The sequence below is a fragment of the Roseateles aquae genome (assembly GCF_032337115.1).
Taxonomy (GTDB): domain Bacteria; phylum Pseudomonadota; class Gammaproteobacteria; order Burkholderiales; family Burkholderiaceae_C; genus Roseateles_C; species Roseateles_C aquae.
This window is the reverse complement of the sequence record NZ_JAVXZY010000009.1, coordinates 56,119-112,661: the sequence shown is the minus strand read 5'-3', so window position 1 is coordinate 112,661 and position 56,543 is coordinate 56,119. Positions and strand designations below refer to the sequence as shown.

At 66.7% G+C, this 56,543-nt stretch carries 49 protein-coding genes, 1 tRNA gene and 2 pseudogenes (2 of these 52 only partly in view); 28 read left to right on the top strand and 24 right to left on the bottom strand.

What is annotated here, in order from left to right:
• The 9 genes from urtB to RQP53_RS19460 all read right to left on the bottom strand — a co-directional run.
• Nucleotides 1-1,411: the 5' portion of an urea ABC transporter permease subunit UrtB gene (gene urtB / locus RQP53_RS19500; RefSeq protein WP_315652358.1), read on the bottom strand. The gene continues 203 nt to the left of window position 1, outside the view; the window shows 1,411 of its 1,614 coding nt (coding positions 1-1,411); the start codon lies at nt 1,409-1,411; its stop codon lies beyond the left edge, outside the window.
• A 182-nt stretch (nt 1,412-1,593) separates the two neighbouring features.
• Nucleotides 1,594-2,877 carry an urea ABC transporter substrate-binding protein gene (gene urtA, locus RQP53_RS19495; RefSeq protein WP_315652357.1) on the bottom strand — a complete coding sequence of 428 codons (1,284 nt, stop codon included), beginning with the start codon at nt 2,875-2,877 and terminating at the stop codon, nt 1,594-1,596.
• A 177-nt stretch (nt 2,878-3,054) separates the two neighbouring features.
• The gene (locus tag RQP53_RS19490) at nt 3,055-4,170 is read right to left on the bottom strand and encodes a serine hydrolase domain-containing protein (protein ID WP_315652356.1); all 1,116 of its coding nucleotides are present in this window, start codon (nt 4,168-4,170) and stop codon (nt 3,055-3,057) included.
• 129 nt (nt 4,171-4,299) lie between these two features.
• Nucleotides 4,300-4,950, bottom strand: coding sequence for a hypothetical protein (locus tag RQP53_RS19485; RefSeq protein WP_315652355.1), 651 nt, complete (start codon nt 4,948-4,950; stop codon nt 4,300-4,302).
• Nucleotides 4,951-5,064: 114 nt separating this feature from the next.
• Nucleotides 5,065-5,211: a DUF3149 domain-containing protein gene (locus RQP53_RS19480; RefSeq protein WP_315652354.1), complete on the bottom strand. Its 147-nt coding sequence runs from the start codon at nt 5,209-5,211 to the stop codon at nt 5,065-5,067.
• 148 nt (nt 5,212-5,359) lie between these two features.
• Nucleotides 5,360-5,722, bottom strand: a complete 363-nt coding sequence (locus RQP53_RS19475) for a hypothetical protein (protein WP_315652353.1) — start codon at nt 5,720-5,722, stop codon at nt 5,360-5,362.
• Between the two features lie 71 nt (nt 5,723-5,793).
• Entirely contained in the window at nt 5,794-6,579 is a 786-nt protein-coding gene (locus RQP53_RS19470; protein WP_315652352.1) for an SDR family NAD(P)-dependent oxidoreductase, read from the bottom strand.
• A 192-nt stretch (nt 6,580-6,771) separates the two neighbouring features.
• Nucleotides 6,772-7,362 (bottom strand): TetR/AcrR family transcriptional regulator, encoded by a 591-nt coding sequence (locus RQP53_RS19465; protein ID WP_315652351.1) that lies wholly within the window; start codon nt 7,360-7,362, stop codon nt 6,772-6,774.
• A gap of 922 nt (nt 7,363-8,284) precedes the next feature.
• Nucleotides 8,285-9,997 carry a tetratricopeptide repeat protein gene (locus RQP53_RS19460; protein WP_315652350.1) on the bottom strand — a complete coding sequence of 571 codons (1,713 nt, stop codon included), beginning with the start codon at nt 9,995-9,997 and terminating at the stop codon, nt 8,285-8,287.
• Nucleotides 9,998-10,149: 152 nt separating this feature from the next.
• On the opposite strand from RQP53_RS19460, the gene RQP53_RS19455 reads away from it, so the two are divergent.
• Genes RQP53_RS19455 through RQP53_RS19445 form a run of 3 tightly spaced genes read left to right on the top strand, consistent with a single transcriptional unit; the run spans nt 10,150 to nt 11,388 of the window.
• Nucleotides 10,150-10,581 (top strand): GNAT family N-acetyltransferase, encoded by a 432-nt coding sequence (locus RQP53_RS19455; protein WP_315652349.1) that lies wholly within the window; start codon nt 10,150-10,152, stop codon nt 10,579-10,581.
• Complete coding sequence (locus RQP53_RS19450) at nt 10,578-10,847, top strand: DUF2798 domain-containing protein (protein ID WP_315652348.1); 270 nt, start codon at nt 10,578-10,580, stop codon at nt 10,845-10,847. Before RQP53_RS19455 ends, RQP53_RS19450 begins: the two co-directional genes overlap by 4 nt.
• Nucleotides 10,848-10,884: 37 nt before the next feature.
• Nucleotides 10,885-11,388: a DinB family protein gene (locus RQP53_RS19445; protein ID WP_315652347.1), complete on the top strand. Its 504-nt coding sequence runs from the start codon at nt 10,885-10,887 to the stop codon at nt 11,386-11,388.
• A gap of 22 nt (nt 11,389-11,410) precedes the next feature.
• Here the strand turns inward: RQP53_RS19445 and RQP53_RS19440 are convergent, their stop codons facing one another.
• Nucleotides 11,411-12,940: a serine hydrolase domain-containing protein gene (locus RQP53_RS19440; RefSeq protein ID WP_315652346.1), complete on the bottom strand. Its 1,530-nt coding sequence runs from the start codon at nt 12,938-12,940 to the stop codon at nt 11,411-11,413.
• A 272-nt stretch (nt 12,941-13,212) separates the two neighbouring features.
• Here RQP53_RS19440 and RQP53_RS19435 point away from each other — a divergent pair, with 272 nt between their 5' ends.
• On the top strand, nt 13,213-13,470 hold the full coding sequence (locus RQP53_RS19435) for a DUF3297 family protein (protein ID WP_315652345.1): 258 nt from the start codon (nt 13,213-13,215) through the stop codon (nt 13,468-13,470).
• A 242-nt stretch (nt 13,471-13,712) separates the two neighbouring features.
• On the opposite strand, the gene RQP53_RS19430 is transcribed toward RQP53_RS19435, so the two are convergent.
• Complete coding sequence (locus RQP53_RS19430; protein ID WP_315652344.1) at nt 13,713-14,684, bottom strand: chromate resistance protein ChrB domain-containing protein; 972 nt, start codon at nt 14,682-14,684, stop codon at nt 13,713-13,715.
• Between the two features lie 138 nt (nt 14,685-14,822).
• Here RQP53_RS19430 and RQP53_RS19425 point away from each other — a divergent pair, with 138 nt between their 5' ends.
• A complete protein-coding gene (locus tag RQP53_RS19425) occupies nt 14,823-15,356 on the top strand; it encodes a hypothetical protein (RefSeq protein WP_315652343.1) in 534 nt (177 codons plus the stop codon).
• Nucleotides 15,357-15,366: 10 nt separating this feature from the next.
• On the opposite strand, the gene RQP53_RS19420 is transcribed toward RQP53_RS19425, so the two are convergent.
• The gene (locus RQP53_RS19420; RefSeq protein ID WP_315652342.1) at nt 15,367-16,176 is read right to left on the bottom strand and encodes an MBL fold metallo-hydrolase; all 810 of its coding nucleotides are present in this window, start codon (nt 16,174-16,176) and stop codon (nt 15,367-15,369) included.
• A 150-nt stretch (nt 16,177-16,326) separates the two neighbouring features.
• Between RQP53_RS19420 and RQP53_RS19415 the strand changes: the two genes are divergently transcribed.
• Complete coding sequence (locus RQP53_RS19415; protein WP_315652341.1) at nt 16,327-17,316, top strand: helix-turn-helix domain-containing protein; 990 nt, start codon at nt 16,327-16,329, stop codon at nt 17,314-17,316.
• A 399-nt stretch (nt 17,317-17,715) separates the two neighbouring features.
• Nucleotides 17,716-18,393: pseudogene (locus RQP53_RS19405) on the top strand (class II aldolase/adducin family protein); the annotation flags it as partial.
• Between the two features lie 16 nt (nt 18,394-18,409).
• Here the strand turns inward: RQP53_RS19405 and RQP53_RS19400 are convergent.
• Both RQP53_RS19400 and RQP53_RS19395 read right to left on the bottom strand, forming a co-directional pair.
• Entirely contained in the window at nt 18,410-19,414 is a 1,005-nt protein-coding gene (locus tag RQP53_RS19400; protein ID WP_315652340.1) for a response regulator, read from the bottom strand.
• Between the two features lie 7 nt (nt 19,415-19,421).
• Nucleotides 19,422-22,973, bottom strand: a complete 3,552-nt coding sequence (locus RQP53_RS19395; protein WP_315652339.1) for a hybrid sensor histidine kinase/response regulator — start codon at nt 22,971-22,973, stop codon at nt 19,422-19,424.
• A 106-nt stretch (nt 22,974-23,079) separates the two neighbouring features.
• Between RQP53_RS19395 and RQP53_RS19390 the strand changes: the two genes are divergently transcribed.
• From RQP53_RS19390 to ureG, 7 genes are all read left to right on the top strand, one after another.
• Complete coding sequence (locus RQP53_RS19390; RefSeq protein ID WP_315652338.1) at nt 23,080-23,382, top strand: urease subunit gamma; 303 nt, start codon at nt 23,080-23,082, stop codon at nt 23,380-23,382.
• Nucleotides 23,383-23,529: 147 nt separating this feature from the next.
• Nucleotides 23,530-24,108, top strand: coding sequence for a HupE/UreJ family protein (locus tag RQP53_RS19385; RefSeq protein ID WP_315652337.1), 579 nt, complete (start codon nt 23,530-23,532; stop codon nt 24,106-24,108).
• Nucleotides 24,105-24,410, top strand: a complete 306-nt coding sequence (locus RQP53_RS19380) for an urease subunit beta (protein WP_315652336.1) — start codon at nt 24,105-24,107, stop codon at nt 24,408-24,410. The genes RQP53_RS19385 and RQP53_RS19380 overlap by 4 nt, the downstream gene beginning before the upstream one ends.
• Complete coding sequence (gene ureC / locus RQP53_RS19375) at nt 24,407-26,128, top strand: urease subunit alpha (RefSeq protein ID WP_315652335.1); 1,722 nt, start codon at nt 24,407-24,409, stop codon at nt 26,126-26,128. The genes RQP53_RS19380 and ureC overlap by 4 nt, the downstream gene beginning before the upstream one ends.
• A 4-nt stretch (nt 26,129-26,132) precedes the next feature.
• The gene (gene ureE, locus RQP53_RS19370; RefSeq protein ID WP_315652334.1) at nt 26,133-26,864 is read left to right on the top strand and encodes an urease accessory protein UreE; all 732 of its coding nucleotides are present in this window, start codon (nt 26,133-26,135) and stop codon (nt 26,862-26,864) included.
• On the top strand, nt 26,865-27,578 hold the full coding sequence (locus RQP53_RS19365; RefSeq protein ID WP_315652333.1) for an urease accessory protein UreF: 714 nt from the start codon (nt 26,865-26,867) through the stop codon (nt 27,576-27,578).
• Nucleotides 27,579-27,796: 218 nt separating this feature from the next.
• Nucleotides 27,797-28,450: an urease accessory protein UreG gene (gene ureG / locus RQP53_RS19360; RefSeq protein WP_315652332.1), complete on the top strand. Its 654-nt coding sequence runs from the start codon at nt 27,797-27,799 to the stop codon at nt 28,448-28,450.
• 27 nt (nt 28,451-28,477) lie between these two features.
• Here the strand turns inward: ureG and RQP53_RS19355 are convergent, their stop codons facing one another.
• The 3 genes from RQP53_RS19355 to RQP53_RS19345 all read right to left on the bottom strand — a co-directional run bounded on the left by RQP53_RS19355 (nt 28,478) and on the right by RQP53_RS19345 (nt 30,862).
• On the bottom strand, nt 28,478-29,287 hold the full coding sequence (locus RQP53_RS19355; protein ID WP_315652331.1) for a hypothetical protein: 810 nt from the start codon (nt 29,285-29,287) through the stop codon (nt 28,478-28,480).
• 243 nt (nt 29,288-29,530) lie between these two features.
• Nucleotides 29,531-30,139 carry a DinB family protein gene (locus tag RQP53_RS19350; protein ID WP_315652330.1) on the bottom strand — a complete coding sequence of 203 codons (609 nt, stop codon included), beginning with the start codon at nt 30,137-30,139 and terminating at the stop codon, nt 29,531-29,533.
• 78 nt (nt 30,140-30,217) lie between these two features.
• Nucleotides 30,218-30,862, bottom strand: a complete 645-nt coding sequence (locus RQP53_RS19345) for a LysE/ArgO family amino acid transporter (RefSeq protein WP_315652329.1) — start codon at nt 30,860-30,862, stop codon at nt 30,218-30,220.
• 79 nt (nt 30,863-30,941) lie between these two features.
• On the opposite strand from RQP53_RS19345, the gene RQP53_RS19340 reads away from it, so the two are divergent.
• Nucleotides 30,942-31,835, top strand: a complete 894-nt coding sequence (locus RQP53_RS19340; RefSeq protein ID WP_315652328.1) for a LysR family transcriptional regulator ArgP — start codon at nt 30,942-30,944, stop codon at nt 31,833-31,835.
• Nucleotides 31,836-31,957: 122 nt separating this feature from the next.
• Here RQP53_RS19340 and RQP53_RS19335 read toward each other — a convergent pair.
• The 4 genes and pseudogenes from RQP53_RS19335 to RQP53_RS19320 form a co-directional block, all read right to left on the bottom strand.
• Nucleotides 31,958-32,251, bottom strand: a pseudogene (locus RQP53_RS19335) (aspartate/glutamate racemase family protein); the annotation flags it as partial.
• A gap of 455 nt (nt 32,252-32,706) precedes the next feature.
• Nucleotides 32,707-33,648, bottom strand: coding sequence for an APH(3') family aminoglycoside O-phosphotransferase (locus RQP53_RS19330; RefSeq protein ID WP_315652327.1), 942 nt, complete (start codon nt 33,646-33,648; stop codon nt 32,707-32,709).
• Between the two features lie 221 nt (nt 33,649-33,869).
• Nucleotides 33,870-33,960, bottom strand: a tRNA-Ser gene (locus RQP53_RS19325).
• Between the two features lie 153 nt (nt 33,961-34,113).
• On the bottom strand, nt 34,114-34,941 hold the full coding sequence (locus RQP53_RS19320) for a symmetrical bis(5'-nucleosyl)-tetraphosphatase (RefSeq protein WP_315652326.1): 828 nt from the start codon (nt 34,939-34,941) through the stop codon (nt 34,114-34,116).
• Between the two features lie 121 nt (nt 34,942-35,062).
• Here RQP53_RS19320 and RQP53_RS19315 point away from each other — a divergent pair, with 121 nt between their 5' ends.
• The 5 genes from RQP53_RS19315 (at nt 35,063) to RQP53_RS19295 (ending at nt 41,305) form a co-directional block, all read left to right on the top strand.
• Nucleotides 35,063-36,364, top strand: coding sequence for a hemolysin family protein (locus RQP53_RS19315; RefSeq protein WP_315652325.1), 1,302 nt, complete (start codon nt 35,063-35,065; stop codon nt 36,362-36,364).
• Complete coding sequence (locus RQP53_RS19310) at nt 36,361-37,098, top strand: SapC family protein (RefSeq protein ID WP_315652324.1); 738 nt, start codon at nt 36,361-36,363, stop codon at nt 37,096-37,098. The genes RQP53_RS19315 and RQP53_RS19310 overlap by 4 nt, the downstream gene beginning before the upstream one ends.
• A gap of 138 nt (nt 37,099-37,236) precedes the next feature.
• The gene (locus RQP53_RS19305) at nt 37,237-38,625 is read left to right on the top strand and encodes a lyase family protein (protein ID WP_315652323.1); all 1,389 of its coding nucleotides are present in this window, start codon (nt 37,237-37,239) and stop codon (nt 38,623-38,625) included.
• A gap of 37 nt (nt 38,626-38,662) precedes the next feature.
• Nucleotides 38,663-40,297 carry an amidase gene (locus RQP53_RS19300; RefSeq protein WP_315652322.1) on the top strand — a complete coding sequence of 545 codons (1,635 nt, stop codon included), beginning with the start codon at nt 38,663-38,665 and terminating at the stop codon, nt 40,295-40,297.
• Nucleotides 40,298-40,549: 252 nt separating this feature from the next.
• Complete coding sequence (locus tag RQP53_RS19295; RefSeq protein ID WP_315652321.1) at nt 40,550-41,305, top strand: N-acyl amino acid synthase FeeM domain-containing protein; 756 nt, start codon at nt 40,550-40,552, stop codon at nt 41,303-41,305.
• A gap of 19 nt (nt 41,306-41,324) precedes the next feature.
• On the opposite strand, the gene RQP53_RS19290 is transcribed toward RQP53_RS19295, so the two are convergent.
• Nucleotides 41,325-42,146, bottom strand: a complete 822-nt coding sequence (locus RQP53_RS19290; protein WP_315652320.1) for an IclR family transcriptional regulator — start codon at nt 42,144-42,146, stop codon at nt 41,325-41,327.
• 177 nt (nt 42,147-42,323) lie between these two features.
• Between RQP53_RS19290 and RQP53_RS19285 the strand changes: the two genes are divergently transcribed.
• The 6 genes from RQP53_RS19285 to fahA all read left to right on the top strand — a co-directional run bounded on the left by RQP53_RS19285 (nt 42,324) and on the right by fahA (nt 48,609).
• Nucleotides 42,324-43,289 carry an MBL fold metallo-hydrolase gene (locus tag RQP53_RS19285; protein ID WP_315652319.1) on the top strand — a complete coding sequence of 322 codons (966 nt, stop codon included), beginning with the start codon at nt 42,324-42,326 and terminating at the stop codon, nt 43,287-43,289.
• Nucleotides 43,290-43,353: 64 nt separating this feature from the next.
• A complete protein-coding gene (locus tag RQP53_RS19280) occupies nt 43,354-43,896 on the top strand; it encodes a VOC family protein (RefSeq protein ID WP_315652318.1) in 543 nt (180 codons plus the stop codon).
• A 76-nt stretch (nt 43,897-43,972) separates the two neighbouring features.
• Nucleotides 43,973-45,652, top strand: coding sequence for an FAD-dependent oxidoreductase (locus RQP53_RS19275; RefSeq protein WP_315652317.1), 1,680 nt, complete (start codon nt 43,973-43,975; stop codon nt 45,650-45,652).
• A complete protein-coding gene (locus RQP53_RS19270) occupies nt 45,649-45,879 on the top strand; it encodes a DUF2783 domain-containing protein (protein ID WP_434064125.1) in 231 nt (76 codons plus the stop codon). The genes RQP53_RS19275 and RQP53_RS19270 overlap by 4 nt, the downstream gene beginning before the upstream one ends.
• 87 nt (nt 45,880-45,966) lie before the next feature.
• A complete protein-coding gene (gene hmgA, locus RQP53_RS19265) occupies nt 45,967-47,259 on the top strand; it encodes a homogentisate 1,2-dioxygenase (RefSeq protein WP_315652316.1) in 1,293 nt (430 codons plus the stop codon).
• 36 nt (nt 47,260-47,295) lie between these two features.
• On the top strand, nt 47,296-48,609 hold the full coding sequence (fahA, locus tag RQP53_RS19260) for a fumarylacetoacetase (protein WP_315652315.1): 1,314 nt from the start codon (nt 47,296-47,298) through the stop codon (nt 48,607-48,609).
• A 306-nt stretch (nt 48,610-48,915) separates the two neighbouring features.
• On the opposite strand, the gene gbpA is transcribed toward fahA, so the two are convergent.
• Nucleotides 48,916-50,343, bottom strand: a complete 1,428-nt coding sequence (gbpA, locus tag RQP53_RS19255; protein ID WP_315652314.1) for an N-acetylglucosamine-binding protein GbpA — start codon at nt 50,341-50,343, stop codon at nt 48,916-48,918.
• 492 nt (nt 50,344-50,835) lie between these two features.
• On the opposite strand from gbpA, the gene RQP53_RS19250 reads away from it, so the two are divergent.
• A complete protein-coding gene (locus tag RQP53_RS19250) occupies nt 50,836-53,478 on the top strand; it encodes a TonB-dependent receptor (protein WP_315652313.1) in 2,643 nt (880 codons plus the stop codon).
• Nucleotides 53,479-53,716: 238 nt separating this feature from the next.
• The gene (locus tag RQP53_RS19245; protein ID WP_315652312.1) at nt 53,717-55,042 is read left to right on the top strand and encodes a sugar MFS transporter; all 1,326 of its coding nucleotides are present in this window, start codon (nt 53,717-53,719) and stop codon (nt 55,040-55,042) included.
• Nucleotides 55,043-55,173: 131 nt separating this feature from the next.
• Here RQP53_RS19245 and RQP53_RS19240 read toward each other — a convergent pair whose 3' ends face one another.
• Nucleotides 55,174-56,543, bottom strand: the 3' portion of a protein-coding gene (locus RQP53_RS19240; RefSeq protein ID WP_315652311.1) for a tryptophan halogenase family protein. It continues 151 nt past the right edge of the window; only the last 1,370 of its 1,521 coding nucleotides appear in the window; its start codon lies off the right edge, out of view — the gene reads right to left on this strand; its stop codon occupies nt 55,174-55,176.

Below are 56,543 nucleotides of genomic sequence, written 5' to 3'. Positions count from 1 at the left end.
CGATATAGCTCTGGCCCAGATCGGGGCCGACGTTGCCGATCTGGCTCAGTGCGCAGCCGGCCAGCCCGGCGATGCCCGAGCCCAGCGCGAAGGCATAGCAGTCGATGCGCGCGGTGTTCACGCCCATGCAGGCCGCCATCGCGCGGTTCTGCGTCACGCCGCGAACAAAGAGGCCGAGCCGGGTGCGCTGGATCAGCAGCGTCATGCCGGCCAGCACCGCAGCGGCAAAGCCGGTGATCAGCAAGCGGTTGATCGGCAGGCTCAGGTTGGGCAGCAGCGCCGGCAGCGGCACCAGCGAGCCGCTCATCCAGCCGGGATTCTCGACGCCGAGGTTCTGCGCGCCGAACAGGCTGCGCACCGTCTGCATCAGCACCAGGCTGATGCCCCAGGTGGCCAACAGCGTTTCCAGCGGGCGGCCGTAGAGCCAGCGCAGCACCAGGCGCTCCATCAACGCGCCGACGAGCGCCGCGGCGCCAAAGGCACAGGGCAGGGCCAGCAGCAGGTAGTAATCGAACAGCGCGGGCGGCAGCCAGTGGCGAAGGCCGGCCTGCACCGCCCAGGTGGCGTAGGCGCCGATCATCATCAGCTCACCATGGGCCATATTGATGACGCCCATCAGCCCGTAAGTGATGGCCAGCCCCAGTGCCACCAGCAAGAGGATGCTGCCCAGGCTCAGCCCGGTGAACAGCGCACCCAGCCGCTCGCCCCAGGCCAGCGTCTCGCGCAGCTTTTGCAAGGCGGTTTGCAAGGCGGTCTTGACCCGCGCATCGCCTTCCTCGGCCAGCCGCTCGTTGAGCAGCAACTCGGTCGCCGCGCTGGGCGCCTGGGCCAGATCGCGCGCCGCCTGCAGCCGCCGCACCGGCTCGGCACTGCCCAGCAGCGCGGCCGCGCGGGCCAGGTCCAGTGCGGCACGCACCGGCGCCTCGCTCTCGGCCGCCAGCGCACGTTCGATCAGCGGCAGATGGGCCTCGCTCGGCGCCTTCTGCAGCGCCTGCGCGGCAGCCAGCCGCCGCTTCGCCTCAGGCGTGAACAGCTGCAAGACCGCCAGCGCCTGGTCCAATTCGCCGCGCAGCCGGTTGTTGACGCTGACGTCCTCCAGCGCCGCCTCAGGCGACAGGGCCACAGGCAGGCCACTCAGCGCATCCAGCAACGCGCCATCGCCGCGCTGAATCAACAGCCGCTCGCCATCGAGCTTGAGCTGTTCATCGGCCAGCGCCTGCAAGAAGGGCTGCAGCCTGGCGTCCGGCTGCTGCGCATGGGCCTGCAGCGCCTCATGCAGCGCCGCCACCCGCACATCCCCATCCTCGCCTCGCGCCAGCGTCTGCGCCTGCTGCGCCGTCAGCGCCCAGCAGGGCGACAGCAGCAACAGTGCCGTTAGCGAAGCAGCCCATGTTCTCCAGCAAGCCTTCATCAAAGTTCTTTCAAGCCAGCTAACGCAGAGGAGATAGAAATGCGCTATTTCTTAGGTCTGGTCGACGCAGTCGACCTTGCGCGCCGCAGGCCGCGCCTCATCCAGCGGAGCCCGAGGATCCGGCTTCGCCGGTCCTACGGGCTCGCCCCCTTGAGGGGGCCGGCGAAGCCGGTAGGGGGTGGTCACTTTTTCAGGGGTTCATCGGCCTTCTTGTCATTCCCCTCAATGAACGGACTCCAGGGCTTGGCCTTGACCGGTGCCGGTGTCTTCCACACCACATTGAACTGCCCGTCGGCCTTGATCTCGCCGATGAAGACGGACTTGTGCAGATGGTGGTTCTTCTCGTCCATCTTGGACGTGATGCCCGAGGGGGCGGTGAAGGTCTGGCCGGCCATGGCGGCGATCACCTTGTCGACTTCGGTGCTCTTGGCCTTCTCGACCGCCTGCTTCCACATATTGATGCCGATGTAGGTCGCCTCCATCGGGTCATTGGTCAGCGGCTTGTCCTTGTGGCCGGCCAGGCCCTTGGCCTTCGCATAGTCGCTCCACTTCTTGATGAACTCGGTATTGGCCGGGTTCTTGATCGACATGAAGTAGTTCCAGGCTGCCAGATGGCCGACCAGCGGCTTGGTATCGACGCCGCGCAGCTCTTCCTCGCCGACCGAGAAGGCCACCACCGGCACGTCCTTGGCCTTCAGCCCGGCATTGCCCAGCTCTTTGTAGAAGGGCACGTTGGAGTCGCCGTTGATGGTCGACACCACGGCGGTCTTGCCGCCGGCCGAGAACTTCTTGATGTCGGCGACGATGGTCTGGTAGTCGCTGTGGCCAAAGGGCGTGTACTTCTCGTCGATGTCGGCGTCCTTGACGCCCTTGCTGTGCAGGTAGGCACGCAGGATCTTGTTGGTGGTGCGCGGATAGACGTAATCGGTGCCCAGCAGCACCCAGCGCTTGGCGGCGCCGCCGTCCTTGCTCATCAGGTAGTCGACCGCCGGAATCGCCTGCTGGTTGGGCGCCGCGCCGGTGTAGAACACGTTCTTGGACAGCTCCTCGCCCTCGTACTGCACCGGGTAGAACAGGAGGCCATTGAGCTCCTCGACGACCGGCAGCACCGACTTGCGTGACACCGAGGTCCAGCAGCCGAAGATCACGGCGACCTTGTCCTGGGTCAGCAGCTGCTTGGTCTTCTCGGCAAACAGCGGCCAGTTCGAGGCCGGGTCCACCACCACCGGTTCGAGCTTCTTGCCCAGCACGCCGCCCTTGGCATTGATCTCGTCGATGGCCATCAGCACGGTGTCCTTGAGCACCGTCTCCGAAATCGCCATCGTGCCCGATAGGCTGTGCAGCACGCCCACCTTGATGGTGTCGGCCGCCTGGGCCGACAAACTGCCCAGGCTCAGGCCGGTGAGGGCGCTGGCGGCCGTCAGGGCGCGCAGGGAAAAAGTTCGGCGCTTGATCGTCGTGTGCATATCAGTTCGCTCCTGTTTGACCGCGGCGGTCATGGGGTTGGACGCGTCGCCGCTGCGGCACCGGCGGGGGGGGCACGGTGCAGCGGGGCGGACGGGTTCAATGTAGGGAGCGAAGCCGCGCGGGGCTATACGGCGGATGGCGTATGCCCGGCCTCAGAGGGCGCGGTTGACTGATGTTCAGCCGCACCAGCCCAGGTTCTTGCACAGCCAGTGTGCAGCACCACTGCGCAGCATGTAGAAGCGAAACAGCGGCTGTGATCCGGGCAGCACCGGGAGGGTGAGCGGCTCGGCCAGCGCCAGACCGTTCTCGCTATTGCTGAGCATCACCAGGCCGTCGCCGGTCTGCGCCGAGGCGGCGACGAAGGCGCGGTAGCCCCAGTTGCTGCCCCAGTGCCAGATCAGCTGATCGGGGGCGGCGCCGGCTTCAGCGCGGCGCTCGGCAATGCCCCAGCCCAGGCCCCAGCTGAGGCCCAGTTGCGGATCGACCGGCAGCGGCGCGGCGAGCACGGTCTTGAGCAGGGCCTTGTCGGCCAGCACGGCGGCGAGGAAGCGGGCGTAGTCTGGCGCCGAGGTGTACAGCGAGAAGGCGGCGCGCGGGTGTTGGATGGGCTTGATGCCCAGAGGCTTGCCGCTGGCACCATGGCCATCCACCAGGCCGGGCTGCGTGCGTTCGGCGTTCCAGCGGAAGTCGGAGTGCGTCATGCCCAGCGGTTCGAACACGGCCTGGCGGGCCCAGACATCGAGCGGCTGGCCGCTGATGGCTTCGATGGCGGCTTGCAGCAGCAGATAGCCCTCGCCAGAGTAATTCCAGCGGCCAGCGGGCTGCTCGGGCACCAGCGCCTCGCTGCTCCAGTTGGGCAGGCCGGTGCCATGCTGAAGAATCATCCGCGCGGTGATTTTTTCCAGCGCCGCCGCCGGCAGCAGATCGGCCCGGCCGGGCTCGGGGCGGGCATGGTTGTGCTGGTGCAGATAACCCTGGGGCAGATAGCGCGACAGCGGCGCGTCGAGGTCAAAGCCTGACTTGCCCAGCCGCTCGGCCAGCTTCAGCACGCCATAGGCAAAGACCGGCTTGCCCAGCGAGGCGGCCTGGAACACCGCCTCGGGCGAGGCACTGGGCTGTTCGCAGGCACTGGCGCTGTCGACGGCGCTGAGTTGGCCGTGCTGCAGCCGCGCGACGACGATCAGGCAGACCTTGTTCTGCTCGGCCAGGCGCTGAAGCTGCTGGTGGGAGAGGCCGATCGACTCAGCCTGGGCACTGCTCGCGAAAGCCAGGCAGATGGCTGCCAGTCGCAACCCGTGACGGTGGCCAGCGCCGCCCCTCGTCGCCTTGCAATTGATCGCCATCGTGCGCCTCCACCAAGATCATGATGCGGCGCAGCATAGCGGGTGACAATGCCCGTGAAACAGGTCATGCCATCGTTTTCAATCGTTAAAACTGATGTGCCCTGCGGCCTCGCATCGCGCGACGGCCTGCGGGCGTGAAGCGCGGGAATGGATCTCCCAGCATTCGTCGAGCACCGAGCAGTAGCAGGCTCGCGTTTCCAAGCGTGGCTTGAGCTGTTTGATCTGCTGATTGATCTGCTCCAGCTCGGCGGCGCTGCGCTTGCTGACGCCCCACTGGAACAGCTGCGTTTGCTCCTTGGCGGCGATCACCGTGTCGGTGATCGAGGCGCGCGAATAGTTGCCACCCACGATGGCCTGCCCGCCCTCGGAGGGAGCGGCACGCAAGAGCTGCACCAGGGTGTCGCCGCTGGAGACCGGCTTGCCATCGAGCAAGAGTTCGAACCAGGCGACCTGCGCGAGGCCGGTGCCCACATTGTTCAACTCCAGCGTGAAGCTGACGTCTGTGTCGCTGTGCTGACGTCGGGTGTTGAACTGCAGGATGGGGGTTGACGAGGCGCGCACCATGCGCGCGTTCTGGTTGACCAGCTCCTTCATCGTCTCGCTGGTGCGCAAGGCGCCGACGAGCGAGGCTGCCGCGCTCAACACCATGCTCAGCGCCACGGCGATATGAAACCAGGGCGGGGCCTTCTCGCCGCCCACGGGTTTGATGAATTTCGGGACTTCAAGCACGTGCAGACTCCACAGCGCCACTTTGGCGCTGCGGCAGTCTAATCACATCGAGCTCCTGCGCCGAAAGGCACGCGACGCGCTTCAAATGGCTTCAGCGCATGGGCCAGGCCGTGCTCAGCGCCGTGCCTGGGCGGCACTGTCTTCGGCGATATGGCGCAGGAAGTAGCGGATGTAGAAGGCGCCCATGCCCAGCACCACGGCGAGCACGGCGGCGCTCATCAGGCCGACATCGGAAGTGAACAGATCCTTGAAGACACTCATCGCAGACTCCTCATGGCTTGCGTTGCAGAGGTCTTCATTGCACGCCCGGGCTGACGGGGGCGGTTTGCGCTGGCTCAATCAGACGCTTGCCTTGGCACGCAGACGCGGCCCGCTTTTGACGCGGATCAGCCAGTTTGGTGATGGCGGCTCAGCTGCCCGCCCAGGGCACGGCGCCGGCCTTGCGCGGCGTGCTGCGCCGGGTGCGCATTACCGCGTCAAAGCCCTGGCGGCCGCCGTTCACCGTGGCGGTGAGCAGGCCTACCAGGTCTTCGTTGCTGAGCGCCTGGGCGTCGGGCCGAAACTGCTTGATGGCGGCGGCCAGGATCTCGCGCGGCAGTGAGCCATGGGTGGCCATCAGCGCAAACAGCGCGCCGAACAGCTCCTCGTGCATCGCGCAGATCTGCCGGATGCGTTCCAACGCCTCGGCCGGCGTGGCCAGGTAGCCGGGTGCCATCCAGCCGAGGTCGTCCGGGCCGCTGTTGTCGTCCAGCTCTGTGGGGTACTGCGCCATCGCTGTCTCCTTGCTCTGGCCGGGGCTGTGCACAAGGAGTCTAAGCTGGCATGACAAAAAAATGCAGCCGCTCAGCCCTTGTTGCGCCCGGCCATCACGCCGCCGTCAACATCCCAGATCGCGCCGGTCACCCAGCTGGCCCGTTCCGATAGCAGAAAGGCAATCGCTTCGGCCACGTCCTCAGGACGGCCGACGCGGCCGATCGGGTGGAAGCTGTTGAAGCCTTGCAGTGCGCCATGCACCTCGGCCCTGGGGATGAAGCCCTCGTAGATCGGCGTCTCGACGACGGCAGGCGAGACCGCGTTGACGCGGATGCGATGGCTGGCCAGTTCCATGGCCAGATGCTGGGTCAGCGCATGCAGGCCTGCCTTGGCCATCGAGTAGGCGGAGGACGGCGTCAGCTCGACCGCCTGCTTGGCCCACATGCTGCCGATATTGACGATGGCGCCCGGTTTGCCCAGCGCGACCCAGCGCGCCGCCACCGTCTGGCTGATGAAGAACAGCGCCTTGTTCAGCTGCATGTACGGCTCGTAATCGGCCGGCTGGTGCTCGAGAAAAGGCTTGGGCGCGAACACGCCGGCGGCATTGAGCAGCAGATCGATATCGCCGTGCTCGTCGCGCAATTGTTGTTGCAGGCGGGCCAGTGACTGCTCGTCGCGCAAATCGGCCTGCAGGCTGTAGACCGGGCCGAGCGGGCTGAGTTGCTCGACGGCCTGGGCCAGCTTGTCGGCGCGCTGGCCGACCAGGACGGCCGAACCGCCACGCTGCAGCAGCAGCCGTGCCGTGGCCAGGCCCATGCCGCTGCTGCCGCCGATGACGAGCAGCTTCTTGCCGGTGAATTCGCGATCTGTGTTCATGGTGAGTCCTTTTGTAGCTACCGACTAATTGGTAGGTAGTTGGTGGAAAGAAAAGGCCGGCAGTCCGGCCATGGGGGAAATGAAACGGTCGAACTTGATGCCTGCTCAGCACCGACGCCTGCACTGCAGATGTAGGAGCGCAGTGTCTGGCTGCGTGGATTCTTCTGTGAGCGACATCAGCCCGCCAGCGGCTCAGGCCAGCAGGGTGGCGAGCAGCGACTTGGCCACCTGGGCCGGCCCGCGGTCGGATTGCAGGCCGCGGCCCAGCACCATGGCGCCCTGCATGGCGCTGTGCCAGGCCTCGGCCAAGGCGGCCGGCTTGACGCTGCTGCGCAGCAGACCCTGCTGCTGGCCCTCCTTGATCACCGCGGCGAGCCAGTCCAGATTGCTGCGAAAGAACAGTTGCACCTCGGCGGCCACGGGTTCTGCCAGGCTGGCCGCCTCGGCGCCCAGCATGCCGCAGACGCAGAGGCCGCGATCCTGGGTGTAGCGCTGCTCGAACAGCGCCGCATAGGCGAGCAGCCTGTCGGTCGCCTTGGCATGGCGGCCCTCGATGATCAGCAGCTCGCTGCGAAAGCGATGGGTGTAGCGCTGCGCCACGACAGCGGCCAACTCGGCCTTGGTGGCGAAGTGGTGGTGGATGCTGGGCTTCTTGATGCCAACCAGGCGCGCCACGTCATCGTAGGAAAAGCCGTTGTAGCCCTGCTGCTGGATCAGGCCTTCGGCCGCATCCAGCACACGGCTGGCGCTGTCGCCGAGTTCGGAAAAATGCTTGCTGCTCATGGTGCTGCTGCTGCGCGCCTTGTCTGTCGTGCTGGGTGGCATTGTGTGCCGACTAGTTGGTAGGCTGTGGCGCGGCATCGAAAGCCTGAGCATTTCTCGGGGTCTTTCAGAGAGTCTGTTTGCTCGACAGTGCTTGATCGGCCTGAACCAACCACAGAGTCACAGAGCCACAGAGGAATACACAGAGCAATCAGGCTTTAAAGCTGTCTTCTCTGTGTCTCCGTGGCTCTGTGGTGTGCTTCTCTTTGCAAACAAAGCACTGAGCCGCAGAGTCACAGAGCCACAGAGGAATACACAGAGCAATCAGGCTTTAAAGCTTTCTCTGTGTCTCCGTGGCTCTGTGGTGTGCTTCTCTTTGCAAACAAAGCACTGAGCCGCAGAGTCACAGAGCCACAGAGGAATGCACAGAGCTATCAGGCTTTGAAGCTGTCTTCTCTGTGTCTCCGCGGCTCTGTGGTGTGCTTCTCTTTGCAAACAAAGCACTGAGCCGCAGAGTCACAGAGCCACAGAGGAATGCACAGAGCAATCAGGCTTTGAAGCTGTCTTCTCTGTGTCTCCGTGGTTCTGTGGTGTGCTTCTCTGTGCAAACAAAGCACTGAGCCGCAGAGTCACCGAGCCACAGAGGAATGCACAGAGCAATCTGGCTTTAAAGCTTTCTCTGTGTCTCCGTGGCTCTGTGGTGTGCTTCTTTTTGCAAACAAAGCACAGAGCCGCAGAGTCACAGAGGAATGCACAGAGCTATCAGGCTTTGAAGCTGTCTTCTCTGTGTCTCCGCGGCTCTGTGGTGTGCTTCTCTTTGCAAACAAAGCACTGAGCCGCAGAGTCAAAGAGCCACAGAGGAATACACAGAGCAATCAGGCTTTGAAGCTTTCTTCTCTGTGTCTCCGTGGCTCTGTGGTGTGCTCGTGTTGGATTTTGACCCTCAGCGCTGCTCGCCGCGCAGCGTCGCGTCAGCCAGCTTCCAGCTGCGCGCCAACTCAGGCTGCAGGGCGGCGGCCTCGCGGGGTTTGCCCTGCGCCGCCAGGCTGCGGCTCAGGCCCTGCAGGGCCCAGCCGCTGTGCGGGAACTCCTTCAGGCTTTGCCGGTAGCTGGCCTCGGCCTCGCTCAAGCGACCGTTTTGCAACTGCATGGCGGCCAGGGTCAGCCGGGCGCTGCCGGCCAGCATCGGCGGCTCGTTGCGATCGGCTTCCAGGGCGGCTGTGGCGGCCTCGGCCTGTAGGCGCAGCGCTTCGTCGGTCTTGTGCTCGGCCAGCGCCACTTCGGCGCGCAGCTGCAGCTGTGCGCTCAGCGCCAGGCTGCTGAGCCGCTTGGCGAAGAGGCTGCTGCCCTTGTTCTTGTCCAGCAGGGCCGCGGCTGCTGGCTCGAGCTTGGCCAGCGAGGCGCGGGCTTCGTCCAGGCGGTCGGTGCGCGCCAGCGCGGTGCCGCGGGCCAGCTCGCCCAGCACCGTGGCCAGGCCATGGTTGCCGCTGGGCAGCGGCTCTTGCAGCACGGCATCCCAACGTTGCAGGCGCATCAGGGTCATGATGGGCAGGCTGCGCTGGTACTCGGCATAGCTGTAGTCGCCGGTGCCCAGCGCGGCGGCGGCGCGCGCCGAGGCCAGGGCCAGCTCGCCGCGGCCTTCCATCACCGCGCCGAACCATTGGAAGTGGGTGTTGTGGTGGCGCCAGTCCTTGCTGACGCTGAAGTTCTGCGTCTTCAGCAGGGCCATCATCCGCTCGTCGGCCGCGTTGGCCTCTTGGTTGACGCGGGTGGCGTCGGCATAGCGGCCCAGCTGGGCATAGGTATGCGAGGGCATGTGCAGCAGATGCGGCGACAGCGGTGCCAGCGCACCCAGCCGGTCGGCGGCGGCCTCGGCGCGGGCGGCGACGCCGGGGGCGTCGACGGCATGGATCATGAAGTGGTTCAGCCCGGTGTGTTCGGGATGCAAGGCCAGGCCGGCCTCCAACTGGCTGGCCAGCTCGCCGATGCGGCCGGCCGGCTTGCCGCTGACCGGGTCCCACCAGTCATCGCGGGTGGCCACCATCTCGGCCTCGGCATAGAAGCTCAGCACGTCGGCATCGCCAGGGAAACGCTTGACCAGCTCGCGCATGCGCTCGGCATAGGCGATGTCCAGCGGGTCGGCGCGGTCTTCCTGCTTCTCGGCACCCAGGGCGCCGCAGACGGCGGCTTGCAGCGGCGCGGTATTGCGGGCCTCGCTGGCATGGCCATAGCGCAGCGCCAGCGATTCGATCAGCGCGCGCTCCAGCGGTGTGGCTGTGGCCGCATGCTTGAGCGCGTAATCGACATGGCGCAGCGCCTCGCTCAGGTCGCCACGATCGGTGTTGTTGATATTGGGGCCTTGCGCATAGGCCACGCCCCAGGCGCACAGCGCGCAATCGGGGTCTTGCGCCAGCGCCGCCTTGAAGGCGCGCACGGCCTCTTGTTCGTTGAAGGCATAGGCCTGGGTCAGGCCCTGGGCGAACAGGCGCCGCGCCGCGTCGTTGGCCTGGCTGGGCGCGAGGCTGACCTTGCCAAAGCCACTGAGCTGGGGTGCCGTGGCGCTGCGGTCGGGGCTGAAGGGCAGCACGGCGCAGGCGCCGAGGATGGCCAGGGTGGACGCGGCCAAGGGCAGGCGCATGCGATTGGAATGAGTCACGGCGGGGGCTTTCGGCTAAGGCCAGGGGCAGGGGTGGGCGCAGTATCACGCCGCGCCCGTGCCCTGTCCAAGGCCATGTGGAAATGGCGCTGCGCCTGCTCATCAGGGCTGCCAGAATGCGGGGCTTGCCGTCTCGCACTCAAGCCTTTTCCATGCACGACACCGACTACCAACTGCTGCTGCAAACCCCGTCCATCGCCACCTATCTGGCCTTGCGCAAGGGGGCCGGCCTCAGCGCCAAGAGCGAGGCTGGCGCGGCCCGCGGCCTGCCCAACAGCCTGTTCTCGGTGCAGGTGATCCACCAAGGCGAGCCGGTGGGCATGGGGCGGGTGATCGGCGATGGCGGTTGCCACTATCAGGTGGTGGATATCGCGGTGCTGCCGGCCCACCAGGGCCGCGGCCTGGGCAAGCGCATCATGGCCGAGATCAAGGCCTTTCTTGATGCCGAGCTGCCCGAAGGCGGCTACGTCAGCCTGATCGCCGACGGCCAGGCCGACCAGCTCTATGCGCAGTTCGGCTTCAAGCACACGGCGCCGCGCTCGGTGGGCATGGCCATGCACAAGCCGGTTCAGGCGGGACGGTGAGCCTGCCCCCTGAGCGTGCCGCGCGCTGGCGCCTGCACAAGCTGCCGCCGCACTACGCCGGCATCGTGATGCCGCTGCTGCTGTCGCTGCTGATGACCTGCATCGTCTCCTTCATCGCTACGCTGCGCGGCCTCGGCTGGGTGCCCGACCTGCTGCAGCGCTGGCTCGGTGCCTGGGGCATTTCCTGGCTGGTGGCCTTCCCGGTGTTGCTGGCGGTGCTGCCGCTGGTAAAGCGATTGACGGCGCTGCTGGTGCGCCAGGACTGAACCTGGCCTCGGGCCAAATTTACAAAGGAAGCAAGAGATGAGCGCATCTGCACTGCTGCTGTCGCTGTTCAAGTACAAGGCCTGGGCCGATGAGGCCTTGTTCGCCGAGGTGGCCAAGATCGATGGCGAGGCCCATGCCAGCGAGCGGCACCTGGCCATCCGCCTGCTGAATCACATCCATGTGGTCGACCGCATCTTTGCGGCCCATCTGCAGGCGCAGCCGCATGGCTACACGGCGACGAACACGGTGGAAACGCCAACGCTGCCGGATCTGCTCAGCGAGGTAGGGCAGACCAATGTCTGGTTCATCGACTGGCTGACCTCCGCGGCTGAGACCGAGCTGGACCAGCCCGTGCGTTTTGCCTTCACCGACGCCAGCCCGGCGACGATGACGCGCGCGGAAATGCTAAGCCATCTGATCACGCACGGCACCTACCACCGAGGCGCCATCGGCCGCATCCTGAGCCAGGTGGGCCTGACCGCGCCGCGCGACGTCTTCACCGGTTTTCTGCACGAGAGCGAGCCACAGCGGCGCGGTTGAGCCGGGCCGTCGAGGGTAAGGCTCAGGGCGAGACCTCGCGCCTCAGCTGTGCCGGGAAGGGCAGCAGGTGCTCCAGCCGGTCCTCGGCCGCATAGGCGGTGGCGCTGCCCTTGAGCGTTTCGCCCTCGCGCCAAAGGCGCAGGAGCAGGTAGCCGGTTTGGCCCCGCTGTGACACCCCCGAAGCAGGCAGGCGGACCGGCAGCGTCGCCAGCAATAGCGGGCCGCTTTGTAGCGCGTTGAAGCGCAGCTGTTGCGGCAAGCCACTGTCAGCCGGGCGATCGGGAAACTCGGCGCTGATGTCACCGTGTTCGTCAAAGCGCAGCGCCCAGCGCAGCGGCCGGCCGTCGACCAGGATCTCACCGCTCCAACGGCCCCGCAACGCGGCATCACCGGCGTAAGCCTGCAAGCCGTCGCTGGCGTCCAGGCTCACCGCGGTGTACCCGGGCAGGACGCTGCGCAGCAAGGTGTTGGCAATCGATTGAGCTCGGGCATTGCCGTCATTGCTATTCATCAGCACGACCACGGCCAGATGGCGCTCGGGCAGCATCAGCAGCAGGCTGCTGGCACCGGGCATGCCGCCCTCGTGCCAGACCAGGGGCTCGCCCTGCGCACTGCGGCGGTGGTACCAGCCCAGGCCATAGCGGGCGCTGCCATAGTAGGCGTAATGCGCGTTCGGCTCGGCTGCTTGCTGCATCAGCTGTCGGTTCTGGGGCGTCAGCAACGCCTGTGCTGCGGCGTCGGCATCGCCGAGCTGAAAGGCGGCAAAGCGAGCCAGGTCATGGGCGCTGGCGTAAAGATTGCCGGCTCCGGGGGTGTCGTTCCAGGTATCGGGCAGCTGCTGGCCGCGGCTGTCGTACTTGTGCGCGGCCCCCTCGGGCGGCGCATAGCTCTCGGGCAAACTGCTGTCCTGCATGCCGAGCGGCGCGAACAACTGCTGCTGCAGATGGCGGTCGAGCGGCTGGCCGCTTTGCGCGCTAACGATCTGGCCGAGCAGGCCATAGCCGAGGTTCGAGTATTCAAACAGGCGGCCAGGCGGTTGGGCGGCAAAGGCATGCGGGCGGGCGGAGGCGGGATCGGGGCGCGACTCATGGCCCTGGTCGCGCCAGCAGATCCGCGCATAGCCGGGCAGACCCGAGCTGTGCATCAGCAACTGGCGCACGCTGGCCGTGAAATCGCTCGGCAGCTCGGGCAGGTAGCGGCGTGCCGGCGCGTCAAGATCGAGCCGGCCCTGCTCGCTGAGTCGCACCACCGCCGTGGCCAGCAGCGGCTTGGACAGTGAGGCGAGCGGATAGGGCGTGTGCGGCGTGGCCGCCCGTTGTTGCGCCTGGTCGGCCCAGCCGACGGCGGCCTCGTGGACGATACGGCCGCGCTGCACCAGCGCATATGACACCGACACCAGCTTGCCGGCCCGCACATCGTCGCTGAGCTGGGTCTGCAACAGCTCAAGCGCGCTGGGCGGAAGCAGATCCGGCAGGGGCAGCGGCAGCTCGGGCTTGATGCTGGCACAGGCCGTCAGGCCGGCGCAGATGGCCAGCAGGGTCAGGGTTCTCATAGCCGGGGCCTCCTCGCAGCGGGGCCTGCGGCCCTCAAACCGGCGACTGTAGCCAAGCCTCGCCGCCCTTGGCTGGGCTCGTTCGACCAACTGCGATTTCGGGGGGACTAGCTGCGTTTTGTGAGCCTGCAGGCCTGTGGTGGCTGAGGGCTGACAAGGCCTCGAGCGGCGCGGCGCGCCACGGCGCGGCGAGAATGAAGCTCAAATCCGGGAAAATCTGTTCCTCACGCCGGCCGTCGGGCCGGCACCCAGCCTTCAGAAAGCCAGACACCATGTCCGACACCACGCCGAACACCACGACCGAAGCCATGCCCGACCGCCTGTCGGTCGACCCGGCCAGCCCCTTCCACATTGCCGCCGTGTTCGAGCGCGACATTGGCATCCGCCTCAATGGCAAGGAACGCTTTGACGTCGAGGAATACTGCATCAGTGAGGGCTGGGTCAAGGTACCGGCCGGCCGCACGGTGGACCGCAAGGGCCGCCCCTTGCTGATCAAGATCAAGGGCACGGTCGAGGCGTTCTACCGCTGAGCTGCCGCGCAGGCCCAGGGAAGGCAAGACCTGGCACGGAAGCTGCTGTAGCTAATCCAAGTCCAGTTGTCTCCTCCACCGCCCCTGGGTGGATTCAAGCCCCAGTCCCTACGCTGCTGCGCATGGCCTGGGGCTTTTTTTGCGCCGAGCCGTGTTGGCGCAATGTCTTGGTCCATCCAGGTGCATGGCGGCATCTTGGCACTGGGGCATAAAGCACCAGGCTGGGGCAAGGTGGCAGGCATTCATGGCTGGGGCTTGGTCGCGGCGCCGCCGCTGGCCTCGACCTCGAAGGAGCGCCAGAGGCCTTCGAAGATGCCGGCCGCGGCGACGAGCAATTGGTCGTCGTCGGTGATGGCCGTGAACATGCCGCCCAGAATCTGTTCCACGCCTGCCGCTTCGGGGGCTTGCACGCCGCCCGCGTCAAGCCCGTGCACCAAGCGCCCGAGCCGCAGCAGCGCCGGCGTTTCCAGCCCGAAGGCCGCCAGCAGGGTTTCGAAGCTGACGCGTTCGCCGACATGGCCAAACATCGCGCCGTCGAAGTCAAAGCCCAAGGCCCGTTTGGGGCAGTCCTTGGGATGCTTGAGCCAGAGCAGCTGCGCGCGGGTGTCGATGAAGCGTCGAATCAACCAGGCACAGGCCAGCCGGTCGACCCAGGGCCGGGCACGGGTGGCCCATAGGCGGCCTTGATAGTCTTCGACGCGCAGGCGCAGGATGGCGGTGGCCGGCCGCGCCCGCGGCTCGCTGGGCGACAGGGCTGCGTGAGCGTCTTGCTCCAGGCTGCTGAAAGTGCTGAGCGCCTGCTGCTGCGCGGGGCCGGGAAAGTAGTCGATCGCCTGCAGCTGACTCAATGCCTTGGCCAGCTTGCGCAATTGCTTGAGCGTCTCCAGCGCGCTGCCGGGCTGCAGCTGCGCGCGCAGACCGTGCAGCTCGGCCAGCAGCGCGGCCCAGTCACCGCTGCGATCAAAGAGCGCCGGCCAGTCGGCATGCGCCGCACCGTCGACCTGAATCAGGTGGGCGCTGCCCGCATGGGCCCTGACATCGGCTGCAATCGCCTCCAACCGCTCGCGCTGCGCCTCGGTCTCGGGCAGCAGATAGGCGCCATCACGCAAGACGCCAGCGCCGCAGGCCTTCAGCGCCCGCCATGCGCGCATGCGCGCGGTGGCGTTGTCGTTGGGCAGGCTCAGGATCAGCAGCAGATAGGCCTTGGTGTTCATGTAGTGATTAGAACATGTTGTTGACATCGCTACAAATTGCGACTCCAATGAAACCTGTAGGTAGCGCCAGCCGCGCAGCGACAACTGCTGCGGCGAGCCGCGGCCAGCAAGACCAGCAGCCCAGCCAGGAGAGCAATGATGATCAAGCAGTGGGGAACACAAGTTCTGTGCCGTGCGGCCCTGTTCGCAACGCTTGCGCTTGCCGTGGGCAGTAGCATGGCGCAAGGCGCTACGTCGGCCGAAGCGCTGGCCGCCACAGCTGAAAGCGGCAAGGAGCTGGTGTTCGTCTGTGAGCATGGCTCGGCCAAAAGCGTGATCGCGGCCGCCTACTTCAATCAGATGGCGGCAGCGCGTGGCCTGGCGTGGCGCGCCGTGTCGCGCGGCCTGAGTCCCGATGCCGCGCTGCAGGGCGCCACGGCCCAGGGATTGCTGGCCGATGGTATCGATCTTCAGCCGTTCGCACGGCCTCAGGCGCTGACGGCGGAGCAGTCCGGCCGCGCGCCCAAGGTGGTGAGCATCGGTGTGGAGCGTTTGCCCGCGTATCTGGACCCCGCTCGGCTCGAGCAATGGAATGACATCCCAGCGGTCAGCAAGAGCTATGTGCAGGCCAGGGACACGATGAAGCGCCGTATCGATCAGCTGCTGGATGGGCTGAGCCGGACCGCCCCCTGATCGTTGCCATTCAGGCCAAGGCGGGCACAGCAGCTTTGAATTGGCGCGCTTCGCCGTCTTCGGGCAGCCACAGCCGCTGCTGCCAGCCTTGGCGGACGGCGTGCTGACGCAGCGCGGCGCGCGTGCCGGGGCAATGATCCAGCGCCTCAAGATGATTGGCGACGATGAACAGCTCCGGGTAGTCGCCTGCCAGCCGCGCCACGTCGTCGACGCCCAGCAGGATGTCGCCGCCCAGATCGAAGCGCGCGCCGCCGGCCGGCAGCACGGCAATATCGGGCCTGAGCGTGCCCAGGCAGTGGCGCAGGGCCGCGCAGTCCACGGTGTCGCCGGCCAGGTAGACGCTGGGTTCACCGGGCAGCTCGACAAGAAAGCCGTGGCCGTGCTCCATCAGCCGGCCGACCCAGCCCTCGCCATGCACGCAGGGCACCGGTGTGATGAAGCCATTGAAAAAGGGCTGGCGTCCGCTGGCTGACAGCGGCTGCGTCCTGAGGCCGCGCTCGCGCAGATAGGCCTCGTCGCGTGGCATGCACAGCAGCGGCACATCGTGCTCGCGCAGCCAGCGCTTGCCGGCGCGATCGAGGTGGTCGAAATGGCCGCGCTGGCAGTGCGTGATCAGCGCGTGGCTGGCCCGCGCCAGCAGCGCCTCGCTGCCGATGGGCAGTTCGACCAGCGGGTTGCGACGGCGCTGCCCACCGAAGTATTTGAGGCTGGGCAGGGCAGCTTTGGGGGCGAGCATGGGATCGACCAGCAGACCGATGGCCTGGCCCTCGCTGTGGAATTCGAGCATCAGCGTGGCATTGCGGATTTGGGTGATCAACATGTGTAGGCCATTGGGCGTTGGTGATGGCTGGATTGTTCGAGCGCCGGCCTGAGCGCAAAATGGCAAAAACGGAAGAGTTCTGATCAAAACATGCCAAACCCTGCGCAAGCTGCACGCACGCCAGTCAAGAGGCCGGCAAGCCCCGCGCCCGTGGCGCTGGGCCTGCTGCTCTTCGAGGGCTGCATGCCCGCCGGGCTGTATGCGGTGGCCGATCTGGTGTCTGCGGCCAATCTGCGCGCCGGGCATGAGCTGATCCGGCTACGCTGGCTCAGCTTGACCGGGCCAGAGGGCGCGGCGCTGAAGCCGGCTCATGGGCCGGCCTTGCAGGCCGAGGCGGCGTTGGATGCGCGCGGCTGCGCCGATCTGGATGCGCTGCTGCTGCCCGGGCTCTGGGTGGCCAGCGAGGCCGAGTTGCAGCAGCTGCTGCAGGCCCAGGCGCCTTTGATTGCGAGGCTGGCAACACTGTCCTGCGAACTCTGGAGCTACTGCGCCGGCGTGCCGCTGCTGGCCGCCAGCGGCCGGCTCAATGGCCGGGAGGCGACCGCCACCTGGTGGATGGAAGCCCTGCTGCGGCGGCGCTTTCCCAAGGTGCGCTGGCGCTTTGATCAGCCGCTGGTGCAGGACCGTGGCCTGCTCACTGCCGCCGGTGCCAGCGGCTATCTGCCCCTGCTGCTGGCGCAGCTGCAGGCGCTGCTGCCGCCGGCGGCGCTGCAGGAGGTGCAGGAGGTGCTGATGCTGCCGCAGCCGCGACTGCGCGATCCGGTGTTTGCCTCGGTCGAGCTGATGAAGGCCGAGCCGGCCTGGCTGCGCCAGCTGCTGCTGTTCGCGCAGGGCACACCGGCGCAGTCACTCGATCTGCAGCAGGCCGCGGCGGCATTGGCACTGTCGCGGCGCACGCTGTGCCGCCGAGTGCAGGACGAAACCGGCATGCCGGCGGCGCGCTGGCTGCGCCTGGTCAAGCTGCGCCAGGTGGCCGAGCGGCTGACGCAGGGGGAGGAGCCACTGAAGACGATGGCCGATGGCTTTGGTTTCAGCAGCGAGGCGGCGCTGCACCGGATGTTCCGCCAGGCCACCGGCATGACGCCGGGTGAGTACCGGCAGGCCTATGCGCGGCGGGCGCCCACGCTGTCGCGGGCATGACGGCGCGGCGCCCGATACGCCTGCATGATGGGCTGCACATCTAGAGACAAAGCCATGGACATCCCCTCGCTGAAAGACAAGGTATCGCCCGAGGAGTGGCAGCTGCGCGTCGATCTCGCGGCCTGCTACCGGATAGGGCCTGTTAGCCCTAGCTTTGCCTGTGCGAGAGGGGCACCAAGGGCCTCAATCTAGGCGGACGACGATGCCCAGGCTGGCCGCCTGGGCGAGGAGTTCAACAACGAGTGGGGCCCTTGGAGCCCCTCTCCCGGAGGGTTGCCCCAGAAATGGCCGTGCACGTCGTTGCAAAGCCTCACCGGGGGTGCGCCCCGGTTTCGTTTTGCGCCTTGTTCACGGCCATTTCTGGGGCAACGCATCAGGCAAAGCTAGGGCTAGCAGGCCCTTGTAGCGCTATACGGCTGGAGCGATCTGATCTTCACCCACATCAGCCGCCGGCTGCCCGGGCCGGAGCATCACTTTCTGATCAATCCCTATGGGCTGATGTTCAACGAGATCACCGCGTCCAGCCTGGTCAAGATTGACTTGCAGGGCAACAAGCTTGATGACTCGCCGTTTCCAGTGAACCAGGCCGGCTTCGTGATTCACTCGGCCATCCATGCGGCGCGTGAGGACGTGGGCTGCGTGCTGCACACCCATACCCGTGCCGGCGTGGCGGTGTCGGCACAGCGCTGCGGTGTGCTGCCGATCTCGCAGCAAAGCACTTTTGTGCTGGCCTCGCTGGCCTATCACGACTACGAAGGCGTGGCCATCCGCGAGGATGAGCAGCCGCGGCTGCAGGCCGATCTGGGCGACAAGACCTTTCTGTGCCTGCGCAATCACGGCCTGCTGACGGTGGGCAAGGGCACGGCGGACGCCTTCCTGGCCATGTATGTGTTCGAGAGCGCCTGCCAGATCCAGATCAGCGCCCAGGCTGGCGGCCCGCTGGTCGAGGTCGACCCACGCATCATCGCCGGCACGGCCGAATCGCACCGGGTGCAGACCGGCGGCATGGGCGCCAAGTTTGTCTGGCCCAGCCTCTTGCGCGAGCTGGATCGGCGCAATCCCGGCTACGACGTTTGAGGCTTGGCGACAGGCCTCAGAGCTCCCACTGCGGATGCAGCTGGTGCATCCGGCTGATCGTCAGCGCGGCGGCGGCGGTGCGGGTTTCGACGCCGAGCTTGGCGTGGATGCGTTCCAGGTGTTTTTTCACCGTGGCCGGGCTGGCGCCGACGATGTCGGCAATGTCGCGATTGATCTTGCCCTTGACCACCCAGTACAGCACCTCGGCCTCGCGCGCGGTCAGGCGCAGCGCCAGGCCGAGCTGTTCGATCAGCGCCAGATCCGAGCTCTCACGCATCACCAGCAGCCATTCGCCGCCGCTGCCGTCTTCATCGGCGGCCTCGATCTGCTGGTGCAGGGCGATGCTGAGCCGCTGCGCACCCAGTTCGGCGCTGAGCCGCGGCGGCTCCAGCCCTTCACGCTCGGCGGCCGACAGATGCTGCTGTAGCCAGGCCAGCACGGCGGCCGGCAGCAGCGGGCCGCTGCTGCCGTAGTAGCGCAACAGCAGCTCGCGGGCCAGCGGCGTCTGCCAGAGCAGCCGGCCATCGCTGGCGCGCACGCTCAGGCTGGCGTAGCCGAAGGCGTCGAGCGCGCGCCGGGTCTGCGTGGCCTGGTGGGCCTGATGGGCCTGCTGAGCGCCGCGCAGATGGACCTGCATGCGTGCCAGCACTTCCTTGGGCTTGATCGGCTTGGTGACGTAGTCGCTGCCGCCGGCCTCCAGCGCGGCGACCAGGTGTTCGGTCTCGGTCAGCCCGGTCATGAAGACGATGGGAATGGCGGCGGTGCCCGGGCTGGCCTTGAGCCGGCGGGCGACCTCGAAGCCATCGATGCCGCCGGGCATCACCGCGTCCAGCAGCACGATGTCGGGTAGGGCCTGGGCGGCACGCTGCAAGGCGCTCTCGCCGCTGGTGGCAACCAGCACGGTGTAGCCGGATTCGTCGAGCGCATCGTGCAGCAGGGCGAGGTTGTCCGGCACATCGTCGACGATCAGCACCAGCGCACCGCTGCGATCGAGCGTGGCCGGGCGGGCGCTGGTGTTCATGGTGGGCTCAAGGGTGGTGTTCACGCGGCTGTACTCCGGGCAGAGGGGGCGAGGCCAAAGGCGGGGTCAGGTCTTGCTGGGCCAAGCGTTCGGCGAGCTGCTGGCCAATCAAGTCAAACTGAAAGCCCTGGGCCAGCCCGCGCCAGCGGGTCCATAGCGCGGCCTCTGCCGGCAAGGCCTGGGCCAAGGCATCGAGCTGCTGCAGCACGCCGCGGTAGTAGCCCAGCTGCAAGCCTTTAGCCAGCGCCGCCAGCTCGGGGAGGGCGGGCAGGGAAGGCTGCGCTGAGCCTGGGTTGTGGCTCGCCACAGCGTCGGGTGGGGGCTCGGGCGCCGCGCTGGGCTCGCGCGAGGGCAGTTGCAGCGCCGTGGCCAGCCAGTCCAGCAGCTGGGTGTGGCGCACCGGCTTGGTGATGAAGTCGGTGGCAGCAATGCCCACCTCGTTGTCCTGCCCCTTCTCGAAGGCATTGGCGGAGACGATGGCATAGGCGGTGCGCGCCTCGGGGCCGAGCAGGCGGCGCAGCCGGGCGATGGTGGTCCAGCCGTCGATGCCGGGCATGGCCAGGTCCATCAGCACCGCATCGGGGCGGTAGCCGGTGGCGACCAGGTCCAGCGCATCGTGGCCGTTGGCGGCGCAGCGCAGGGCAAAGCCCAGCGGCGTCAGCAGCTCGACGAGCAGCTGCCGGTCGGCCTCTTCGTTGTCGACGATCAGCAGCTGGCGATCGCTGCCATCAAGCACGGTGCGTCGCCGCACACCCGGCGCGGGCAAGGCCGGTGGCGCGAGCACCGGCAGGAAGAGGCGCAGCGCAAACACCGAACCGCGGCCGGGCTCGCTGCGCGCGCTCAACTCACCGCCCATCAGCTCGCACAGCATGCGGGCAATGGTCAGGCCGAGGCCGGCGCCCGGGGCGCTGCTGCCGGCCCGCTCGAAGGGCTCGAAGATGCGCGCCAGCGCCTCCGGCGTCATGCCGGGGCCGCTGTCCTCGACCTCGAACAGCGCCAGCTCGCGCGCATGCTGGACGCGCAGCACGACCTGACCCCGCTGGGTGAACTTCAGCGCATTGCCCAGCAGATTGATCAGGATCTGGCGCAGCCGCTGCTCGTCGGCCCGCACCAGCGCCGGCAGCGTGCCCTGCGGCTCGAAACGAAATTGCAGGCCGCGCGCCGCCGCCTGCGGCTCGAACAGCTCGGCCAGCTCGTGCATCGCGTCTTCGAAGTGCATCGGCGCGGGCTGCAGCGAGAGCTTGCCGGCTTCGATGCGGGCCAGGTCCAGCGTGGCGTCGATCAACGTCAGCAGATGGTCGCCGCTGCGCTTGATCACCTGCACCGCCTGGCGGCGTCGTGGCGGCATGTCGGCATCCTCGGCCATCAGCTGCGCGTAGCCGAGCATGCTGTTCAGCGGCGTGCGCAGCTCATGGCTGATGGCGCTGACGTAGCGGCTCTTGGCCTGGTTGGCCGCCTCGGCCGCCGCCTGCGCCTGGCGGGCCTGGTCGCGCGCGGCCTGCAGCGCCTGGTCGGTGCGCTGGTGCGAGGCGATCTCCAGCATCAGCGCCTCGGTCTGGCGGTTCGATTCCTGCTGAGCCACCTCGCGGCTCTGCCGCGCCAGCACCAGCCACCAGGCCGCCACGCCCAGCACCAGGCCCAGCAGCACATAGGCCTTGAGCAGGCCGGCACGCAGGCTGGCACCCTGGCTGACAATGGCGGCGGCATCCTGCAGGTGCTTCAGCTCCTGGTGGTAGAGCAGGCCAAACAGCGCGGCCAGCAGCGGCATCAGAATCGCCATCAGCAGCAGGAAGTGGCCGAGGCCGGTGTCCAGATAGGGCCAGGTCTTGCGTGGCAGCAGCGCATGCAAGAGCGCCGCCCATTGCGCGGACAGCCGCGCCTGCGGCTTGCACAGATCGCCGCAGCGCGCGTCCAGCGTGCAGCACAAGGAGCAGATGGCGCCGCGGTAGGCCGGGCAGTAGGCCATGTCCGGCGCCTCGTAGTCGCGTTCGCAGATCACGCAGCGCTGCGGCCGCAGGGGCCGGCCGGCATCGTCCGGCTCAGGTTCAGGGCTGCGGGCGAGGTAGTAGCGGCCTTTCGTCAGCCAGGCGATCAGCGGCGCGGCCAGCAGCGCCACGCCCATGGCGATCAGCGCCGAGAACGGTTGCAGCGCTTCGCCCAGCAGGCCCAGGTGGGCGGCGATGGCCAGGCCGGAGGCCAGGGCCATGGCGCCGACGCCGACCGGGTTGATGTCGTAGAGATGGGCGCGCTTGAACTCGATGCCGGCGGGCGAAAGGCCCAGCGGCTTGTTGATCAGCAGATCGGCCACCACCGCCATGATCCAGGCGATGGCGATATTGCCGTACAGGCCCAGCACGGCGGCCAGCGCCTCGAAAACATCCATCTCCATCAGCAGGAAGGCGATCAGCGTGTTGAATACCACCCAGACGACGCGGCCGGGGTGGCTGTGCGTCAGCCGCGAGAAGAAGTTGCTCCAGGCCAGCGAGCCGGCATAGGCATTGGTGACGTTGATCTTCAGCTGCGAGATGACGACGAACAGCGCCGTGGCCGCCACCGCCCAGCCGTAGCGCGGAAACAGCGTCTCATAGGCGGCCAGGTACATCTGGTTGGGATCGACGGCGCGTTCGGCCGGCACGCTGTGCGACAGCGCCAGCCAGGCCAGCAGTGCGCCGCCCAGCATCTTCAGCACGCCCAGGATCACCCAGCCCGGCCCGCCCACCAGCACGGCCGCCCACCAGCGGCGCCGTTGCGCCGGCGGCGCGTCGGCGGGCAGGGCCGGCATGAAGCGCAGATAGTCGGCCTGCTCGCCCATCTGGGTGATCAGGGCAATGCCCACGGTGAGCGCCGCACCAAAGTAGCGCAGCTCGAAGCCGGCGCTGTGCGATTGGGCGCCGGCCTGGTGCATGGCGCCCGCAAAGGCGGCCGGGTCCTGCCAGAGCACGGCGGCAAAGGGGGCGATCAACATCGCCAGCCAGAGCGGCTGGGTCAACAGCTGCAGCCGGCTGATGGCCGACACGCCATGGGTCACCAGCGGAATCACCACCAGCGCACAGAGCAGATAGCCCCAGCGCGGCGGAATGTCCAGCGCCAGGTCCAGCGCATAGGCCATCACCGCGGCTTCGAGCGCAAAGAAGATGAAGGTGAAGCTGGCGTAGACCAGCGAGCTCAGCGTCGAGCCGATGTAGCCAAAGCCGGCGCCGCGGGTCAGCAGGTCCATGTCGACGCCATAGCGCGCCGCATAGATGCTGATGGGCAGGCCGGCGAGAAAGATGATGGCCCCGGTGGCCACAATGGCCCAGCAGGCATTGGCCCAGCCGTACTGCAGCAGCAGCGTCGCCCCGACGGCCTCCAGGATCAGGAAGGAGGCCGCACCAAAAGCGGTATGGGCCACGCGCAGCGGCGACCAGCGCCTGAAGCGCTGCGGCGTGTAGCGCAGCGCATAGTCCTCCAGCGTTTCGCGGGCCACCCAGGCGTTGTAGTCGCGGCGCACCTTGATGACGCGCTGCGGCGCCTCGGCCGGTAACGGCCGGGTGCTGTTGAGTTCTGGGGCGGCGTCCATCAAGGCGATGCAGCGTGCAGCTTCCGTGCCCGCCGTATTTCTGCACGGCAGCGGCCGAGGCGGCACGGCGCTTGCTTTGTCACTCGACAGAGAGGATTCATCTGCGATGGAACTGACGCCGCGTGAGCGCGACAAGCTGCTGATCTTCACCGCCGCCCTGCTGGCCGAGCGCCGCCGGGCGCGCGGGCTCAAGCTCAACTACCCGGAAGCGGTGGCCTTCATCAGCGCCGCCGTGATGGAGGGCGCCCGCGATGGCAAGACCGTGGCCCAGCTGATGAGCGAAGGCCGCAGCCTGCTCAGCCGCGCCGATGTGATGGAGGGCGTGGCCGAGATGATCCCCGACATCCAGGTCGAGGCCACCTTTCCCGACGGCACCAAGCTCGTCACCGTCCACCAACCGATTGTGTGATGGCCCACCCCCTACGCGCTGCGCGCGCCCCCTCGAAGGGGGCGAGCCCCGAGGCCCGGCAAAGCCGGATCCTGGGGCTCTGCTGGGTCCGGGATGGGCTCATGCACTTCGAATTTCAAGCTCCTTTTCAATGTCGAGGCTAGTCTGATGAAACGTCCGCTGATCACCGTTCTGGCCGGCCTGCTGCCGCTGGTGGCCGCCTCGCATACCGGCGAGCTGGCCCATGGCCATGATTTCCTGAGCGGCTTTGTTCATCCGCTCAGCGGGCTGGACCATCTCGCCGCCATGCTGGCCGTTGGCCTGTGGAGCGGGCTGGCGCTGCGCCGCGCCTGGCAGGCTCCGCTGGCCTTTGTGCTCTTGATGCTGATTGGCGCGGTGGCCGCCCGTGCCGGCCTGGACTCGCCGCTGCAGGAGCCGATGATCGCCGCCTCGGTGCTCTGTCTGGGCCTGCTGGCGGCGCTGCGCCTGCGCCTGGCGCCGCTGCTGGCCGCCGCGCTGGTCGGCGGCTTTGCGTTTTTCCACGGCCTGGCCCATGGCGCCGAGCTGGATGGCGATCTGGCCCTCTTGGGCCTCTTGCTGGCCACCGCCTTGCTGCATGTGGCCGGGCTCCTGCTCGGCCTGCTGCTGCGCCGGCACTTGAAGCTGGCGGCCGTGGGCGCACCGGTGCTGGGCGGCGGCATTGCGCTGCTGGGCTGTGCGCTCCTGCTGCAGGCGGTGGGCGCATGATTCCCGGCGAGCTGTTCACGCCCGCGGGCGAGCTGGCGCTGAACCCCGGGCGGCGCACGCTGCGCCTGGTGGTGCAGAACATCGGCGATCGGCCGATACAGGTCGGCTCGCACTACCACTTCGCCGAGACCAATGCCGCCTTGTCCTTCGATCGCGGTGCAGCGCGCGGCATGCGCCTGAACATCGCCTCCGGCCTGGCGGTGCGCTTCGAGCCGGGGCAGCAGCGCACGGTCGAGCTGGTCGAGCTGGCCGGCGAACGCATCGTCTACGGCTTTCGCGGCCTGATCCAGGGGAAGCTATGAGTGCCAGCATCGGACGCCGCGCCTATGCCGAGATGTACGGCCCCACCGTGGGCGACCGGCTGCGCCTGGCCGACACCGCGCTGGTGATCGAGGTCGAGCAAGACCTGACCCTGCGGGCCGGCGGCTATGGCGAAGAGGTCAAGTTCGGCGGTGGCAAGACCATACGCGACGGCATGGCGCAGTCGCAGCGCAGTCGGGCTGAGGGTGCCGTCGACACCGTGCTGACCAATGCCCTGATCCTCGATCACTGGGGCATCGTCAAGGCCGATATCGGCCTGAAGGCCAGCCGCATCGTGGCCATCGGCAAGGCCGGCAATCCCGATACCCAGCCGGGCGTGGACATCATCATCGGCCCGGGCACCGAGGTGATTGCCTGCGAAGGCATGATCGTCACCGCCGGCGCGGTCGATACCCACATCCACTTTATCTGCCCGCAGCAGATCGAGGAAGCGCTGGCCAGCGGCGTGACGACGATGCTGGGCGGCGGCACCGGCCCGGCCACCGGCACCTTCGCCACCACCTGCACGCCGGGGCCCTGGCACATCGAACGGATGCTGCAGGCGGCCGAGGCCTTCCCGATGAATTTGGGCTTTCTCGGCAAGGGCAATGCCAGCCTGCCCGGCGCGCTGCATGAGCAGATCCAGGCCGGCGCGATTGGCCTGAAGCTGCACGAAGACTGGGGCACGACGCCGGCGGCGATCGACAACTGCCTGAACGTGGCCGAGGCCACCGATACCCAGGTGGCCATCCATACCGACACGTTGAACGAGAGCGGCTTTGTCGAAGACACGGTGGCCGCCTTCAAGGGCCGCACCATACACACCTTCCACACCGAGGGCGCCGGCGGCGGCCACGCGCCGGACATCCTGAAGGTGGTTGGCGAGGCGAATGTGCTGCCGTCGTCAACCAATCCAACCCGGCCCTACACGATCAACACGCTGGACGAGCATGTGGACATGCTGATGGTCTGCCACCATCTCGATCCCGCCATTGCCGAGGACCTGGCCTTCGCCGAAAGCCGCATCCGCCGCGAGACGATTGCCGCCGAGGACATCCTGCACGACCTCGGCGCCATCAGCATGTTCAGCTCCGACTCGCAGGCCATGGGCCGGGTGGGCGAGGTCATCATCCGCTGCTGGCAGACGGCGCACAAGATGAAGCTGCAGCGCGGTGCCTTGCCTGGCGACGGCGCCGAGAACGACAACGCCCGCGTCAAGCGCTATGTGGCCAAGCTGGCCATCAATCCGGCGATCGCCCACGGCATCAGCCATGAGGTCGGCAGCATCGAGCTCGGCAAATGGGCGGATCTGGTGCTGTGGAAGCCGGCCTTCTTCGGCGTCAAACCCAGCATCGTGATCAAGGGCGGCTGCATCGCGCTGGCCGCCATGGGCGACCCCAATGCCTCGATCCCGACGCCGCAGCCGGTGCACTACCGGCCGATGTTCGGCAGCTTTGGTGGGTCGCTGGCGCGCGGCAGCCTGAGCTTCGTCTCGCAGGCGGCGCTGGCGGCCGGCGTGGGCGAGGCCTACGGGCTCCAGAAGACGCTGGCGGCGGTGCGCGGCATCCGTGGCATCGGCAAGCGGCATATGGTCCACAATGACTACGCACCGCGGATGGAGGTCGACGCGCAGACCTACGCGGTGCGTGCCGATGGCCTGCTGCTGCACTGCGAGCCGGCCACGGTGCTGCCCATGGCCCAGCGCTATTTCCTGTTCTGAACCGATGCTCACCGTTTCCAAACTGATTCCCCAGGGGCAAGGACTGGCCCCCGTGCTGCTCAAGCGTGCCGCCAGCATCGAGCTGGACTGGGACACCCGGCAGAAAAGCCGATTCCAGGCCCAGGATTCCAGCGGCCGTGAACTCGGCGTCTTCCTCGCACCCGGCACGCTGGTGCGTGGCGGCGATGTGCTGGTGGCCGAAGACGGCTCACTGCTGCGCGTGATCGCCGCGCCGCAGCCGCTGCTGCGCATCACGGCCTGCGCCAGCCATGGCTCGCCCTTTGATTTGATGCGCGCCGCCTACCACCTGGGCAACCGCCATGTGCCGGTGGCCTTGCAGCCCGATCATCTGAAGATCGAACCCGACCATGTGCTGGCCGAGATGTTGCGCGCCATGCATCTGGATGTGGCCGAGGTCAGCGAAGGCTTCGACCCCGAGGGTGGCGCCTATGCGGCGACGCCTGCCGCCACGCCTCATGTCCACGGGCCGGGCTGCGTGCATGATCATGGGCCTGCGCACGATCATGCACACGGCCATGCACACGGCCATGCACATGAGCACGCGCATGACCACGCGCCTGACCACGTCCATGCACCGGCCAAGCCCGCCGGCAAGCCGCTGGGTATTGCCGTCGTCGCCGCGGCACCGGCCGCCCATGTTCACGGCCCTGATTGTTCGCACGATCACGGGCACGATCATGGCCACCACGGCCATGGCGGACACAAGCACGACTGAATGAGCCGGGCCGCGCTGCTGCAGCTGATCTGGCTGGCCTCGCCGGCCCTGCCGATTGGCGGCTTTTCCTACTCGGAGGGGCTGGAAGCCGCAGTCGATCACGGCCTGGTGCACGATGCCGACAGCGCCGCCGATTGGCTCTCGCAGCAGTTGCTGCTGAGCCAGGCGCGCGGTGATCTGGCGGTGGCCGCGCAGGCCTTGCCGGCCTGGCGCGCCTTGGCCAGCAATGCCGACGATGCTGACGACGCCAATGCCGCAGCCCGCCTGCAGGCCTTGAACGACTGGGTGCTGCAGACCCGCGAGACGGCCGAGCTGCGCCTGCAATGCGAGCAGATGGGCCGCTCGCTGCTGGACTGGCTCGGCAAGCACGACACGCCATCGGCCCGGCAACTGGCGCTGGCGCGCAGCTGGCCCACACCCAGCTATCCGCTGCTGATGGCGCTCGGCCTGGCCGCCAGCGCTGCCGCCCGCGAAGACGCCTTGCTGGCCTACGCTTTTGGCTGGGCCGAGAACATGGTGCAGGCCGCCATCAAGGCGGTGCCGCTGGGCCAGAGCGCCGGCCAGCGCGTGCTGGCCCGGCTGGCGGCCGAAATTCCTGCGGCGGTGACTCATGCGCTGAGCCTGCTGGACGACGAGCGCCAGGCCTTCGCGCCGATGCTGGCCATCTTGTCTGCCCGCCACGAGCAGCAGTATTCGCGCCTGTTCCGCTCCTGAGCTTTTGTTTTGGCGCTTTGCTCCTTAAGTGTTGGTCATCCAGAACAAACCACAGAGTCACTGAGTCACAGAGGACAACACAGAGGTAGCGAGGAGTTGACGCTCTTCCCTCCGTGTCTCTGTGACTCTGTGGTGTATTCGGGGGTGTTTTTGGGGTACACCACGTCACGACAAGAGAGCCTTTGTTTTTGTAGTTCCTGTTTTGAAAGCCATCCATCATGTCCAGCCCACTGCACCACATCCCTCGTCGCAGCAAAAAGCTGCCACCGCTGCGCGTCGGCATCGGCGGGCCGGTTGGCTCGGGCAAGACGACGCTGCTGGAGATGTTGTGCAAGGCCATGCGTGAGCGCTGGGACCTGGTGGCCATCACCAACGACATCTACACCAAGGAAGACCAGCGCCTGCTGACCATCAGCGGCGCCTTGCCGCCGGAACGCATCATGGGGGTGGAGACGGGCGGCTGCCCGCACACGGCGATCCGCGAGGATGCCTCGATCAATCTGGAAGCCATCGACCGCATGCTGGGCGAATTCCCCGATGCCGATGTGATCTTCATCGAATCCGGCGGCGACAACCTGGCGGCCACCTTCAGCCCGGAGTTGTCGGACCTGACGATCTACGTGATCGACGTGGCGGCCGGCGAGAAGATTCCGCGCAAGGGCGGCCCTGGCATCACCAAGAGCGATCTCTTCGTCATCAACAAGACCGATCTGGCGCCGCATGTGGGCGCCGATCTGGCGGTGATGGAGGGCGACACCCGGCGCATGCGCGGCAGCAAGCCCTTTGTGATGACGAATCTGAAGACGCTGGCCGGGCTGGATCAGGTGGTCAGCTTCATCGAGCAGCGCGGCATGCTGCTCAGTGCGGCCTGAGCCAAGCCGCTTCGGCTGCGCCGCGGTTCAGACGGCCGCAGGGCCGGCCGCCGCGCCGGGCTGCAACTCGATCAGGGCGCTGGGCGGCGCCTCGGCGCTCGGCGCCGATGCGGATGCGGATGCCGATGCCGATGCCGATGCCGATGCCGATGCCGATGCCGATGCCGATGCCGATGCCGATGCCGGCGCCGTGGCTTGCGGGGCGCGACTGCCGGATGCGGACGAACGCCGCCGCGAGCGCGAGGAGGATTTGCCGCCGCGGCTGCCGCTCGGCTTGCCCTCCGAGCTGCGACCGATCTGGGTGTCGGCAAAACCGCTGTGGCCGGCGCCAAAGCTGGAGTGGCCGGAACGGTAGGCCTTGCGGCTGCCGCTGCCGCTGTGCGTGGACTTGGGCATGAGCAGCAGCGCCAGCAAGGCGCCGCCAATCACGGCCAGCGTGTTCTGCAGGCCCCAGAACGGAGGCAGCTTGCTGGTCAGGAGCAGGGCGGCGGCACCGCCGCGATGGGCTTGCGTGCGCATGTTCATCTCGACGACGCCATAGACCAGCCAGCCAAACCAGGCCAGCGCGATGCCGCCGAACAGCCAGCGCGCGGCCGCTTGGCGGGCCCGGTGGCGGCTCTTGAGGCTCAGGTAGGTCCAGGCGCAGGCGCCCAGAAAAATCGGCAGCGCGAAAACGGCGGCGCGCCAGACCTGGCCGGGCAGGCTGTCGGGCATGCCGGCGACACGCAGCCACTGATACGGCAGCGGCGTCAGCGCCAGCGGATTGCTCAGGAGCATCGCACAGCAATAGAGCAGCACTCCGGAAAAGAATGCGCCCAGACGGCGGCTGCTCAGCATGTCGGACTCCCACAAGAACCAGGCCTCAATTGTCTGAAGCCTGGTGCCGCGGCGCTGCCCCCTTGATGCGGGTGGCTGGGTCTTGTTACGGTTTTATGTCACGGATGCCGCGGAATTTCGCCGGCCCTTGTGGTCGCTCGAGGGGGCAATACTCAGCAAGGCGTCGCCAGCCTCGATGAACAGTGGTCAAAACGGGCACGACGGCTGCCGCCGCGCGGCGGCGCAGTGAGCGTGCTGCGCGCTTCAGGATGCCGTGTCGGCGCCCCAGATCAGTGCTTCGGTCCAGCCCAGTTCGGCAAAGTCAGCGGCGCGCAGATGGGCCTCGCCGGCGCAGAAGAACTCGTCGAGCTGGGGCGGCTTGACGCTGCTGTCGGCCAGCATCGCATGCACCTGGCCGCGGTGGTGCAGCTGGTGTTCGAACAGATGCGAGAGCAGGCGCAGCCGCGTGTCGCGCTGAGTGCGGCCCGGCCGCTCGATGCGCACCGGCCGCTGCAGGGCGGCATCGTCATCGGCCTCGTGCAGTGCGCGGCAGTAGGCGATCAGCCGCCGGTCGGCCTCGGCTTGCGCGGCCCAGAGGCTGGCGGCATCGGCAAAGGGCTGCTCGACGGCGAAGAAGCGGTAGCAGTCTGGGTCAGGCACGTCGCCGCGCAGCTCGCGTTCCAGCGCCTCCAGATAGAACCAGTCCACCGTCAGCGTGTGATTCAGCGTGGCCTTGATGCTGGGGAAGAAGCTGCAGCGCACGGCCTCGAACTCGGCCTGACTCAGCCGGGCGCAGGCCTTCAGCAGCCGGTGATTGGCCCAGCCGTTCTGGTAGGCCTGGGTGAGGAGATGGTGGGCGAGAGCACTTGTCATTGGCAGCCTGCTTGCCCGTTGCGGTCGGGCCGGTGGCGCATGGTAATGGCTTGCCGCTTGTGCCCGGTGGGGCCCTTGTCAGCGCCCCAGCCAGGCCTGGCGCAGCAGCAAGGCGGCCAGCAGCGCCATCGTTGCGGCGATCAATCCATCCAGCAGCTGCCAGGCCCGTGGCCGCGCGAACAGCGGGCTCAGCCAGCGGGCTCCGTAGCCCAGCGCGCCGAACCACAGCGTGCTGGCCAGGGCGGCGCCGGCAATGAAGCAGCCGCGCAGGCCGGGCGGCTGCTGCGCGCCGATGCCCCCGACCAGCAGCACGGTGTCCAGATAGACATGCGGATTGAGCAGCGTGAACGCGGCGGCCTGGGCCAGCGCCGCGCGGCGCGACAGGCCGTCGCCCTGCTGCTCGGCGCGCAGTGCGCTGCTCTGGCGCGCGCGCTGCAGCGCCTGCCAGGCATAGGCGGCCAGAAACAGGCCACCGGCGCCGGCCATCAAGCGGGCCAGCAGCGGCCGCTCGCCCAGCGCCTGTGCCATGCCCAGCACGCCGGCAGCGATCAACAGCGCATCGGCCAGCAGGCAGAACAACACCACGCTGCCGACATGCTCGCGGCGCAGGCCCTGCCTGAGCACGAAGGCGTTCTGCGCGCCGATGGCAACGATCAGACCCAGCCCCAGCGCCAGGCCCTGGCCCAACGCGGCCGCAGCACCCGAAGAAAACAGATTCACCATGGGCGCAGCTTGCCAGTTGCAGTGGGTGAAGACAAACTAAAGCATCTAACCCAGCTTTAGCGAAACTGAATCAATGGCCATGCTCGACTATGCCGCGCTCGACGCGCTGGCCACGGTGCTGCGCGAAGGCAGCTTCGAGCGCGCCGCGCAGGCGCTGCACGTCACGCCCTCGGCGGTGTCGCAGCGCATCCGCGCGCTCGAGGAACGGGTCGGCTGCGCGCTGGTGGTGCGTGCCCAGCCCTGTGTGGCCACCGAAACCGGTCGACGCCTGAGTCAGCATGTCGACCAGGTCCGGCTGATGGAGCAGCAACTGCAGCTGGCCGCGCCGGGCCTGGCGGCCAAGGCGCCGGCGCGCCTGCCGCTGGCCGTGGCCGTCAATGCCGACAGCCTGGCCACCTGGGCCGCCGCGCCGCTGGCCCGCTTTGCCGCCAGCCATCCGGTGCTGATGGATGTGGCCATCGACGATCAGGACCATACCGAGGAATGGCTGCGCAGCGGTCAGGTGCTGGCGGCGGTGAGCAGCCAGCCGCGCGCGGTGGCCGGCTGCAACAGCCGCCCGCTGGGCGCGATGCGCTACCGTGCCGCCGCCAGCCCGGACTTCATCAGTCGCTATTTTTCGGCTGGCGTGGGTGCCGGCAGCCTGGCCCGCGCGCCCAGCCTGGTGTTCAACAGCAAGGACGAGCTTCAGGCCCGCTGGGCACGCCGGCTCTGCCACCGCCATGTCGAGCTGCCGCGCCACCGCCTGCCGTCCTCACAGGCCTTCGTCACCGCCGCTGTGGCCGGCATGGGCTGGGGGCTGCACCCGGAGGCGCTGATCGCCGATGAGCTTGCCGCTGGCATGCTGGTCGAGCTCGTGCCGGATACGCCGCTCGATGTGCCGCTGTTTTGGCAGACCGCTCGGCTGGCGGCGGGATTGCTGGGGGCGCTGACGGGTGAGGTGTTGGAAGCCGCAGGGGCAGCGTTACGCACCTGAGCGCTGCTCAGGCCGGCGCCTGCAGTGCAGTGCGCAGCGCCGCTCTTGCGAGTAAGGGGGGGCGAGTCCAGCATGGGCAGGGCTGCATTCTGGTCACCGATGATCAGCGGGATCTCGGTACAGCCCTGCACCACGGCGTCGCAGCCGGCCAGCTTGAGACGTTTGATCTGTTGCTGGAAACGCCTGATGGAGGCATCGTGGATCTGCCCATCACCAGTTCGCTCATGATCACCGCGCTCCTGGTCTTCGGGGCGCTGCCACCCGATGCCGCGGGAAGCGAGCGCGGCAGGGTAGACCTCGCTTTGCACCGGCCAGCGAGTGTCCGTCAGACCCAGGCGTTGCGTTCCACGTGCTTGCGCTTTGGCGGCCACAACCTTGGCGATGTGCAAGCAGGGCCGCGACGAATGCGGCGGCACCCAGGGCAGCACCTGGTGGATGGTATTGTCCGGGCAAGTCAGAAGCTCGGCGGCGCGCTGGCCGGCTGGTGTGCCGAGCCGAGCATCAGCGCCGCCATCCCAGGCAGGTCATCGTCGTCCAGACAGCACAGCTAGTCGACCAGCGACAGCGAATGCAGCGACAGCGCCGGATGCGCACCTGCCCCCATCAAGGCCGCTGCATCGCTGCAAAAAGTCCGGTAGCGCAGTGCCGCTCCTTCAGCGGCGCAAGTGACGATGCCGATGTGGTGCGCGATCTGGGGGTGCTCAGGCCTGGGGTGCTCAGGCCTGGGGTTCGGCTGGGACACATTGGGAGCCGGGTAGCTTTCGGGCCTGGCCGTGGGTGTCACCACAGACGCTATGGCAGCGTCTTCTGTCCAGCCTGGCGGGTCTGATCTCGACGAGCCGCAGTCGGGCTCAGCAGCGTGATGCAGTCATCAGAACATTTCGTCGAGACAGAGGTGGAACTCCAGCCGCGCCGAGTCTGGCGATGCGATGCCATAGCTCGCCCACATCAGCTCTTGCAAGCCGGGCCCAAACTCGGCCAGGCAGTTCCAGAGGATGGCCAGGTCTTGATAACGGTCGGCCAGACCCAGTCGTCCCAGATCGATCAGGCCGGTGATGTGCCCCTGCTCATCCAGCAGCAGGTTGTCGAGCGAATAGTCGCCATGGGTCAAGACCAGACCCTCATCGGCGTGCTCACACCCTTCAGGGCTCAGGAGTGTGGGGCGCAGTGCCTGAAGGCGCTGCCAGACGTCTTCAGGCGTCCAGCCTTCGCGAGCCTCATCAAAGTCCTCTGCATCAACCAGACCCGCCGCCAGTCGCTGTCCTGCCAAGGCCAGCCGCAGATCCGCACCGGCATTGAACGGGCACGCTAGCGCAGGGAGCTGGTGCAAGACCCTCAACTGCTGGGCGATCGATTGCACCAGCGTTCGCTGCTGCTCCGCGCTAAGCTCGTCTTCAAGCCATTGATAGGCTGTTCGCCCCGGCATCGCCGTGCTCAGCAGCCATGCCTGCGTGGCAGAGGTCTGTTCAAAGTGCTGAAGAGCAGGAAGCACGGGTCGCAGTGGCGCGGCATGCCGTCTGAGCCAGCCCATTCGCGCCGCCTCTTCGAACAGCGCAGTGGCAACGTCCTCGTCGCCGCTGCTGTACTTCAGGTAGCACTCGCGCCCGTCGGCCTGCCGGATTCGGTAGACCTCGGCTCCCGCCTCGCCAACGGTGTTGCGCATCCAGTGGCTGTCTTTGAGCAGGGCCTGGAGACTGGGGCTTAGCGGTGGGGCGCTGGCGCGGACTTCGCGGCAAGGTGTGGGGTGCATGGGGGGAGCATAGCTGCGGCGAACGAGCTTCGGCACACGCATGGCGTAGTCGAGGAAGACCACGAGCTGCAGGTACCGACCTGAAGAACACCAAGCCGCCCCGCGCCTTCGGGATGAGCACCTGCAGCGCTTGTCCGGAAGGGCAATACCTTTGCAGCGCCTTGCAAGGTTCGCAGCAATGAACAACCATTTCACGCCCGCTGGGCAGGACTTTGGGTTATGCCGAGTTCAGCCAGCTAAGAACAAGAAAACCCCAAGTTCATCAATCAACGGGGGTTGCATGTTGGCGGAGACGGTGAGATTCGAACTCACGGAGGGGTATAAGCCCTCGACGGTTTTCAAGACCGTTGCCTTAAACCACTCGGCCACGTCTCCAGATTCGCAGTTGCCCTGAAGACTCTCATTTTGCGAGGCATCAGGCTCGGATCAGCTTAGCGCTTGCAAGTCGACATCACGTTCCCACGTATGCCGACAAATCCGAAGCGGGCATTGTAGCGTCAGCAACCAGCACTTTCGAAGAAGCGGCCTTCACTCCCCCGGCTTCTGCGCCTGCTCGCACTGCACCTGAATGAGCTCCAGCGCACGGCCGGCCTCGACGCGGGCGGCGCTGAGCTGGCCGCCCCAGATGCAGCCGGTGTCCAGGGCCAACAGATCGGGGCGCTGCACGAGGCCGAGGGTGGACCAATGGCCGAAGGCGATGGGCTGGTCGGCGGTCTGGCGTTCGGGGGCGTCGAACCAGGGCATGAAGCCGGGCGGGGCGGCGCCGGCGCCGTCCTTGGTCTTCAGGTCCAGCCGCCCCTGGGCATCGCAAAAGCGCAGCCGGGTCAGCACATTGACGATGAAACGCAGCCGCTCGATGCCGCTGAGCTCGGTGCGCCACTGCAGCGGTTCATTGCCGTACATCTGCTGCAGGAACTCGTGCAGATCGGGGCCACGCAGCAGCGCCTCGACCTCGGCGGCCAGCACCAGCGTGGTGCTGGTGCTCCATTGCGGCACCACGCCGGCGTGAACCATCAGCCAGCCTTGGTCGAGGCAGGCCATCTTTTGCTGGCGCAGCCAGGCAAGCAGGGCTTCGCGGTCGGGTGCGCTGAGGATGTCGTGCAGGGTGTCGCTGCGGTGGGGCGGGCGTACGCCGTGGGCGACGGCCAGCAGATGTAGATCGTGATTGCCCAGCAGGCAGGTGGCGGCGCTGCCCAGTTGCTGCAGCCGGCGCAAGGTGGCTAGCGAGGCCGGGCCGCGGTTGACCAGATCGCCAAGCAGCCAGAGGCGGTCGCGCGAGGGAGAGAAGTCTATTTTTTGCAGCAGGCGCTCGAACGCGTCGCAGCAGCCTTGCAGATCGCCGATCAGATAGTTCATTGCGGGATTGTGCTGTCGGAATCGACATGCGCTTCTGCTAGGCTTCGGGGCTTTCTCGCATTGCCGCGCAGATTTCGGGTAAACCCTGGTCGCCCTGGGCCCGGCTCGATCTGCGCCCTCCATGGATACCGCGCTACTTCTCTTCCTGCTGCTGCTCAACGCCTTCTTCGCGATGTCTGAAATGGCCCTGTCGGCCAGTCGCAAGGCCAGGCTGCAAGTCTTGGTCGAGGCGCAGGAGTCCGGTGCCCAAGCGGCGATGGAGCTGCACGAGAACCCGACCAAATTCCTGTCGACGGTGCAGATCGGCATCACTTCGATCGGGGTGCTGAACGGCATCGTCGGCGATGCGGCGTTTTCGGCGCCGCTGTCGCACTGGATCAGCGAACACACCGGCTGGCACGACCGCGCGGTGGACATCACGGCCACGGCCTTGGTCGTCGTCATCATCACCGTGGTGACCATCATCTTCGGCGAGCTGGTGCCAAAACGCGTCGGGCAGATCTATCCAGAGTCGGTCGCGCGCCTGGTGGCGCCGCCGATGGAGTTCCTGTCGCTGGTGGCGCGGCCGCTGGTGAAGTTCCTGTCCTTTTGCACCGAGGCGACGTTGGGCCTGATGGGCTTGCGCGGCAAGGCGCAGCGCAGCGTCACCGAAGAAGAGATTGCGGCCAGCCTGGAAGAGGGCTTGGATGCCGGCGTCATCGAGGAGCATGAGCACCAGATGGTGCGCAATGTGTTCCGGCTCGATGAGCGGCAGATCGGCTCGATGATGATTCCGCGCGCCGAAATCGCCTGGCTGGATGTGAACGACACACCCGAGCAGGTGCTGAAGATGTTGCAGGCGCATGGCTTCAGCCGTTACCCGGTTTGCCGCGGCGGCCTGACCGATGTGCTGGGCATCGCCACGGCGCAGGGCCTGCTGCAGCGCGTGCTGGCCGGGCAAGACCTGGCCCTGGGCGAGGGCCTGGAAGCGCCGGTGTTCGTGCCGGAGACGCTGTCGGGCATGGAGTTGCTGGAGCACTTCAGGGCCTCGGATGCGCCGCTGGTGTTTGTGGTGGATGAGTACGGCGAGGTGCAGGGTGTGATCGCCGTGCGCGACGTGCTGGAAGCAATTGCGGGCGAGTTCAATGCGCCCAGCGATGGTGATGCCTGGGCGGTGCAACGCGAGGACGGCAGCTGGCTGATGGACGGCCTGATTCCGGTTCCCGAGCTGAAGGACCGGCTGGCATTGAAGGAACTGCCTGAAGAGGATCGTGGGCGCTACAACACTCTGGCCGGCATGGTGATGCTGTTGCTGGGGCGCTTGCCGCGCACGGCCGATGTGGTGGAGTGGAACGCCTGGAGATTCGAGGTGGTGGACCTCGATGGCAAGCGTGTTGACAAGGTGCTGGTCTCGCGACTGGCCGATGAAGGAGAGAAAGAATGAGTACCCCCCCGATGTATGGCGCCCTGGTCCCGCTGGACCGTGAACTGCACAAGAAGCTGCGTCTGGACACGAGCAAGAGCACGCTGGACAAGGTCAAGGGCCTGAACTCGCTGTTCCTGACCGTGGTCGAGTTCGCCGAGGCCTGCAAGGAATTCCCTATCGTCTTCGTGCGCGTCGGTGAGGCTGTCGAGGGCAAGCCGGCCCCGGTCGCGCCGCTGGCCGTGTTGGGCCTGAAGCCCGGCGTCAACGTCATCATCAAGGACGACAAGTGGACGGCCAATTACACGCCCGCCTATCTGCGCCGTTATCCCTTTGCCATGGCTCGCATCAACGAAGCCAATGACATCGCCGTCTGCTTCGACTCGGAGTGGTCCGGTTTCTCCGAGTCCGAAGGCACGCCGCTGTTTGCCGAAGATGGCCAGCCAACCGAGTTCACGCTCAATGCCAAGAACTTCCTCGAAGGCTTCGAGCAGGAGTCCGAACGCACTCGCCTGGCCTGCGATGCGCTGGTCGCTGCCGATCTGCTGCAGGACATGCGCTTCGAAGCGACGATGCCCAACGGCGAGAAGATCGATGTCGAAGGCTTCCTGACCGTCAACGAGCAAAAGCTGGCCGAGCTCGACGACGCCAAGGTGCTCGAGTTCTTCCGCAACGGCCTGCTGTCGGTGCTCGAGCTGCATCGCGTCTCGCTGGGCAATATGAGCCGTCTGGCGGCTCTGCATCAGCCGGCCTGATGGCAGTGACGGGGGCGCGGGAGCGTCCCCGTGCAGGCGGTGATCGGCGCAGCCATCGACGATGTTTGCGGGTTTGTCGCGAGCCGCGGGCTCGGCGGCGCTCGCTAGCATCGTCCGAACTGATGACGGGATGCATCAATGTCAGTGCTGGTGTTCGAAGGCTTTCTGTCCACGCCGGAGATGGTGGAGCTGTTCGGCGAGACGGCCATCGTCCAGGCGATGATGGACTTCGAGGCCGCCTTGGCCCGTGGTCAGGCACGCGCCGGCCTGATGCCCGCCGCGGCGGCCCAGGCCATCGCCAGCCTGTGCCGTGCTGAACTCTATGACGTGGCGGCCCTGGTGGCCGCCAGCGGCCGTGCCGGCAGCCTCGCTCTGCCGGTGGTGCGCAAGCTCGCCGAAACCGTAGCGCTGTTCGATCCGGTGGCGGCGGGCTACGTGCATTGGGGGGGCAGCAGTCAAGACTTGATTGATACCGCCATGGTGCTGCAAACGCGCCGTGCCCTGCGGCTGATTGAGGACGATTTGCTGACGCTGTGCGGCCAGCTGATGGCTTTGGCCGAGCGTTACGAGGCAACGCCGGTGCTGAATCATGGTCTGACGCCACGGCCTCAGCTCAGTAGCTTGCGTGTCCGGCTGCTGAATTGGCTGCAGCCGCTGCTGCGCAGCCTGCATGGCTTGCGCGAAGCTGCTGGCGAGGCGCTGCAGCTGCAGCTGGCGGGTGAGTTGGCCAGCCTGAGTGTGCTCGGCGACCAGGCCCAGGCCGTCGCCCATGCGGTGGCCGACGAGTTGCAATTGCCCCTGCCCAACATGCCCTGGCAGACTCAGCGTGACCGCTGGCTGCGCCTGGGTAGCGAGCTGGCACTGTTGTGCGGCAATCTGGGCCGGGTGGCGCGGGAGCTGTCGCAGATGGCGCAGGCCGAACGTGGCGAGGCCTTGGAAGCGGTGGAGAAGCCACGGGGCGAACTGTTGCCGAGCTCTGGGCCGGGCAGGCCGGTGGCCTGCCTGCAGGCGCTGGCAGCTGCGCAGCGGGCACCACAGCGGATGGCAGCGCTGCTGGCCGGCATGGCGCAGGACGAGGATTGCGGCCTGGGCAACTGGCAGGCCGCAACAGCCGAATGGGCCGGCCTGCTGCTCAGCACGCATGGCGCCCTGCGCGCGCTGACGCGGGCCTGCGCGGGCTTGCAGCTGCATCCGGCGCGGATGCTGCAGAACATCGACAGGCAACAGGAACAGGGTTTTGCCGAACAACTGGCACTGGTCTTGACCCCGCTGCTCGGCAAGTCGGCCACGCAGCAGCGCTTGCAGGCGATGGCGGAGCTGGGGCAGCGGCGTGGCCTGGGCCTGCGGTCGATAGCGCGAGAGGTTTTGGGTCAGGACGCCGAGTTGCGCGGGCGCCTGCCTGAGCAGCGGTTGGAGGCCTTGTTTGATCCGCATGCGGCGGCGGCCTTGGCCGATGCCACCGTATCACTGGCGCTGCAGGATGCGCGCATGCAATGTGAACTGCTGCTGGCCGCCCGTAGTGGCTGAGCCAGGCTATCAAATCAATCAGCTGGAGGGAAGATCCATGGCAAGGGGTGTTGGCATCAAGGGGCGGCGGCAATTCCTGGCCGCATCGGTGGCGCTGGGAGGCGCTGCCGTGGCGCAGGCCGAAGCAGGGGCAGCGAAACCCTCTGCGATGGCCTTTGCAAAGCGTGCCCAGGACCAGCAGCACCAAGTGCTGGCGGGCCTGGATGCTGCTGGCTTGCAGGCTGAGCTGCAGGCTGGCCGGCTTTCGGCCGAAGCACTGACCCGGCACTACCTGAAACGGATCGAGCAGATCGACGCCCATGGGCCGCAGCTGCGCTCGGTGATCGAGCTCAATCCCGAGGCACTGGCGCAAGCGCGAGTGCTCGATGCCGAGCGCCGCGCCGGCAAGCTGCGCGGCCCGTTGCATGGGCTGCCGGTGCTGGTCAAGGACAATATCGCCAGCGCGGATCGCATGGCGACGACGGCAGGCTCGCTCGGCCTGGCAGGCCTGCACGCCAGGCATGATGCCCATTTGATTGCCCGGCTGCGCGATGCAGGGGCGGTGTTGCTGGGCAAGACCAACCTCAGCGAATGGGCGAATATCCGTTCGACCCGCTCAGTCAGCGGCTGGAGCAGCCGCGGTGGCCTGACGCGCAACCCGCATCAGCTCAATCGCAACTGCAGTGGCTCCAGTTCCGGCTCGGGGGCAGCCGCCGCGGCCGGCCTGTGCGCGCTGGCAGTGGGTACCGAAACCGATGGCTCCATCGTTTCGCCGGCCAGCATCTGCGGCGTGGTGGGGCTGAAGCCCACCGTCGGCCAGCTGAGTCGGCATGGCGTTATTCCCATCGCCGCCGCGCAAGACACGGCCGGGCCGATGACCCGCCATGTGCGCGACGCCGCGCTCTTGATGCAGGCTCTGGCCGGGGCGGATCCCAATGATGCGGCGACGCTGGCCGCGCCGCGCCAGATTGATTGGCTGGCCGGCCTGAAGCCCGATGCGCTGCGAGGCGCGCGGCTGGGCATTGTTCGTGCTTCGCAACCGCCGCAGCCGCAGGTCAATGCGCTGTTCGAGCGCGCGTTGGCGGTCCTGAAGGCGCAGGGTGCTGAACTGATCGACGGCCTGGAGATCCCCTCGCAAGCGAAGTACGCGGAAACCGAGCTGACCGTGCTCTTGCACGAGTTGCGCGCCGGCTTGGCCGACTATCTGCGCGAGTTCCAGCCCGACGCGCCGTTCAAGACGCTGGATGAGCTGGTGGCCTGGAATCGTGCCCATGCGGCCGAGGTGATGCCCTGGTTCGATCAGGAGCTGTTCGAGCAGGCGCTGGCCTTGCCGCAGGATGGTGCTGCCTACCGCGAGGCGCTGGCCAACAACCAGCGCTATTCACGCGAAGAGGGCTTGGACGCCTTGTTTGCCCAGCACCGCCTCGACGCGGTGGTGGCGCCCACCGGCAATCTGGCCTGGCTAACCGACAAGTTGCTTGGCGACCATTTCACCGCCGGCGGCTTCACGACGCCCTTTGCCGTGGCGGGCTATCCGCACCTCACCGTGCCCATGGGCGCGGTGGCCGGGCTGCCGGCCGGTCTGTCGTTCGGCGGCCTGGCCTGGCAGGACGCCAAACTGCTCGGCTTTGGCTATGCCTACGAGCAGGCCAGCCGGGCGCGCGTCGAGCCGAAATTCCAGCCAGGCTTGTAACAAACCACTGTTGGCGAAGCCGGTATCGCCGGCGCTCGCTTTTTGGCCTTGGGGCAGGCACTTCAGGGTCTACCCGGAAGTCCAGGTATCAATTGTTTCGATTGCTTTATCAGAACTCGGTGGCTCGATGTCTCGGGGTTTGCCGAATAAGTTGTAACGAAAGTGTGTCAGGTGTGCGTGTCGTTAAATGTTCACGTGAATTCCAGCATGGCTGGCTAGACTGCGCCCACATTGATACCGGAGTAATCGGTGATGAGTGAGGAAGACTTGGTGTTGCGCGAATGGTCCGCCCCGGCAGTGGCGGCCTCGGCGCTGGCCACGCCAGGCTTCACTCAGGCTACTTTTGAAACATTTGCAAAGCCGCTGGAGATCAAGGCGGCGGTGACGCCGGCGGTGCGCGAACGCGCCCGTGATCTGGTCGGTCGCAAGTACCGCTCGCGTGGTTACATGGTGGGCCAGTCCCAGCCTTCGCTGCCCGGTGCTGAACCGGTCACGCTGACGGCGCTCAAGGGCGAGGAAGTCATCGGCACGCTGAGTGTGCGTTTCGACGGCGATGCCGGCCTGGCTGCAGACGCGGTTTTTGCCGACGAACTCGCGGCGATGCGCGAGTCCGGCCACAAGCTGTGCGAGTGCACCCAGTTCGCCATCGATGGCGACGAGGCCTCGCGCCATGTGCAGCTGAATCTGTTCCAGGCCGCCTATCTGGCGGCCTACCGCCTGCGCGGCGCACGCACCCTGGTGGTTGAGGTCAACCCGCGCCATGTCGGCTTCTACCGCCGCATGCTGGGTTTCAAGATCTGCAGCGGCGAGCGTATGAACCCGCGCGTCAATGCACCCGCTGTGCTGATGAGCCTGGATTTCTGCTGGGCGCAGCAACAGCTGGCCCGCTATGCGGGCCAACCGGCGCTGGCGCGCGTGGCGCGCAATCTCTTCCCCTGCTTCCAATCGGTGCTGGAAGAGCGCCGCATGCTGGAAGCGCTGGCCCGCGATATCGGCAGCGTTCACTGAAGCTGCCGGGGCTCGCAGCTCAGGCGGGCGCTCGCCAGCCCAGCTGCCGTGACAAATCCTGTGCCACCTGCTGCAGTGCCTGGGCCACCGCGCCACTGGTGCTGAGCTCGAAACTGCCGCTGGGGCCGATCGCCGTCAGGCTCAGCACCATGCGCTGCTGATCATCAAAGACCGGCGCCGCCAGCGCCGAAACACCGCTGACCACGCCATCGCGCGAGCTGGCCAGGCCGCTGCGGCGGGTCTCGGTCAGCTGATCCTGAAAGTCGCGCTGCTGCATCTGCGCGGCCTCTTGGGCATCGGCCACCGCCGCCAGCACCTGGCTGGCCGGCAGATGGGCGGCAAACAGCCGGCCCGAGGCGGTGCCGCTCAAGCTCATCACCGTGCCGTGGCGCATGCTCACATGCACCGGGCTCGGCGCCTCGGCCACGCGAACAATGGTTGGCCCGCGATTGCCCCAGACGGCGATGGCCACGGTGTGGCCGCACAGCAGGGCCAGCTCCTCGATGCGCGGCGTGGCCAGGCGCACCGGGTCGTACTGCTGCAGGCTGATCAGGCCCAGTTGCAAGGCCAGCGGCCCGAGGCCGTAGCGGCCACTGCCGCCTTCCTGTTCCACCAGGCCCAGCTTGATGAAGCTGACCAGATAGGGGTGGGCCTTGGCCGGCGCCATGCCGGCCTCACGGGCCAGGTCCTTCAGCGCCAAGGGTCGGCCCTGGTGGGCCAGGGCCACCAGCAACTGGCCACCAACCTCGATGCTCTGGATGCCGCGCGGGCCGCGCTCGGTGCTGGCGTCGGGCTTGTCGATGTCGATTTGGGCTGGGCGGTCTAGGCGGTCTGGGTTCACGCGGCAGTCTCTGGGGGAAGGGGCGATCCGCGCATTCTGCTTTGAAAATTAGGTATAGACAAATCAATTTGTAATTGGTTAAATGCGCCTCGGCCGATCTGCGCGGCCAGCCCTTGTTGTGGCTGGTCGCCGCGGTGCCACCGCCAGCCCCTCAAAGTTCACCAGAAGCGCCACGCCATGAACACCAAGACCTTCGCCTCCCAAGCCGATCTGGAAGAGAAGCGCGTCAGCTTCGAGCGCCTGTCGGACAACGCCTATGCCTACACCGCCGAGGGCGATCCGAATACCGGCATCGTCATTGGCGATGACGCGGTGATGGTGATCGACACGCAGGCCACGCCGGTGATGGCGGCCGATGTGATCCGCCGCATCCGCGAGGTCACCGACAAGCCGATCAAGTACGTGCTGCTCTCCCACTACCACGCGGTGCGCGTGCTCGGCGCTTCCGCCTACCAGGCCGAGGGCTGCGAGCAGATCATTGCCAGCCAGGACACCTACGAGCTGATCGTCGAACGCGGCGAGCAGGACAAGGCCAGCGAGATCGGCCGCTTCCCGCGCCTGTTCCGCAATGTCGAAACGGTGCCCGAGGGCCTGACCTGGCCGACGCTGACCTTCAGCGGCAAGATGACGCTGTGGCTGGGCAGCCTGGAGGTGCAGATCCTGCAACTGGGCCGTGGCCATACCAAGGGCGATACCGTCGTCTGGCTGCCCAAGGACCGCATCCTGTTCTCCGGCGATCTGGTCGAATTCGACGCCACGCCCTATGCCGGCGACGCCTATTTCCAGGACTGGCCGCAGACGCTGGACAACATCGCGGCGCTGCAGCCGGCCAAGCTGGTGCCGGGCCGCGGCGCGGCACTGCAGACACCCGAGGCGGTGGCCGCCGGCCTGAACGGCACCCGCGCCTTTGTCAGCGAGCTCTATGCCAGCGTCAAGGCTGGCGTGGCCGCCGGCCGCGAGCTGAAGGCGGTCTACCGCGAGACCTATGACGATCTGGCGCGCCGCTACGGCCAGTGGGTGATCTTTGCGCACTGCATGCCGTTTGACGTCACCCGCGCTTATGACGAGGCCAGCGGCCATGTCGATCCACGCATCTGGACGGCCGAGCGCGATCTGGCGATGTGGCAGGCGCTGGAGCAATAAGGCCATCACCGGCATGGCAAGACCTGACCCCGCCATGCACCACCCCAGGAATGAGGAGATTCCAATGAAGATCGAACGCATTCACCACGTCGCCTACCGCTGCATCGACGCCAAGACGACCGTCGAGTGGTACCGCAAGCACCTGAACATGGAATTCGTGCTGGCCATCGCCGAGGACAAGGTGCCGTCCACCCATGCGCCCGACCCCTATATGCATCTGTTCATGGATGCCGGCAACGGCAATATCCTGGCCTTCTTCGAGCTGCCCAACTCGCCCGCCATGGGCCGCGATGAGAACACGCCGGACTGGGTGCAGCACATTGCCTTCAAGGTCGACAGCGTGGCCACGCTGGAAGCCACCAAGGCGCGCCTGCAGGCCGAGGGCATCGAGGTGATCGGCGTGACGGACCACACCATCTTCAAGAGCATCTACTTCTTCGATCCCAATGGCCATCGCGTCGAACTGGCCGCCGATGTCGGCACGCCCGAGATGTACCAGAAGCTCGACGAGTGCAAGTGGCAGATGCTGGAGGAGTGGAGCCAGACCAAGCGTGCGCCCAAGCATGCCGCCTGGATGCACGACAAGGAATTCAACGCGGCGCATTGAGTGCACTGAGCGCACTGCCGTCTTGCACCGTTTCGCGATGCCGCGCCGCTGACCGTTTCCCCTGGAGCCTGGCCCCATGCAGCACACCTACGTCTACCCCGAGTTCGCCTACCAGCAGAGCGAGGCGCAGCGCCTGGGTGAGCAGCGCCGGCACCGGGTTGTCATCGTCGGTGCCGGGCCGATCGGCCTGACGCTGGCGCTGGACTGCGCGCAGCGCGGTCTGCCCGTGCTGCTGCTGGACGACAACAACAGCGTCAGCATCGGCTCGCGGGCGGTCTGCTATGCCAAACGGACCCTGGAAATCTGGGACCGGCTGGGCGTGGCCGCGCCACTGGTCGAAAAGGGCGTGCGCTGGCAGCTCGGCAAGGTGTTCTTCCGCGACGAACTGGCCTACAGCTTCGACCTGCTGCCGCTGGCCGAGCAGAAGCAGCCGGCGATGATCAATCTGCAGCAGTACTACCTGGAGGAGCAGCTGGTCGCCGCCTGCCAGGCCGAGCCGCTGATCACGCTGGCCTGGAAGCACAAGCTGCTGGCGCTGGAGCAGCAGGGCGACCATGTGCTGCTCAGCGTTGAAACGCCGGACGGCGTGTTCCGCCTGGAGGCCGACTGGCTGCTGGCCTGCGACGGCGCCGGCAGCGACACGCGGCGCATGCTGGGCGCTGATTTCAAGGGTCAGGCCTTCCAGGACCGTTTTCTGATCGCCGATGTGGTCATCAAGACCGATCTGGCCGCCCGTGCCTCGGCCGATGCCGTGAGCGCCGATGGCGAGGCCGCCTTGCAACGCCTGGGCGGCGCGCCCGAGCGCTGGTTCTGGTTCGACCCGCCGTTTCATCGCGGTCAGTCGGTGCTCTTGCACAAGCAGTGCGACGAGGTCTGGCGCATCGACTTCCAGCTCGGCTGGGGCGCCGATCCGAACGAGGAAAGGAAGCCCGAGCGCGTCATCCCGCGCATCCAGGCCATGCTGGGGCCGGACATCGAGTTCGAGCTGGAGTGGGTGTCGGTCTACCAGTTCGCCTGCCGGCGCATGGAGCGCTTCCGCCACGGCCGGGTGCTGTTCGCCGGCGACGCGGCGCACCAGGTTTCGCCCTTTGGTGCTCGCGGCGCCAACACCGGCGTGCAGGATGCCGACAACCTGGCCTGGAAGCTGGCCGCCGTCATCCGCGGCGAGGCCGGCGAACGGCTGCTCGACAGCTATGACGAGGAGCGGGTGTTTGCGGCCGACGACAATCTGCTGAACTCGACCCGCTCGACCGACTTCATCACACCCAAGAGCCGCGCCTCGCTGCGCCTGCGCAATGCGGTGCTGGAGCTGGCGCGCAGCGAGCCCTTTGCGCGGCCGCTGGTCAATAGCGGCCGGCTGTCGACGCCAACGCCCTATCTGCGCTCGTCGCTGAACACGGCCGATGCCGACGCCTTCGATGCGCCGCTGCGCCCGGGCAGCCCCTGCGTCGACGCGCCGCTGCGGGATGCCGGCGGCCACACCAGCTGGTTGCTGGATCAACTGGGTGCGGGCTTTGTGCTGCTGAGCTTCGGGCCGCTGGCCGCGGAGCTGCCCGCCGGCTTGCCGGTGCCGCTGCAGGTGCTGGAGATCGGCCGCGATCTGCACGATGAGCAAGGCCTGCTGGCCCAGCGCTACGACGCCCGCCCGGGCAGTTGCTACCTGATTCGCCCCGACCAGTACCTGGCCGCTCGCTGGCGCCGTTATCAGCCCGAGGCCCTGCGGGCCGCGCTGCTGCGCGCGCTGGCCCTGCAATGAAAGCCGAGACCGCCATGAGCCTGAACCGCCAGCCCCATATTCCTGATCCCGACGGCTTCTACGAGCAGCTGATCGATGCGCAGCGCGATCTCAGCGACGACCAGGCCGATATGCTGATCGCCAAGCTGGCCTTGATACTGGCCAACCATATCGGCGACCGCGCTGTGTTGGCCGAAGCGCTTCAGCTGGCCCGCCACAACACCTTGGCCACTCCTTCGCAAGGCTGACAATCGCCCCGGGGTTCACGACTTTCCTTCGCAGCGGCGCCTCACGAGGGCGCCGCGCCTTCTTGCTTCACCGCAGCACTGTCCGTCATGACGAACACACTCCACTATCTCGCCGGCTTCGGCAACCAGCATCTCAGCGAGGCCCATCCCGGCGCTTTGCCGCAGGGGCAGAACAGCCCGCAGCAATGCCCGTTGGGCCTCTATGCCGAGCTGATTTCCGGCGCTGCCTTCACCGCACCGCGGCACAGCAATCTGCGCAGCTGGGTCTACCGGCGCCAACCCTCAGTGGTGGTCAGCGGCTATGCACCGCTGGCCCAGCCCTGGCTGAAGACCGGCGCCGCAGAGGGCGAGACGGTCGCGCCCGATCCGCTGCGCTGGGCGCCGAGCCCGCTGCCCGAGGGCGAGCAGGATTTCGTGGCCGGCCTGCGCACCCTGGTCGTCAACGGCGATCCGGATGCCCATGTCGGCATGGCTGCCCACCTCTATCTGGCTACCAGCTCGATGCTGCGCAGCGCCTTCGTCAATGCCGACGGCGAGATGCTGATCGTGCCGCAGCAGGGCGCGCTGCGCATCACGACCGAGCTGGGTCGACTCGATGTGAAGCCCGGCGAGATCGCTCTGATCCCGCGCGGCCTGGCCTTCAAAGTCGAGGTCGACGGCCCCTCGCGCGGCTATGTCTGCGAGAACTACGGCGCTGCGATGCGCCTGCCTGAGCTGGGCCCGATCGGCTCCAACGGCCTGGCCAATCCGCGCGACTTTCTGGCGCCGGTGGCCTGGTTCGAAGCAGAGAACGCCGGCCGCTACGAGATCATCAAGAAGTTTGGCGGCAGCCTGTGGCGCGCCGAGCAGGATCACACGCCCTTCAATGTGGTGGCCTGGCACGGCAATCTGGCGCCCTACAAATACGACACGGCGCACTTCATGACCATCGGTTCGATCAGCTTCGATCATCCCGATCCCAGCATCTTCACCGTGCTGACCAGCCCCTCAGACACACCGGGCTGGGCCAATATCGATTTCGTGATCTTCCCGCCGCGCTGGATGGTGGCCGAGCACAGCTTCCGTCCGCCCTGGTACCACCGTAATGTGATGAGCGAGTTCATGGGCCTGGTGCTGGGCCAGTACGACGCCAAGCCCGAGGGCTTCAAGCCCGGTGGTGCCAGCCTGCACAACGCCTTTGTGCCGCATGGCCCCGACTCCGAAGCCTTCGCCAAGGCCTCGACGGTGGAACTGGCGCCGCACAAACTGGACCACACGCTGGCCTTCATGTTCGAGACACGCTATCGCCTGAAGCCGACCGCCTATGCGCTGCAGGGCGGCCAGCTCGAAGCCAGCTATGCCGACTGCTGGCGCGGTCTGGCCGATCAGTTCAAGCCCTGAATCCAATTCCCGAATCCAAGTTCTGTGAGTGAGCCCATGAGCCATATTGACCACACCCATGACCCGAAGGCGCAAAGCTGGGTCGCCAGCGCCAACACGGCCGGCACCGACTTTCCGCTGCAGAACCTGCCCTATGGCCTGTTCCGCCGTTTGCATAGCAACGAGAGTGCACGCGTTGGCGTCGCCATCGGCGAACAGATCCTCGACCTGAAGCTGGCCGCCGCGCTGGGCAAATGGAGCTCGGCCGTGCAGGTGCTGTTGCAGCCGCTGGCCGAGGGCGATCTGAACAGCTTCATGGCCAAGAGCGTGGCCGAGCGGCGCGCGCTGCGCCATGCGCTGTTCGACGCGCTGCGCGAGGGCTCGGCCCAGGCCGGCGCGTTGCAGGCAGCGCTGGTGGCACAAGGTGCCGTTGAGCTCTTCGTGCCCTGCAAGATCAACGACTACACCGACTTCTACACCGGCATCCACCATGCGGTGGCGGTAGGCAAGCTGTTCCGTCCGGACAACCCGCTGCTGCCCAACTACAAATGGGTGCCTATCGGCTATCACGGCCGCAGCTCCAGCATCGTCGCGAGCGGTGTGCCGCTGCGCCGCCCCAAGGGCCAGCTGAAGCCGCCGACGGCCGATGTGCCGGTCTTTGCCGCCAGCAAGCGCATTGACTATGAGCTGGAGCTGGGCCTGTTCACCGCCAGCGGCAATGCGCTGGGCGAGCCGATTGCGATGCAGGACGCCGAGCAGCATATGTTCGGCCTGACGGTCTTGAACGACTGGTCGGCCCGCGACATCCAGCCCTGGGAATACCAGCCGCTGGGCCCGTTCCTGGCCAAGAATTTCGGCAGCACGATCTCGCCCTGGATCGTCACGATGGACGCGCTGGAGCCGTTCCGCTGCGCCTTCGAGCGCCCGGCCGACGATCCGCAGCCGCTGCCCTATCTGGACAGCGCGGCCAACCGTGCCGAGGGCGGCTACGAGATCGAGCTGGAAGTCTGGCTGCAAAGCGCGAAGATGCGCGCCGCTGGCGAGCCGGCCGCCCGCCTGGTGCGCAGCAACTTCCGCCACGCCTACTGGACGCTGGCGCAGATGCTGACCCACCACGCCAGCAACGGCTGCAATCTGCAGTCTGGCGACCTGCTCGGCAGCGGCACGCAAAGCGGCCCCAAGCCCGAGGAAGCCGGCTCGCTGCTGGAGCTGACCCAGGGCGGCAAGCAGCCGATCACGCTGCCCAACGGCGAACAGCGCCTCTTCATCGAAGACGGCGACACCGTGATCCTGCGCGCCTTCGCCGAACGCGATGGCGCCCGCCGCATCGGCTTCGGCGACTGCGCCTGCACGATCACGCCAGCGCTCTGAGTCGAACGGCTCGCATTGCGTTCAGGGGCCGAGCGCCGGGCCGCCCCAAGCCGGCCCACCTGCGAATCGCTGCGGCTGAATGCCGCAGCGATTCGCGCCCCCTCGGGGGGCAGCCCAGCCGCCCCGCAGGGGGGCGACCTGGGCGGGGGCCAACATTCCACCCCGGGCCGAGCGCCGGGCCGCTCCCAAGCCGGCCCGCTAGGAAAGGCAAACGGCTAGATGCCGCATGCCTTTCCGCCCCCTCGGGGGGCTGCCCAGCCGCCCCTCAGGGGCGACCTGGGCGGGGGCACACATACCCCCGGGGGCTCACAGTCCTGTCCAAGCATCGGCCCAATGCGCCCCCACCCCCGGCTCATACGCCGTTGAGTTGGCGCTCCACTGTGAGCACCAGCCGCTGTAGGGGAAGGGCTTGCATTCGTAGACGCGGCCGGTCTTGTTCTGCAGCACCCGGGTGCCGGCCTTGTAACTGGCCAGGCCGTTGGGGAAGACGTAGTCGTAGGCAGTGCTGGCCGTCTTCAGCGTGAGCGCATAGGTCTTCTGGATCACCGTGCCGCCGGCCTTGGGCGTGCCCTTGACGACCAGCTGGTGGGCGCCGGCCGCCGGCTGGTTCAGCGCGATGGTCAGCGTCTGGCCGCTGTTGTTCAGCGAGACGCTGGCGCTGCCCTTGTTGACGCCGGCAGCATCGAACACGGTGGCGCTGACATCGAGTTCACCGACCGCGGTGACGTTGAAGGCGATGCTCAACTTGCCACCGACGATGGTGTACTCACTCGCCAGACCGGAGACCAGCACATCGAGATTGGGCGGCGGCGCCTTGTCGATCTGGATTTCAACCCGATCCAGCCCACTGTCATTGCGCACGAAGACCGAGTTCTGACCATAGACCGGCGAGATGCTGCCATCGGCGGCCTGCTGGCCGGCACGCAGCAGCACTTGTTCGGCATTGACCTGGCTGGCTAGCTTGTAGGCCCAGTTGTTGGCCACACCCTCGCTGGCGCTGGCCACCGTGATGCGGGTCTGGAACTCGCTGCGCTCGCCCTTGGTGTCGAAGACGCGGGTCGAGACCTTGTCACCGACGCTGAGGTCCACCGAGGGGTAGATCGTGCCCTTGGCGCTCCAGGTGTAGACCGGGGCGTCGCCAACCATCAGGTCGAGCAGGTTGTAGAAACTGTTGGTGGTGTCGGCCACCTCCCAGACAGCCAGCACGACCTGGTAACCGCTGCGCGGCGGCACGGTGCAGCTGTGCGTCACCGTCTTGGGCGGCTGCCTGCCACCGCCGTCGACCTGGCAGAAAGGCGTGCTCTCGAACGAGGCGCGTGACAGGACCTGGTTGGGGTTCCAGCCGGCGCGGGTGATGTAGTAGCGCCAGTTGCGGGTGGCGTGGTTGGCGGTGAAGGTCCAGACGAAGTTGTTGGCGCCGGCCTTGATGCTGCGCTTGGTCCAGCGGCTCGCCGTCTGCTCGTTCAGCGTGCTGAACTGGCTGAGGCCGGCACTGGCCAGCTGGCCATCGGCCGGCCCCCTGGCTGGGTAGCCCGAGGGGCCCTCCAGGCTTTGTGGCTCGTACTGAATCGGGCCGCAGTTGCTGTTGCCGCCGGTCTGGCAGAGCAGACCGCGTGATTCAGGGCTGCTGACATAGCCGTGCGACCAGGCGGGCAGGGCACTGGCAGCGAGGGCCAGGATGGCGAGGCCGCGGCCCAGCCAAGGGGTGATTCGAGGCTGCTTCGTCGTCTTCATCGATGTCTCCTCCAAAACCTGTGCCGATTCTGAGAATTGTGCGACTGGTGTGCAAGTGGTTTGTTATTGGTATTTACGATAGATGAAAAACATGCGAGGGTCGGGCGGCTGGTGTGGATTTGGACTGGGTGCTCAGGGTTCTGGATTGGGGCTGACAGGGCCACGGTTTGAGCGAATGCCAGGCCGGACTAGGCACAAACCCGCGACTTTTGTCTTGCAACCTGAGCCGCTGTGTAAGCGCGATGCAATGAAACCCTTCAAAGCGCAACACGCTGCACGGCGACGCGGTGGCGCCGCTAAATTGCCGCTGTCGAATCACGCGGCGCAGTGCCTGCAGGGCGCGACACCACGACGGAGATCTGCATGAGCAAGCTGGCAATAGCGCCGCCGATGAGCGGCTAGCGCGACGCCAGCCCGCCTCACTTTCACCAACGCCCGGCCGCCCGCAAGGCACTGTGCGTGAGACATCAAGAATCATCAGGAGATAGCCCCATGACCGCCCCCGCCTTCAAGAAGAAAGTCTTGCCTCAAGTCATCGCCGCCATCCTGGCTGCGGCAGCCAGTCCTCATATCCTGGCTGCCGACGAATCGAACGCACCGGCCAGCGATGGCAAGCAGGCCTTGGACAGCGTTGAGGTGCGTGGCGTGCGTGCCACCCTGACCAAGAGCCTGGTTGAAAAGCGCCAGGCGCAGAACATCGTCGACAGCATCAATGCAGAGGACGTCGGCAAGTTCCCCGACAAGAACGTCGCTGATTCGCTGCAGCGCGTGCCGGGGATCTCGGTGGATCGCAGCTGGGGTGAGGGTCGCGACATCTTTGTGCGCGGCACCGACAAGAGCCTCAACATGACCCAGCTGAATGGCCAGAGCGTGGCCTCGGCCTATTGGTGGAAGAACGACAAGCAAAGCCGTGGCTTCAACTACGACGTGCTGCCCTCGGAAATCATTGGCAGTCTGGACGTCTACAAGAGTCCGTCCGCTGATCTGGACGAGGGCAGCATCGGCGGCTTGGTCAATGTGAAGACGCGCAAGCCGCTGAGCTTCAAGGACCAGCTGACCGCGCAGGCCTCGGTCGAAGCGACTTACAGCAAGCTGCCCGGCAAGACCGATCCGCAGCTGAATGGCCTGCTGAACTGGAAGAGTGACGACAAGACCTTTGGCGCGCTGCTGTCGCTGAGCAAGCAGACGCGCACGATGCGCCGTGATGGCCTGGAAAACTTTGTGTGCGGCTGCACCACCACCATCGTCGACCAGACCACCGGTGCCCAGACGCCTAACGCCTATGTGGCCTGGGGCGGCGGCTCGGCCATCTTCCGCCAGGACCGCGAGCGCACCACCACCAATCTGGCCTTGCAGTTCCGCCCCAACAAGCAGACCGACCTGTCCTTGAATTACCTCAATTCGGACATGAGCATGAACAACAGCAACCAGAACTATCTGTGGATGGGGGCTGGGCTGGACGACATTCCGCAAGCGGGCAAGATTTCGGTGCTGAATCCGAAGTTCATCACCACCTCCGACGGCGGCAAGGCCCTGGTGGGCGGCACCCTGGGCCCGGCGGCGGTGGCCTTCGAGCCCATCTTCCGCGAGTCCTACATCCATTCCAAGGTGCTGGATGTGGAGGGCAACTACACGCTGGATCGCTGGAAGCTGCATGGCCAGATCGGCTCGACCCAGGCCGATGGCGGCAGCGCCCATGACCGCAACATGCCCTTCGCCGGCAATTCGCGGGTCAGCATCAATCTGGGTCCCGACACCTATGAGTGGAAGTACCTGGACATCAATCCGCTCGATCCCAAGGCGCTGAATCTGACACTGAGCAGCCCGCTCGGCGGCGCGCGTGACTGGGTGCGCAAGATGCAAAGCAAGGAGAGCTACGCACAGGCTGACCTGAACTACAACGTCGATGGCGGCTTCATCACCGACGTCAAGGTGGGCGTCAAGCTGCGCGACAACACGGTGCAAAACAACCGCGTGATCGGTTCCTTTGACACCAGCAAGGCCACCTGGCAGCCCTTCTCCTTGGCCGATGTGTCCAGCGGGGCGTCGCCGCTGCTGAGTCAGGCGGCCGCGACCAGCGGCGCGCTGACCCAATATGCCTGGGTCGACGACGCCATGGCGCAGAAGGTCTTTGACATGTACGACAAGGGCATGGTCTACAAGGAGAAGACCAGCGAGTACTACAAGATCAATGAAAAGATCTTTGGCATGTATGCCAAGGCGGACTACGCGACTGGTGCCCTGCGCGGCGACTTCGGTGTGCGCCTGGTGCGTACCAAGCAGACGTCTGAGGCCTACCAGGGGGAGGCCGGCAAGCCGGGCTACGGCATTGGCAGTGTCTCGCGCACCTACAACGACGTCTTGCCCAGCGTGAACGGTGTCTACGAACTCAATCGCGAGGTGGTGTTGCGCGGCGCTGTCTCACGTGTGATGGCCCGCAACACCTACAGCGACCTGAGCTCGACGGTGGAAATCAACGGCACCGGCAATTCGGCCACCGCTGGCAATCCGCTGCTGAAGCCGGTGCATGCCAACCAGGCCGAGTTGGGCATCGAGTGGTACTTCGCCGAGGCCTCGCTGTTGTCGGCCACGGCCTTCATCAAGCGACTGGACACCAGCGTGACGACCGATACACGCACCGAGAACGTTGGCGGCGTGCTGCTGCAAGTGAAGCGCCCCTACAACCTGGACAGCGGCCCACGCATCAATGGCCTGGAACTGCAATGGCAGCAGTCCTTCGGCAATAGCGGCTTTGGCTCGGTCGTGAACTACACGCTGACCGACGCGGTGCAGGGCGCCGGCAGCAATGGCCAGCGTCTGAAGGTCGAGGGCAATTCGCGCAACCAGCTCAATGCCGCGGTCTACTATGAGAAGAGCGGTGTGGCACTGCGACTGTCGTACAACTATCGCGACAAGTCCTATGGTGGTCAGCAGGATGGTGGTCAGATCGTCAACAGCGCCTACGGCCAGTGGGATGCCACGGCCAACTGGGACATCACGCCCAAGCTGGCGCTGTACGGCTCGGCGGTGAACATCACCAACGCGGTGGTCAAGCAGAACACCAGCGATGGCCTGCCCATCGGCGTCTATGAGAATGGCCCTCGCTACAGCGTTGGTCTGCGCGCCAAGTTCTGATGCCCTCAAGTGTCCTGTCCCGCAGGTTCCTGCACGTGAAGCCGTGTCTTCCGCGCCAGCCCCGCGTTGTGAATCCTCGCGATACCACGGGGTATCGCTGCGGTTCACGCCTCGGTCTGATGCCGAATCCATCGCCTTCACGTTGTGCAGTCAACTGCGGGACAGGACACTGGCAGGCACCGGGGCGGCTGCCGCGCCGCCCCTGGCCTGTCTGTGTTACTGCCTGCCGGATCTTTATATGAGCACCTCTTCCAAACTGCCCGTCGGCGCGGCACCGCCCGTGCTGCTGCCGATGCTCTTCATCGGCCTGATGTTCTTCATCCTGGGCTTTGTCACCTGGCTCAATGGCTCGCTGATTCCCTTTCTGAAGATTGTTTGTGATCTCAGCAATTTGCAGGCGCTGTGGGTCACCTTCGCCTTCTACATCGCCTACACGGTGATGGCCTTGCCCTCGGCGGCCATCCTGGCGCGCACCGGCTACAAGAACGGCATGACGCTGGGCCTGGCCATCATGGCCATCGGTGCCTTGATCTTCATTCCGGCGGCCAAGAGCAGCCATTACGGCGTCTTCCTGGCGGCCTTGTTCACGCTGGCCACCGGCATGACGCTGATGCAGACGGCGATCAACCCCTACATCGTCTGCATCGGCGCGCGTGAGAGTGCGGCGATGCGCATCAGCATCATGGGTCTGTTCAACAAGGGCGCCGGCATTGTGGTGCCGCTGGTGTTTTCGGCGCTGATCCTGTCCGGCATCGAGCAGTTCTCAGATGCGGCGCTGGCCTCGATGGACGCGGCCGGCCGGCAAGCGCTGCGCAGCGAGCTGGGCGCTCGGCTGATCTATCCCTATGCGGTGATGGCCGGCGGCCTCTTGCTGTTCACGCTGCTGATCCACTTCTCCAAGCTGGCCGAGCCGGTGCTGGAGCAGGCCGAGGGCAGCACCGACAGCGGCTCCACCCAGCGCTTCGGCGTGCTGCAGTTCCCGCAGCTGGTGCTGGGGGCGCTGGCACTGTTTGCCTATGTCGGCGTCGAGGTGATCGCTGGCGACACCATCGGCCTCTACGGTCGCAATCTGGGCGTCAAGAACTTTGCCGTGCTGACCTCCTACACCATGGGCTTCATGGTGCTGGGCTACAGCCTGGGCGTCCTGCTGATTCCCAAGTATGTTGCCCAGAAGACGGCACTGCTGGCCTCTGCGCTGGCCGGCCTGGTGTTCACCGCGGGTGTGGCGCTGAGCTCGCCCAGCAGCGCCCTGTCGCAGGCGCTGCTGGGCTGGGCCGGCGTGCCGGCGGTGCCGGATTCGGTGTTCTGCCTGGCCTTGCTGGGCCTGGCCAATGCCCTGGTCTGGCCGGCCGTCTGGCCGCTGGCGCTGGAAGGGCTGGGCAAGTACACGGCGGCGGGCTCGGCCTTGCTGATCATGGGCATTGCCGGCGGGGCATTGCTGCCCATGGCCTATGGTCGACTGTCCGAGGCCAGCAATCCGCAGGCCGGCTACTGGCTGATGCTGCCCTGCTATGCGCTGATCCTGTACTACGCCGCCCACGGCCACAAGCTGCGCCGTTGGTGAGTTAGCGAACATTGAACGTCGCCGGGCCGGTGGAATGGCCGGCCCGGCCTACCTCGCGTCTCTCTCGATGCTGTCCTTGTGGCGTCGTGTTGCGCCTGCCTCCGTTCGCGGAAGCAGGCGTTTTTTCTAGCTCAGGACGGCCGCTGGATCAGGCTTTGCAACTGCTCACGGTGCGTGGGAAACGCCGCAGCGATGGCGGCGATGGCGGCGCGGGCCTGCGCGCCGGACAAGATGCCATGCTGCGGCGGGCGCAGCTGTGCCGGGAAGCGGCCCATGCCGGCGAACAGGCAGTACCAGGACGGGCGCTGGTACATCAGGGCGTCGCCATGGCGGCTCAGCTCGGCTTCGAAGTCGCCACCACGGTCCCAAACCTCCAGCAGGCTCAGCAGCCGATCGGCGCCGGCCGTGTTGGCCCGGTTGGCGCGCCAGTAGTCGCTGTCCGTGCGGGTGTTGAGCCGGTAGTGACCCAGCACATAGTCGCGCACGCCATCGAACATCTGATTGACACGGCGGTTGTACGGCGACTGCGCGGCCGGCCCCAGTCCGGCCGCATCGACGCTGGCGATGAACTCGGCCACGGCGAACTGGATCAGCATCAGCGCGGTGGCTTCCAGCGGTTCGATAAAGCCTTGCGAGAGGCCCAGCGCCAGGCAGTTGTCGCGCCAGTGGCGCTCGACCCGGCCGACGCGCATCTGCAGGCGCCGCGCCGGCTGGCCCTCGGCGGCCGGGCCCAGATGGGCGCGCAGCTCGGTCTCGGCGTCGTCATCGCTGACGAAATCGGAGGCGTAGACATAGCCATTGCCATAGCGGCTTTGCAGCGGGATCTGCCAGGCCCAGCCATGGCGCAGCGCCGTTGAGTTTGTCTCGCTCGGGATTGGCGCCTTGGCGTCCAGCGCGGTCGGGATGGCGATGGCGCGGTCATTGAACAGGCTGTGCTTGTAGGAGATGAAGGGCTCGCCCAGCGTCTCGCTGATCAGCAGGCCGCGAAAGCCCGAGCAGTCGATGAAGAAGTCGGCCGCCAGCTGCTCGCCATCAGCCAGTTGCAGGGCCTCGATGGCGCCCGACTCGTGGCGCTGCACCCGCGCCACCGTGCCGATGCGATGGACGACGCCGCGCCCCTGGGCATGGCGGCGCAGGAACTGGCCGAGCAGGCCGGCGTCGAAGTGGTAGGCGTAGTCGGTGGCCGGCGCGCGGCCATCGTCCGCGGGCCGGGCCACCGGGGCACGGCACTGCGCAGCCAGTGCGGCGGCGATGAAGAAGTCCTGCGGATTGGCGTCGGCATCGACGCCGCGGCGGCGCAGGCAGGCGTTGACGAAGAAGGCGCTGCCGGTGCTCAGGTCCTGCTCATTGAAGAAGGGGTGGACATAGCTCTGGTAGCCCGCCACCGTCGACCAGCCGGGAAAGCGGATGCCGCTTTTGTAGCTGGCCTGGCAGGCCGGCATCCACTCGGCTTCGGTAATGCCTAACTCGGCAAAGAAGTGGCGAAGATAGGGCGTCGAAC

Bases quoted from the DNA above. Each gene is read 5' to 3' on its own strand.
- RQP53_RS19425 (WP_315652343.1), top strand. From the start codon at position 14,823: ATGATCAAGCAGTGGGGAACACAAGTTCTGTGCCGTGCGGCCCTGTTC.
- RQP53_RS19320 (WP_315652326.1), bottom strand. From the start codon at position 34,941: ATGAACTATCTGATCGGCGATCTGCAAGGCTGCTGCGACGCGTTCGAG.
- RQP53_RS19480 (WP_315652354.1), bottom strand. From the start codon at position 5,211: ATGAGTGTCTTCAAGGATCTGTTCACTTCCGATGTCGGCCTGATGAGC.
- RQP53_RS19465 (WP_315652351.1), bottom strand. From the start codon at position 7,362: ATGAGCAGCAAGCATTTTTCCGAACTCGGCGACAGCGCCAGCCGTGTG.
- RQP53_RS19380 (WP_315652336.1), top strand. From the start codon at position 24,105: ATGATTCCCGGCGAGCTGTTCACGCCCGCGGGCGAGCTGGCGCTGAAC.
- RQP53_RS19295 (WP_315652321.1), top strand. From the start codon at position 40,550: ATGAGTGAGGAAGACTTGGTGTTGCGCGAATGGTCCGCCCCGGCAGTG.
- RQP53_RS19420 (WP_315652342.1), bottom strand. From the start codon at position 16,176: ATGTTGATCACCCAAATCCGCAATGCCACGCTGATGCTCGAATTCCAC.
- ureC (WP_315652335.1), top strand. From the start codon at position 24,407: ATGAGTGCCAGCATCGGACGCCGCGCCTATGCCGAGATGTACGGCCCC.
- RQP53_RS19400 (WP_315652340.1), bottom strand. From the start codon at position 19,414: ATGAACACCAGCGCCCGCCCGGCCACGCTCGATCGCAGCGGTGCGCTG.
- hmgA (WP_315652316.1), top strand. From the start codon at position 45,967: ATGACGAACACACTCCACTATCTCGCCGGCTTCGGCAACCAGCATCTC.
- RQP53_RS19310 (WP_315652324.1), top strand. From the start codon at position 36,361: ATGAGTACCCCCCCGATGTATGGCGCCCTGGTCCCGCTGGACCGTGAA.
- RQP53_RS19395 (WP_315652339.1), bottom strand. From the start codon at position 22,973: ATGGACGCCGCCCCAGAACTCAACAGCACCCGGCCGTTACCGGCCGAG.
- RQP53_RS19350 (WP_315652330.1), bottom strand. From the start codon at position 30,139: ATGACAAGTGCTCTCGCCCACCATCTCCTCACCCAGGCCTACCAGAAC.
- RQP53_RS19305 (WP_315652323.1), top strand. From the start codon at position 37,237: ATGTCAGTGCTGGTGTTCGAAGGCTTTCTGTCCACGCCGGAGATGGTG.
- RQP53_RS19435 (WP_315652345.1), top strand. From the start codon at position 13,213: ATGTCCGACACCACGCCGAACACCACGACCGAAGCCATGCCCGACCGC.
- RQP53_RS19250 (WP_315652313.1), top strand. From the start codon at position 50,836: ATGACCGCCCCCGCCTTCAAGAAGAAAGTCTTGCCTCAAGTCATCGCC.
- RQP53_RS19245 (WP_315652312.1), top strand. From the start codon at position 53,717: ATGAGCACCTCTTCCAAACTGCCCGTCGGCGCGGCACCGCCCGTGCTG.
- RQP53_RS19455 (WP_315652349.1), top strand. From the start codon at position 10,150: ATGCACGACACCGACTACCAACTGCTGCTGCAAACCCCGTCCATCGCC.
- RQP53_RS19345 (WP_315652329.1), bottom strand. From the start codon at position 30,862: ATGGTGAATCTGTTTTCTTCGGGTGCTGCGGCCGCGTTGGGCCAGGGC.
- RQP53_RS19275 (WP_315652317.1), top strand. From the start codon at position 43,973: ATGCAGCACACCTACGTCTACCCCGAGTTCGCCTACCAGCAGAGCGAG.
- RQP53_RS19475 (WP_315652353.1), bottom strand. From the start codon at position 5,722: ATGGCGCAGTACCCCACAGAGCTGGACGACAACAGCGGCCCGGACGAC.
- RQP53_RS19340 (WP_315652328.1), top strand. From the start codon at position 30,942: ATGCTCGACTATGCCGCGCTCGACGCGCTGGCCACGGTGCTGCGCGAA.
- RQP53_RS19270 (WP_434064125.1), top strand. From the start codon at position 45,649: ATGAAAGCCGAGACCGCCATGAGCCTGAACCGCCAGCCCCATATTCCT.
- RQP53_RS19365 (WP_315652333.1), top strand. From the start codon at position 26,865: ATGAGCCGGGCCGCGCTGCTGCAGCTGATCTGGCTGGCCTCGCCGGCC.
- RQP53_RS19280 (WP_315652318.1), top strand. From the start codon at position 43,354: ATGAAGATCGAACGCATTCACCACGTCGCCTACCGCTGCATCGACGCC.
- ureG (WP_315652332.1), top strand. From the start codon at position 27,797: ATGTCCAGCCCACTGCACCACATCCCTCGTCGCAGCAAAAAGCTGCCA.
- RQP53_RS19445 (WP_315652347.1), top strand. From the start codon at position 10,885: ATGAGCGCATCTGCACTGCTGCTGTCGCTGTTCAAGTACAAGGCCTGG.
- RQP53_RS19470 (WP_315652352.1), bottom strand. From the start codon at position 6,579: ATGAACACAGATCGCGAATTCACCGGCAAGAAGCTGCTCGTCATCGGC.
- RQP53_RS19390 (WP_315652338.1), top strand. From the start codon at position 23,080: ATGGAACTGACGCCGCGTGAGCGCGACAAGCTGCTGATCTTCACCGCC.
- RQP53_RS19285 (WP_315652319.1), top strand. From the start codon at position 42,324: ATGAACACCAAGACCTTCGCCTCCCAAGCCGATCTGGAAGAGAAGCGC.
- RQP53_RS19385 (WP_315652337.1), top strand. From the start codon at position 23,530: ATGAAACGTCCGCTGATCACCGTTCTGGCCGGCCTGCTGCCGCTGGTG.
- fahA (WP_315652315.1), top strand. From the start codon at position 47,296: ATGAGCCATATTGACCACACCCATGACCCGAAGGCGCAAAGCTGGGTC.
- RQP53_RS19315 (WP_315652325.1), top strand. From the start codon at position 35,063: ATGGATACCGCGCTACTTCTCTTCCTGCTGCTGCTCAACGCCTTCTTC.
- RQP53_RS19300 (WP_315652322.1), top strand. From the start codon at position 38,663: ATGGCAAGGGGTGTTGGCATCAAGGGGCGGCGGCAATTCCTGGCCGCA.
- ureE (WP_315652334.1), top strand. From the start codon at position 26,133: ATGCTCACCGTTTCCAAACTGATTCCCCAGGGGCAAGGACTGGCCCCC.
- gbpA (WP_315652314.1), bottom strand. From the start codon at position 50,343: ATGAAGACGACGAAGCAGCCTCGAATCACCCCTTGGCTGGGCCGCGGC.
- urtA (WP_315652357.1), bottom strand. From the start codon at position 2,877: ATGCACACGACGATCAAGCGCCGAACTTTTTCCCTGCGCGCCCTGACG.
- RQP53_RS19355 (WP_315652331.1), bottom strand. From the start codon at position 29,287: ATGCTGAGCAGCCGCCGTCTGGGCGCATTCTTTTCCGGAGTGCTGCTC.
- RQP53_RS19430 (WP_315652344.1), bottom strand. From the start codon at position 14,684: ATGAACACCAAGGCCTATCTGCTGCTGATCCTGAGCCTGCCCAACGAC.
- RQP53_RS19440 (WP_315652346.1), bottom strand. From the start codon at position 12,940: ATGAGAACCCTGACCCTGCTGGCCATCTGCGCCGGCCTGACGGCCTGT.